Origin of the sequence: Nostoc sp. (assembly GCF_036919615.1) — a bacterium.
Classification (GTDB): domain Bacteria; phylum Cyanobacteriota; class Cyanobacteriia; order Cyanobacteriales; family Nostocaceae; genus Nostoc.
In genome coordinates, this window is sequence record NZ_JBALCN010000041.1 from 1 (window position 1) to 57,671 (window position 57,671).

The following is a 57,671-nucleotide window of genomic DNA, read 5'->3' on the forward strand; positions in this document are numbered from 1 at the left end:
CGATTGAATATGCTGCCATTCCTTAATAATCTTCTTTTTTACATCTTTTAAGTTTATGACTTTTGTGGCAGTTTTGATATCAAATTGCTGTAAGTTACATAATTCAACAATAGTATTCTTTTCTCTCTGGTAGTTCAAAAATCCAAAGCAGAGCTAGCATTTTGCTTAACGGTATTCCAGCATCGCTCATCCTGGTTAACGCAGTTCTGCGAAAGCTGTGGGTACTAACACCCTCAATCCCCAATCGCACACGGGTATCTCTGAGGATTTTGTGGTTAATGCTCTAACAGGGGTTTTAAGATATGAATCAATGATTTGAGAGAGCGCCCCTGCTGAGAAAAATTTTAGTGAGAGTGCATCACCTGTTTAAGAATCTTCTCGTTTTTCAATTTGTGTTTCTAAATCAGCAAGGATATCATGTTGTTCTCGAAAAACCCTTGGAGTGTGAGATAAACCTAAATCTGTAGAGAGTAAATCAATACCGTCGATAATTTTGGGTATCTGAGTTTGATCAACTTGCAGACCGAGAAAGCATTTCTCCCTGTAATCTGGTCTTCCCTGAAATAGTTTGATCGCTCTTTTTAAAGGGCGGATAACCTGATAGGCTTTTTCAGCCTTCTCAATTGATACTTGAGGGATTGGAGATTGTAGCCTGAGAATTGCTAGATCGATTAAATCTCTTGCCTCAACGCTGTCATCTGCGTAACGGTCAGAATTCGCCAGCAACTTAGAGGTAAAACAGTCATTGAAGCTTAAGCAGGGAACGGGTGACCACTTTAGATATCTTGGTGGGTCTAGTTGAAAACGAGGTTCGGCAATAATTTCCGTTTTAATCGGCATATCATCCACAAAAACGATCATCCGAATTCCATATTGGTCAGTTGTGCTACGTCCAATTTTGATTTTACTTAAATCACTAAATAATGCTTCATGCCCACCATCAAATACCACTGTACGCAGGTGTTTGTACCCTTCTGTACCAACAGAAGCAATAAAATCAACGTCCTTACTCCAGCGATATTCATCAAACTCAAATGCAATAAGGGTTCCACCACCGAAGTAAGCAGAACCCTTCCTAAGTATTTCAGAATCTAAGCATTCAAGAACTGTGAGAATTTGATTATGGTGTTCTAATCTGAAGGTCATAAAGAAACTTGCAACCAGGATTTATAACGTCTGGCAAGTTCCTGAAGAAAATTGAGTTCCTCACCCTCAAGATTATTAAATAGGTTGTGATATTGCCAACCACGCTCGTAGCGACTCAGCATTTCTTCTGAAGTAAAGCGATAGACATCGGCAGTTTGCCAACAAATAGATTCCAGAAAAGGCAGCTTTTTGGGGACAGTAACAGGGTTAATTGTTGGTGTTGCGGTTGTCATAGCTCTTTTAATCAACCACTTTCGGCTTATTTTTATTTAGATTAGCACTGTGGGCATCCACTGGGCATCCACATTTAATTTTATTCTAACTATAAATTATCTGGTTTGGGATAAACTCTTCCTTTCCAAGCGCCGCCGCGCCCTTGCCAGTGACGTACTGCTGAGTCTAGAGTCATCAAAGTATAGAGAAAAGCGATCGCAGGTAAGCTCAACGCTAACCAAGGAGAACATTTATAAAAGCGGATCGTCGGGTAGTAAGCCAAGGCCATTAATAGCCATCCTAATAAACCTGTAAGTGCGATCGCCCAATTGCCCCAAACTGTACCCAGAATTACACACACAGGTGGAGCTATATAAATCAGAGGCATTCCGACTAAAGTTCCCAATAGTAGTAATGGAGAATAATTCAGTTGTGTATAAGCACTACGGGCAACCATATCCCAAATCGTCGCCAGCGAGTTATAAGGACGCAGACTCTGAGTCAATGTACTCAATCCTAGCCAGATCCGACCGGGGGAGGCGGGGGAGAAAGAAGAATTAGTTTGTCTTCCAATGTGCTTAACGGCATGAGCAAGGGCGCAATCGTCGATTAAAGCTTGGTGAATGACTTGAATACCCCCGATTCGCTCTAAAGCTGCACGGGCGATCAGAATAGATCCCCCAGCAGCTGCGGCTGTGGGATTGTTGGGATTATTGACCCAGCGGAAAGGATAAAGTTTTTGGAAGAAAAAGACGAAAGCTGGAATCAAAAGTTTTTCCCAAAAGCTTTCACACCTGAGTCGCACCATTATAGAAACCAAGTCTAAATCTTCTTGGACAGCTTTTGCAACCAGTCGGCGGAGATTACCAGGATCATGTTCAATATCTGCGTCGGTCAGCAAAAAATAGTCAGGTGCAAATAAATTGGCGCTGTTTATACCTTGCTCAACTGCCCAAAGTTTGCCCGACCAACCAGGAGGCAGTGAAACGCCAGAGATAATATGCAATTGCTCAGGTTTACCTAGAGCGTGTGCAACCGCTTTGGCAAAATTTGCTGTACCATCTGTACTGCGGTCATCTACCAAAAACACCTTTAAAGAACCAGGATAATCTTGGAGTAAGAGCGATCGCAATGTGGTTGGTAGTAATTCAGCTTCGTTACGGGCTGGAACCACCGCACAAACCATCGGTAACGACTGTAGCTGAGTTTCTGCAACCTCTAATTGCTGGTCTGTCCGCCAAAATTGTCCCCAAAAACACAGTAATCCCAACCAAATTGTCAAGGATAACAGCATCAATCCTAATACAATTACACCCATGAGCTATTGCAAATTCTCAGTAACTCAGACAGAATACTATGTCTACTGAAATAGAGGAAAAAATTTTTCATCGTATTGTCGTGTTCATAACTAGTGTTGAGTGTTGAGGTTAAATAGTATTTGATGCGAACACAAGACAGGGTAAAAGTCAATCAAGTTGCAGAAGCGATCGCAGCCAGTCAACAATATTTGCTTTCGATTCAAAATCCGGCAGGTTACTGGTGGGCAGAGTTAGAATCTAATGTCACTATCACTGCTGAAGTCGTCCTCCTCCATAAAATTTGGGGAACAGACCAAGCAAGACCATTGCACAAAGTTGAAGCCTACCTACGTCAACAGCAACGTCAGCATGGCGGCTGGGAACTTTACTACGGTGATGGCGGAGAACTTAGCACCTCGGTTGAAGCTTACATGGCGCTAAGACTGCTAGGTGTACCAGCAACCGATCCGGCGATGATTCGGGCGCAAGCCTTTATTCTCCAACAGGGTGGGATCAGCAAAACTCGGATTTTTACCAAGTTGCACCTAGCCTTGATTGGCTGCTACAACTGGCGCGGTATTCCCTCGCTACCAGCTTGGGTGATGCTGTTGCCAAAGGCTTTCCCCGTCAATATCTACGAAATGTCTAGCTGGGCACGTTCCAGTACAGTACCATTACTGATTGTATGCGATCGCAAACCTGTTTTGATCACCAACCCAACTATCAACCTAGATCAGCTATACGTAGAAGGTATTGATCAAGTCCGGTGGGAATTACCCCAGAGTGGCGATTGGACAGATTTATTCCTCACCCTTGATCATGGGTTTAAGTTAGCAGAACGCCTGAATTTGGTACCCTTGCGCCAAGAAGGCATCAAAGCTGCCGAAAAGTGGATTTTAGAACGGCAAGAAGCTACAGGCGACTGGGGCGGCATTATTCCGGCGATGCTGAATTCAATGCTAGCTTTGCGGTGTCTGGATTATCATCCAAACGACCCGATTGTGGAACGAGGTTTACAAGCAATTGATAACTTTGTTATTGAAACAGAGAATAGCTATCGGGTACAGCCCTGTATTTCACCCGTCTGGGATACTGCTTGGGCGATGCGTGCCTTAGTAGAATCTGGCTTTACACCAGATCATCCGGCTGTGGTAAAGGCTGGAGAATGGTTGCTGCAAAAACAAATTTTAGATTACGGAGATTGGGCTGTCAAAAATCGCCAGGGAAAACCAGGGGCTTGGGCGTTTGAGTTTGACAATCGCTTTTATCCTGATGTAGACGACTCGGCTGTAGTGGTGATGGCACTACATGTTGCAAAACTCCCTAATGAAAAAATCAAGCAGGCTGCGATTGCTCGGGCGTTAAATTGGATTGCATCTATGCAATGTAAACCAGGCGGGTGGGCTGCTTTTGATTTGGACAACGACCAAAATTGGCTCAACTCCATCCCTTATGGCGACTTAAAAGCCATGATTGATCCAAACACCGCAGATGTTACGGCTAGAGTTGTAGAAATGCTTGGTGCTTGTAACCTGTCAATTGATAGTTATAATTTAGAGCGATCGCTTAATTATCTTCTGCACGAACAAGAAACCGAAGGCTGTTGGTTTGGTCGTTGGGGTGTAAATTATATCTACGGTACCAGTGGCGTTTTATCAGCCTTGGCCTTGATTGACCCTCAAAGGCATAAACTCAGTATAGAACGAGGAGCAGCTTGGTTAGTTGGATGTCAAAACCCAGATGGGGGTTGGGGTGAGACTTGCCGTAGCTATGATGATCCCAGTCTCAAAGGAAAAGGAAATAGTACTGCATCTCAAACGGCTTGGGCTTTAATTGGTCTCTTGGCAGCAGGTAAAGCAACTGGTAAATTAGCTCTTGAGATCATTGAGCGGGGAATTGGCTACCTAGTGGCAACTCAACAGCCCGATGGTACTTGGTATGAGGCAGATTTTACAGGTACTGGTTTCCCCAGTCATTTTTATCTCAAGTATCATATGTATCAACAATACTTTCCTTTGATAGCTCTGGGTCGTTATCAAACAGTGATTTAGAATTTAGGAGACACGGTTAATCGTGTCTGTACAGGATTCAGAAGTAAAATTTGGGAATTAAACATTGAAATTAGCAAATAGCCCGATTTTTCTATCAATAGTTTAGTAAATGAGCATTGAGAAATGGCTAAGAAAGTTGTAATTGTGGGTGCTGGTCCGAGTGGAGTTCTTCTGGCTCACTATTTGTTGCAACGTGATCAGGACTATCAGGTGGAAATTTATGAACGACGTAACGATCCGCGCTCAATTCCCCTATCAAAATCTAGAACATTTCCGCTTGTTATTAATCAGCGAGGAATTACTGCACTCAGCAATGTTAAAGGACTTCTAGAAATACTCAAATCTGCAAGTATTGAGAGTACCGGCTCCCTAAATCATGAGAGAAATGGAAAAACGCAATTAATCCCTCGGAATCAGCCTATTTACATTCTTGATCGGACTCAACTAATTATCATCTTATTGGAAACGCTGACCGCAAAATATAATAGCGATCGCCTCAAAATTTATTTTGAAAATCAATGCAATATGGTTGATTTTGAGACAAAAACAGTAATAATTTCAAACGTTGGTAATACAGATGATACAACAAATGTCACCGTTAATTATGACTTATTAATTGGTGCAGATGGAGCGCGATCGCAAGTGAGAGAGCAATTTCTCTCAACAGATGAATTTGAGGTGGAGCAAAAATATGTTCCCTTAGCTTACAAATCTATCTTTTTACCTGCGAATGTAACATCCCTCAAACCAGGCTACATTCATAATTGGAGAGGTGATGACGGAATCGCAGCCATACTGGTGCATCGTATAGACGGTTCACTGAGTGGAACCGTTAACTTTCCCAGAGAGAATAACCTGGTTGCAAATTTTTCTACTACAGAGGAAGTATCCCAATTCTTTAGCGAGCAGTTTCCAGAAATTGCTCAGATTTTACCAGAATCGGAAGCTGAAGCATTTTTAAATCGACCCATCTCAAGCATTATAACAATTCGTTGTAATCGTTATCATCATGGTGATAGTGTGCTACTGATTGGTGATGCAGCTCACGCCACTTCTCCTTCGCTGGGTCAAGGTTGCAATGCTTCCTTTGAGGATGTAGCTTTCTTTGATAAGTTATTGGATGAATATTCTGATGATATTGCCAAAGCGATCGCGCAATTTTCTCTACGTCGAAAGCCAGATGCTCATGCCTTAGTTAAGCTAAGTGACAATGCCTATCCATTAGCCGATAAACTGCTATTTTTAGACTTTTTTATCAGATTGCGATCTGCTCAAATTTTGCATCAACTATTTCCTAAATACTTCTCCTCCTCATTCTTGCAACTCCTTTCTGAAACCACGGTTCCCTACTCAGAAATTTTGAATATCTATAAGAATTGGATTGCAAAAGTGAAGCGAGCAAATGAGAAGTTTTTACGTAATTGATGCGGCTAATAACTCCTAAAGGAAAAAGAGAACCTGGGGGAATATCCAGTCCGGTATTGAGGATATTGCCTTTTTTAAAGGTACGATTTACCACAGTTATATCTCTATCTAAAGTGACTTACAGATTGTTGTATGCTTACCACCAAGTGAGGCGATCGCTTTCGTTAAGTTTGCGATATTCAGTGGTTCATCCAAAGCACCAGTAATATCAGTTAATAAAAATCTGTTAAAGTTCTAATCTACGTTTTTCATCTGTTTGGGAGAATATACCATAACAATCAACTTAAAAATGCAAGTGTTTCCTAGCTTGAAAAAACAAAGGTGAGGCATAGCCCCACCTCCGATTACTAACTCAAAACTGTTACAGCACCCCTTTGAAGAAAGTCATTAAATCCTCAATGTTCAGTGTGTGAACTAAATCTAATACTTCTGTTGCTTTTTCAGAAGGTATAAGGCAAGCATATTTAAATCAATCAAAAGACAGATAAAACATCGTCATCCGGAGACTAAAAAAGTAGCCTCAAGCAGCCGAAAAAGTTGAAAATTTCAGTTCAAAAGTGCTAAATTCCGGTCCCTGCTGCTTCGGCACCCAGTGGCGAAACATAATCACGGAAAAGAGTAATCTGTTGCTCAAACTCTAATAATTGAATTTTGCCAAACAACGGTTTAGATTCTGAGGGAAGTTCATAATCAGAAGGTACAGGAATGATAGTACCATCATCCATACCTTGAGATAATCGATACCAAAACAGTAGCTTAGTGGTATCACCCAAAGAACCATATTCACGAGAAATTTCGGTATCCACTTTATTAATCAAGTCACGCTGAACTTGTAATTGTTGTTCGTGGGATAATTCCTTAACTTGATTAAACAAACCTTCAGCAATTTCTGGGGAAACAGTGCTGGCACCAGGCGCAGCTGGCGTAATTGAGCCACCCATTTCTTTGTAAATAAACCAAAATAAAGCAAGCTGTTGATCTACACTTAAATTTTGCCAAGCTTGAAGATGTTCACGAATAGTTGGATCGTTAGTTTGCGTAGATGTCATTATTAACTCCAATTTTGATTTCTCAGTGTCATGGACAAAGTTATCAAATTTACATTTGGAGTTTTACCCTACTGAAGACAGATGTTTTGGAATCATAAAGAAGAACAATTAGAAACAGAACATAAATCGGGTAGAGGCAATACGGTTTGGATAAGATCCCCCCGCCTGCGGCGACCCCCTTAAAAAGGAGGTAAAGATTCAGAGAAAGCCCCCCTTAAAAAGGGGGGTTGGGGAGATATCCGAGAGACAAACATGTTAACCGAACCGGATTGCGAGTGGAGGTTTTCGACGCTGTGAACTTCTCCTTCCTTTCTCTACAAGAGGCTGCACCAACAGGATACGCAAGGAACAGGGGAGACCCCAAGACCTTCTAGTGACGCTTGTGTCAACGCTCGATAGTGTCCCTTGGGCGTCTTGTAGAGAAGCATTTTTGCTCAATTCTAACTTCTGAATATTTTCTTTTTAACATATATTTGTGCAAACAAAGTTAATTACATCTGCAAGTCCTGACTGAGTTTTCAAATTAGTAAAAATAAAAGGTTTGTCGCCACGCATTTTTTTAGCATCTCGTTCCATCACACTTAAATCTGCACCGACATAGGGTGCAAGATCAGTTTTGTTAATCACCAACAAATCAGACTTAGTAATGCCGGGGCCACCCTTGCGAGGAATTTTATCGCCAGCCGCAACATCAATGACGTAAATCGTTAAATCCACCAATTCTGGACTAAAAGTAGCAGCCAAATTATCGCCGCCACTTTCCAAAAAAACCAAATCTAAATCGATAAAACGTTCCTCTAACTGTTCAATTGCCGCCAAATTTATCGAAGCATCTTCGCGGATAGCAGTGTGAGGACAACCACCAGTTTCTACACCTAAAATGCGATCGCTTGCCAACGCTTGAGAACGCACTAAAAACTGAGCATCCTCCTGAGTATAGATATCATTCGTCACCACTGCAATTTGATACTGCTCACGCAATCCCTTGCACAAAGCATCCACCATAGCCGTCTTCCCTGAACCCACGGGGCCAGCAACCCCCACTCGAAATGCATTCATAAGTCATACCATTTTGGATTTTAGATTTTAGATTTTAAATTGTTTAACAGGACTTATATCATGTCCGTTTGATTACTGATTAAATCTAAAGAACCCTACCCCGCCAAAGCTACGCTTCGTCTCCCCTCCCCGCTTGCGGGGAAGGGTTGGGGGTGGGGTTCTTTTATTATGGGTAATTTGGCAGACATGATATTACGCACAGGTAATGGAAAATCGAACCACAGAGAACGCAGAGGACACGGAGGAATAAGAGTTTGAGAGGTTTTTTGCTTAAATCCTATTTAATCCAAAATTTAAACATTGTAAATTCTTCTGCTCCTAACTCCTAAACAACCTTGTATACTGCGTTTCATGCTGCATACTCGCCAGCGACAAACCCCAACTACAACAAGCGAGTTGGTCATCCTCCAACGCTAGAATTTCTAACGCCGCAGCGCTAAATAATGGTTGCAAATTTAGCAATAACTGCTGTCCTGCTGTTTGTCCAAGAGGAATAAGTTTTACCCCAGCAGTAATCAAATTACTTGCCCAACTATGCAGATATCCGAGTAATGCGGCTTTGATACTGATTTGCCAATGGGCAACGGCAATGCCAAAAGCGATGGCATAATTACAAGGATTACCTACAGTATTGGCAATAGGTATAATCTGCGGTTCTAGTTTACCAAGTAATTGGATCAGCGATCGCCCCATCTGCCAACTAGAAGCGCGTAATTCTTCTGTTTCTCTAGCAGCAGATAACCACAGATTCCAACGACATAGCAACTCAACATCACCTATTTTTGCAGCTTGCTCAGATCGTACCATCACCGCCGCCTCTAACCGAATTGCCCCGCAGAGCAACTCCGCTTTTAGCCAATGTTGGAGATGTACAGAGTTTGTAATTATACCATTTTCCACCAGCATTTCCAAGCCTTCAGAATAGCTATATGCTCCCACAGGCAAAGCGGGGCTAGCCAACTGCAAAATACTTAAAAGATGGCTATCAGTGAGCATGATGGTATTGTCCATAAGCTCCCAATTCTGGCTGAAACGGTAAAATTTCTTCTTTAACTTCTAACCCCAATTGTTCCAACATCGGGCGTAAAACAGAATCTGAAGACAAGCGTAAATAAGTCGGAGTAATTTCTACAGGTACATGGCGATTTCCCAGATGATACGCCGCCCGTAGTAATAAAAGTGGTGTTTGGGCAAAGGCAGTCAGCACGAGTTCTGGTTTTGCAATAATTCTGATTAAATTGCTATGGGTTTCTTCTTGCAGAATATCGCCATCGTGTAAGACAGTTCCTCTGGGTAAATGCAAAAACACAACCTTACCATCTTCCATTTCAAAGCGATGATGACTGCGGGTACGTTCTTCTGATGTCAACACCAGAGTAAAAGTGACTGCGGCATTGCAATTAGGTGGTTTAAGTTGGGTAAATGTCAGCATACAAAGTTTTGCCTGATTGACCAAAATGTGGTCAGTTCAACAAGACTGACCGCTTTTTTCTCTGTTTAGTCTAAACTCCAGTAAAAGGGCTACAGTGCCCACCCTACAAAAATTGCAATAAAGCAACAGTTAGCTACGAACTTTGGTAAGGATTTTTTGAGAATAGAACGAAGCTGATTCTTGGTTTTTAGCACAATCTTGGGCAAACTTAATCAAATGATGTCCCACAAGTCCAACATGAATTAAGTTTTCAATATTACCTGCTTTTAATGCTGGCTTGGCCATTTTCCAGAAAGTTTGACGATAGTTACTAAATATACCTATTCGCACCAAAATATTCGCTAAATAAGTTAAACCTTTGCGAATATTAGCTCCAGAGGTGCGAGCCGGGCTGTTAGGTATTTCAATGCGGTTTGGATAAGTGTGTTCCATGTTGTAAGCGAAGCGCTGATATAAAAATTCCGGCTCATAAGCAGTTGTGATGCAGCGCCGCCACATCTCAAGAACTTGCTCGTAGGGCATCAAAAACTCAACATTTGATTCACGGCTTTCATCAAAGACAAGTCGCCCTTCTGCTTCTAACCTCCGCCATAAAGGAGTTCTTGGTAAAGCATGAAGTAGGTTAATTGTCAACGTGGGAATTTGGGATGCCTGAATAAATTCGAGAATTCGGTCTGCTGTTTCTGGTGTATCTGTATCTAACCCAATGATGATTCCTGATACTACTTCCATGCCATAGCTATTTAAAATCTGAATCGCTTTTAAAATCGGTATACTCAGATTTTGGTCTTTGGAAATAGCATGGAGAGCCTGTGGTTCCGGTGTTTCAATCCCACAAAAAATTGTGCAGAAATAGGCTTCGCGCATCATCTCTAGCAGTTTTGGACTTTGAGCTAGATTGAGCGTTGCTTCACAGGCAAACTGGATGGGGTAGCCGTTGCGTTTTTGCCAGTCAATCAGATGAGGAATTAACTTCATGGCGGCGCGGCGATCGCCAACAAAGTTATCATCGACAAAATACACTGCCCCCAGATTGCCAGATCGCCGCATTGCATCTAACTCCGCGACTACTTGCTCTGGTGTTTTCATCCGGGGACTGTTGCCATAAAGTTCTGGAATATCACAAAACTCGCAGCGATAAGGGCAACCACTAGAAAACTGCACATTTGCCAGGAAATAATCATTGATATTCAGCAAATGATAAGCTGGAGTGGGAAACTCTGTTAGGGGTAAACGTTCCTTGCTTTCAAAGCGAATTTGGGCTTGGGGACGTTCCAGATTTTGGTCGAGATATTCGATCATGCGATCGCTTCCATCTCCCAATTCACCCAAATTTAAAATATCAAATTCAGGATAATATTCTGGGCAACCAGATACTGAGGGGCCACCCACCACTGTAATTTTGCCGGCTCGATGGGCAAGTTCATTAATTTGATTAATCTGTGGTTTTTGGATATGCATTCCACTGACAATCACCACATCAGCCCATTGGTAATCACCCCTAGTTGCCGATTTGACATTCTCATCAATAAACCGGACTTCCCATTCTTTAGGTAAGTAGGCAGCCACAATTAAAATACCTTGGGGTGGCATAAAAGCCCGGACACTACCCATGAGTGGGTAGGCGTGATGAAAAGTACCAAAAGAGCGGCTGTACTTAGGAAATATACACAGAATGCGTCGATGGTGCGAAGGAACGTAGCGGGTTCCTTGAGTGACAGCAGCAATTTTGGAATCGGCCGCTATATGAGTTGGGTTCTTTAAAGACTCTAAATTCACAGTCATCGCAAATTTCACCCCGAAAAACTGAGCAGCTAACTTGACAATTTATTGACATAATCAGCTGTAATTCCAACTAGCTTACCAAAGAAAGGCAGGAGGCAGAAGTCAGGGGGATTAAAAATATAGTTTTGCTCAAAAGGCAAAGTCCTCTGCACTTTGCAACCTGTTTAGAGCAAGTAAATTTATTTATGGGCGATCATAGCTGTCTTCTGCCTTGTTGATCGTGATATTTCAGGAGTGTTGAACTGGTAAAATATAAGATTTACCCTAGAAATGCAAACTCAATTGGTTGGCAAACAACTGTTATGGAAATCGGAATAGAGCATAAAAAGAGAGATTTTCATTTTTTGTTGTGTCCAACTGAGTATGGGCGTCTATCATGAATTTGATTTACTTTCTTTTACGTTCTTCTTGGGGGATGGTGGCGATCGCGATCGCTACTGGATTCCTCAGTGGTGGTAGTAGTGCTGGGTTGATTGCTTTAATTAGCAGTACTGCAAGTAGCAGTAGTAGTTCCCGGCTCACATCGATAATTTGGGGTTTTGCGGGGCTAGCAATTGTTGCCCTGATTACCAGTATCATTTCTCAAGTGATGCTGATTCGCCTTTCTCAGAATGCAGTTTTACAATTACAGATGCATTTGAGTCGCCAAATTCTCGCTTCCGAGTTGAGTCACCTGGAACGCTTAGGGAATCCTCGATTATTGGCAACTCTCACAGAAGATATTCAGGCGGTTGCTAATGCTGTTTATCAGATGCCTTTTATCTTTATTAATCTAGCGATCGTCCTGGGTGGTATAGCATATATAACCTGGCTATCTTGGTTAGTACTGCTGATGGTTTGTGGTATTTCAGTAGTAGCGATCGCTAGTTGTCAGTGGTTACTTAACAGAGGAGGGAAATTGCTAGCCCTAGCTCGTGAAGATGAAGATCAGCTGTTTAAACATTTTCGCACCATTACCGAAGGAGTCAAGGAACTCAAACTAAACTACAAGCGGCGGCAAGACTTTTTAGAAGAAAAACTGCAATCAACTGCTAGCGAGTTCCGTCATCACAACGTTAAGGGTCTAACCCTTTTTGCCACAACTTCAAGCTGGGGTCAGATCGTATTCTTTTTTGCCCTTGGTTTTGTACTGTTCGCGCTGCCTAATCTGCTTACTATCAATCCCCAAACTCTCTCTGGCTACATTTTGACCTTGACTTACTTGGTGTTACCAATGGATAACATCATCAGCAAACTTCCCCTATTAAGTAAAGCCAGCATTGCCTTGCAAAAAATCGAGTCACTAGGTTTATCTCTAGCTAGTCGAACTGAAATATCGACTGTTCCATCTGCTCTGAAATCTGACTGGCAGAGCTTGAAATTTAAAAGTGTTACCCACATTTACTACACAGATCAAGAAGACAATAGTTTTATCTTTGGCCCCATCGACCTGATACTCTATCCTCAAGAATTAGTTTTTATTGTCGGCGGGAATGGTAGCGGAAAATCTACATTAGCGAAACTAATTACCGGACTTTACATCCCTGAAAACGGCGAAATTTGCTTTGATAATCAGTTAATTAGCGAACAGAACCGAGAATGGTATCGCCAGCATTTTTCCGTGGTATTTTCCGACTTTTATTTATTTGAAGAACTTTTAGGATTAAAAAATTCTCACCTGGATACTCAAGCCACAAAATATTTAAAACAACTGCAACTAGACCATAAGGTGAAAGTTAAAAATGGGCAACTTTCTACAACTGCTCTTTCTCAAGGACAACGGAAACGACTAGCTTTGCTCACGGCGTACTTGGAAGATCGACCAATTTATCTATTTGATGAGTGGGCAGCTGATCAAGATCCAGTATTCAAGGAAATATTCTACACTCAACTTCTACCAGAACTGCGATCGCGGGGCAAAACAGTGCTGGTGATTAGCCACGACGATCGCTATTTTCATTTAGCAAACCGAATTATAAAACTTGACTATGGACAAATAGAGTATGACAAAACTTAACCCAATACGCTTGGGTTAATATCGTTTCACTTTAATTGATTCATAAGGCGCTTTTTTACCGCACTGCCAGCACCGAGGATGTACTGGAGAAAACATAACACTCTGCTTTTACCTAGATAATCAAACTGAAAAACCAGATTATTACTATTGTGTAGAACATGCACCCAAGCATGGCTTTTGTTACAGCTGTGGTTGTTTCTGGTCTGGGGTCGAGCAGTTTGATTTTGCTACAGCCTGGGGTGGGATTGAAGAGCTTTGTGAAAATTGTGATGTAGAATTTCGCGCTGATTTAGGCGAATTTGATGATGATGACGACTATGAAGAAGAGTTTGATAGTCGCTACGCTTATTGGGGTTAAGTGCGATCGCTATAACGCGTGGGAACGCCATCACACTTACTAAACCTGGTAACAAGTATATTTAACTGAAAGTTTACTATAGCTAGGAATAAAGCGAAAAACTCAATCATTAAACTCTTGACATCAACTTAGCAATTTGCTAAGTTGATGTTCTATGACTACCCACATATGAAGAGGACGTTTCATGAGCTTTATTCTGAAAAAATTCATTTATTATGCATATCATTTCCAATACAGCATTAAAACTTTTTTATGAAAAGTATCCTGATGCTGAATCTAGTTTACGTGGTTGGAACAAAGTTGCGAAATCAGTCAAGTGGCAAAATATACTTGAAGTTCGTCAAGCTTTTAACTCTGCGGATCAAGTAGGTGAACTTACAGTTTTTAATATTCAAGGAAACAAGTATCGCCTTATTACTTACATTGACTATCAAAGTCAAAAAGTATTTATTCGCAACGTATTAACTCATGCAGAGTACGATACAGACAAATGGAAAAATGACCCTTGGTTTGAATAAACACCCTACCTATATTGAGCTACTGCAAGCATTTCCTCCTCGTCCTATTAAGAATGAGGAGGAGCTATTTGCTACACAAAAAATTATTAATTCTCTGATAGACAACGCCCCATTAACATCAGATGAAAAAGACTATCTTAATGTTTTAGGCACTCTAGTTTATGAGTTTGAACAAACGCAAGAGCCTATACCTGATATTTATGGAATAGATTTACTTCAGGTTTTGATAGAAGAAAATGGACTACTCCAAAAAGATTTAATACCCATTTTCAAAACAGAATCTATTATATCGGCCATCTTGAAAAAGCAGCGTAACTTAACAACTAGACACATTGAAGAACTGGCGAAATTCTTTCACATTTCACCTGCTGCCTTCTTCCCAAATACTCTTGAATAACTTGTTATTGATTGAGTATAAAAGTGTGATGGCGTTACCCGCCTGCTGAAGCCATCGCCTACACCGGACGGGTAACGCTATCGTACTCCCTAAACCTGGTAACAAGTTTAGAGCAATTATAATCAGCTAGGGGAAATGTCACAGCTTGCCCCTTCTCAGATAAGGAAAACCAATATAAATTACCTGAAAGCCGCTTGCTCCTGTTCCTAAGCGGCTTTTTCATTGATAAGTTTGGCTTAAGTGGTGTGGTTTGAAACCGGCAACTATCAAGCAACGAGCCGGCTGTAAGGGTTGTGGGGATTGTGGGACAATAAAAAGATATGAGCGTGCTGATTCCTAAAATTTTGGCAATTCTCGACACAGTACCAAAGGGTACAGCCACGGTGGTGAGTGAATAAAATATCATCTAGGTATTGAGCCGACACCGAAATCAAGATTGTGAAATTGACTCCGAACTGAATGGCACTAAGAAAAACCCAAAGGCTTGTGTTGCCTCGTTAAAAGTCTTAAGACTCTTAATGTATTCCGAGAGGGCTGCTGCCTCTTGTCAAGAAAGAGAAGGCGGAACCTTTCAGGACGGGATAAGAGTCTTAAGACTCTTAATCAGTCAGGGCAAGGGCTGTATAATAACTTAGTGCTATTCGAGTCAGAGACTTCTTTTCAAGGTAATGTCTCAAAGCATTCTCGCTACGACAGCCTATTCCCTGGCAATAACTATATCGTTGGACTTAATAACGGCATAAGCCTCTTTCCCCTCAGACAAATCCAACTCTTCTACCGATACTCTGGTGATAATTGAAGTTAACTCAACTTTGTGAACAATCTCCAGCGTCACCTCACTATTAACGGCTCCTGTGACAACTCGCTTAACAATACCCTTGAGAATATTGCGGGAGCTAACTTTGAGTGGTTTCTTTTGAATACTAATTTCTATCTCAGGCTTTTGAGTGTAGATATCTTCCTCTTCTGTGTTTATGGTTGGTAGCAAATTTGATGGTGAAGAGTGTTGATTAAGACCACGTACCAATTCCCGAAGAATCTCGGTCTTGGTTCGCTGAGACTGGCCACAAAAGTCTTCCAAAATCTTTCGCTCCTCTTCTGAGGTTTGGAATGTCACCCACCCTTGTTCTTTTCTAGGCATAATTTTACTGATATAGTTGGGAAAATCTTGGTATTATTGTTACGATTCTACCTAGCATCAATTTTAGTAAAAAAACCTCTCAAGCACTTTTTGTATGAAAAGAAGACAAATTTTTGGCTTTCTGGGTATAGCAATTGCCGGCTTGCTGCTAGCGATTGGTTTACCGTTGGTTACTCCTTCTCCTGTAATAGCACAGTCAAACACCAACATACTTGTGTCCGCAGCTGCCAGCTTAAAAGATGCGCTAGAAGAAATTAAACCTTTGTACCAACAAAGTAAATCAAATATCAATATTAGTTATAACTTTGGGGCTTCTGGTGCCTTGCAGCAACAGATTGAGCAAGGTGCGCCAGCAGATGTCTTTATTTCTGCTGGCAAAAAGCAAGTGGATGCCTTGGAACAAAAAGGACTGTTGCTACCAGATACCCGTACTAACTTAGCAAATAACCGTCTAGTCTTGATTGTGGCTCAGGATGTTGTTGGCATCAGTAGTTTCTACAATTTAACAGATAGTAAGGTTAAAAAAATTGCGATCGGTGAATCTAGAAGTGTACCCGCAGGGCAATATGGGGAAGAAGTATTAAAGAAATTGAAAATTTATGATCGAGTTAAGTCAAAATTGGTCTTTGCTAACAATGTGCGTCAAGTTTTGGCAGCAGTAGAAAGTGGCAACGCCGAAGCGGGTTTGGTTTATGCTACTGATGCCAGAATCTCCAAGAAGGTAAAAGTCGTAGTCGCTGCTGACGAGAAATCTCACTCACCGATTGTCTATCCAATGGCTGTACTCAAGAGTAGTAAAAATACTTCTGCTGCGAAAGAATTTGTCCAGTTTTTATCTGGCAGTCAAGTCAAGACTGTACTCAAAAAATATGGGTTTATCGTAAATTAAAAGGTTTAAGACCCGTAACGTCAACATGTAGCTCATCCTGAACGGTTAGGCTCCAACTCCGTTCAGTTACTCTGCGGGATCTTGCTACAGTCGGGATTTAAAGCGTATGGTAGAGAGCGTCTGGAGTTTCCCCCGTTCGCGCAGGCACAAAGCTGCTTGAAAGCCTTGATTTTAGTACGGATGCAAACTTCAAAAAAAGGACGCAACTATGACTGTTACTCTTCTTAACCGAATGGAACTAAGTTAAGACATAGCCCTTGCCCTAACTGGTTCCCAGCCTCTGGACTGGTGGAACCCATCCTGGGAGGCTCTGCCTCCTCTTTCTTGACCAGAGGCAGAGCCTCTGAGAATACATTCCCAGTCCAAGGCTCTTAACGAGGTGATACAAGACTTTAGGCTTTTCTTAGTGCCATTGGTTCAATCGGCTTTCTTCAGCAATACGATACCGGCCCTGAAAAATTAGGGCACGTCGCTATGTATGTGCATGATGTCCATAAATATGTTGATTTTTATCAAAATATGTTAGGCTTCCGCGTGTCTGACTAGCTCGAAGATCGCTTTGTCTTCATGCGATGCAATCCAGTTCACCAGACTATTGAATTTTTTCCAGTCTAAACAGCAAAAAATTTTCCACATTGCCTTTCAATTATGAGACTGGGCACATGTGCAAACCGCTTGTGATTTTTTGGCAAAGCACAACATTACGCCTCTTTGGGGGCCAGTACGCCACAAAATAGGACATAACATCGCTACGTATCATAAAGACCCCGACATAAAACATAGTCGAAGTATTTACCGAAATAGATTAGGACTTACGCAAAAACCTCTCAAACTCTTATTCCTGCGTGTCGCGCCAGTTGCAACTCCTGCGGGGAGACGCTGTGCGTAGCTTGCTTCTCCGTAGGAGTACAAGTCTCTTAACCGCAAGGGCGCACTGGCTTCTCTGCAGACTCTTTGGTAGCCTGCGGCAAGCCGCTTTGCGTCTACGATTTTCCGTTGCTTGTGCGTAAGTCCTATAGATATCACGCTCAACGAAGACTTAGGATATTTTGAACCCTGGACTTGGCACGAAGATTTTCCTCAAAGACCGAAGATCGCAGTTTTACCCCCTGGTTACATTTTTGAGAGTGCATAAAAAATCAAAGTAGTCGTAAGGAGTTGATGAAGGGGTAACAACAACCTCTTCTTAATTACATCAGACTACATTCAACACAAAGAATTCTAAATAGGAGATTAAATCCATGACAACTATGAATAAGCAAGAACTGAAACCGATGAAAAAGTTCGTCATCCGCGAAGCTGAAACTCTCAAAACTACACGACCAGCTTACTACGGTCATTGCTCTTGTTGGTAATGGTATATAAGTAGTGATTATCTGAGCTTCAGCCCTTGCTGAGTGAGACTTTCAGACGCTGGGTTCACTACATATTTACCACTACTCTTTTGTAAATTCTATTAATCATAGGATTTACAAATCAGGTTTCTTGAAGAAAATCTCCTGTTGCAGGAATTGATTATTATTTGGAAACCCTGTTTTCTATATTTTGCCGGAACCGCTACTTTCAAGTAGCGGCTTCCACTATCTTTGGAAAAATATCAATGAGGCAATATACAAGCGATACTCTTGTTGCGGTTTACCCGTTTACTAGGCAACCAGAGGATGAGGAAGTTGTCATCGGACACCCGGAAACAAATTTATTCTTAGTGTTGCCATCTGATGCCGTAGAAATATTAGATTACCTGGCGGTAGGAAAGACGGTAGGCGAGACTCAGTTAATCTATCAGGAAAAGTATGGTGAACTTCCTGATATTGAGGATTTGCTCGATATTCTTGAGGGTAAGGGGTTTGTTAAACCTCTGCTCCAAGATGAAGGAAATCGCTCCCATGCTGTTATTAAGGCTACCTTTGCACCCCTGACTATCAAAGCTGCAAAGGTACGATATCACTTCGTAAACTTCCCGCAATCGCTTGCCCAAAAAATATTTAGCCGCCCTGTTTTGATTGGCTGTGCCGTTTTAGTTAGTTTAACACTCTTGGCGATCGCTTTTGACCCTGCACTTGTTCCTAGTTGGGAAGCTTACTTTTTCCCAGAAAATACCACGTTGATGATTTTGGTACTGGCTGTCCTCGATTGCGTAATACTTTTTTTACATGAAATGGCTCACTTAGTAGCGGCTCGTGCCCTTGGTGTTTCCTGTCGCATGGGTATCAGCAATCGGATGTGGATGTTGGTGGCGGAAACAGATATGACTGGTATTTGGGGTGTCCCTCGCAACCAACGCTATCTGCCATTCTTAGCAGGATCGTTGCTAGACACGGTATCTGCTGCTATCCTCACCCTGGTATTTTTGGCTCAAAAGCATGGGTGGATTGTTATGCCTCCAGTTGTTTTCCAACTGGGTAGCGCTTTATTGCTGAACTATTTACTAGGTTTGCTGTGGCAGTGCTATTTTTTCATGCGGACTGATTACTACTACGTTATTGCCAATTTCTTTAGATGTAAAAGCCTGATGAAAGATACCGAAGTATTTATCCGCAACCAGTTAGCGTGGGTGATTCGTCGGGTACGCAAGGTAGAACAGTCCCATATCCCAGCACGTGAACGGCGGATCATTCGCTTGTATGCAATTTTATGGCTTGTGGGTCGCACGGCTGCACTCGGTTCCTTGATTTTAATTAGCTTGCCTTTAATGTGGCACTACTGTGTAAAAATTGTCGCGGTTTTCAGCACTGGGTTTCAAGCTAACCCTTACGCCTTTATTGATGCAATGTTATTGATATTACTTGTCTGCATTCCCCATACCCTCGGCTTCGGGCTTTGGATTCGCAGTTTTTATACAAAACAAAGGTGAAATTTTATGGATTTAACTTTGGATTTAAGCAGTATACCAACAAGTCCTCTTCAAGAAATGAATAAAGTAGTTGTATTAGAAGCAGAATCTGGGGAATCGCGTCGTAACTGTTTGCAACAATGGCTCAATCAAGCTGAAGATCGGGGGGCGACTACTTGGTTGCTCAATTGCGACCATAATGAAGATGGTCCTTGGGCTGGGTTGAAGGATTTATTAACCGATATACTTCCCCAAGTTCAGGCGCAAGCAGCGGATTTGATTATCAAACACAATTATGAGTTAACCAGAGTTTTACCAGCCTTGCGGCGAACTATATCTGTGCGATATCCCAGCTTAACAGACATAGCTGCTCAAAAAGAGCAAATCCGCAACTACCCAGCAGACCGAGCATTTCGGATTATCCACGGAATTATTGATCTTCTCACTGCTTGGTTTGAACGTTCTCAAAATTCTCAGTGGGTGATTGCTTGCGATCGCTATGATTTTTCTGGCGGTTTGGTACGGATATTTTTTGCAGAATTGATGCGCCGTCGCAGTCAGCAGTTGAATTTAACTTTGCTGGTGGCAATCGCACCCGAAGCAAATCACAAAGATGTTATTGGTAAGTTTCAGCAACCAGTATTTAGAGCACATCCGCCTCAACTTACTTCCCAGTCCGACAACTAATATTTCCCCGCAAGAGATGGCTAGATTAGCTGGGAAACTAGAACAGCAACTGAAAAATGACTTAATTGAACAAGAGATTCACCTACCACGACTTATCCAGTATTTGCTATTAAGCAACCAACCAAAGTTGGCATTGAAATATCAAATCAAGGCTGCTGCAATCTATAACAGAAAAGGTTTTTACGAAGATGCTCTAGCGTTTGCTCAGGCTGCCTTGATACAGCGAGAGCGCTACTATCCGGAGGACATACAAAAGCGCTGGCTGATCCATTCTATGTTATACACCAGTTACGTAGCTCTGGATAAACCTCTAGAAGCCTTTGAAATCATGGAACGAGCCATGCAGGGAACGAACAATCCTGATAACCTGTTTCAAGGTTGCTTTATGATGGCAATGTTGTATATCCGCGAGTTGCAAGAACGGGACATCGTGAAGGCGGAAGCGTACCTGGAACGAGGTTTAGCAGAACTGGCTCGTAGCAATATACCAGAAGACGTAAAACTGTTTCAAAAAACCTTTAACTGTAACGGCATGGCACTAATCCGCTACCGCCAAGGCAGACACCAAGAAGCTGTAGAACTTTGCCAATGGTGCTACGAGCAAATTAATGCCCTCTTAAACCCGGAACAACATCTTCTTTATCGCTCAGTCTTACTTTTTAACATTGCTCAGGTTTATGATTTCATCGGCAATCACGAGGAAGCTATCGATTACTTTACAGCAGCGATGGTTATTGACCCCAATTACTCCGAGTACTACAACTCGCGCGGTAACTTGTATTTTAAGATAGGTTGCTTAAACGATGCCCTTGAGGACTATTTAAAGGCGATTGAGTTAAGCGCACCTTATCCAGAAGTTTGGGCAAATATCGGACAGTGCTATCGACGCTTGGGTAAAATGCCACAAGCAGTACATGCCTATTCCACCGCCCTCGATCTACAACCAAATCAGTTTTCAGTGCTAGTGGCTCGTGCTCAAGTATTTGATATGTTAGAGCAACCGCAGGCGGCGTTGGCGGACTATAATGCAGCACTAGCTCTAGATGCTAACCAACCTCTAGTATTGGCCAACCGTGCCATTCTGCATTATGAAGCCGGACGCTATCAAGAAGCTTTGAATGATTTGAATCAAGCGATCGCATGGGCACCTGAAACCGCCGATTTATACCAGAATCGGGCAGTCGCCTTTACCGCTTTAGAGCGAGAAGAAGAGGCAGCACAAGATTTAAAGACTTATCTGCAATTAAACTCTTTTGGGCAATGAGTCGAGATGCTTAATTGATTCCTTTAATACTTTCCAAACATTCTCTCAACTTGACTTGATCTATTTTTTTCGCAACGCCATGCCTGTGGCAAGGCTCTAAAAAGCGTCTACGCTATCACTGAAACATCTGTGGAAGCGTAGTTTTACTTTTTGAACTTCATCGATAATCTCTGATTGGGAAAAAGTATTTGCTCAAAAGCTAGGGTTTTTGCCAGATAAAGAAAACCGAGTTATTAATTTTGGATAAAGTCGATATCAGGGCGATCGCATCATGTCAATAAAAAAAGCATATTCTCAATATAGTTGAAAATAATTTCATTCAGGCTTGTTTATTCACAAAGAGTGAAGCGACGCCGAATAGCCCGCACTTCTCTACGTTCGCGCAGCGTGTCGCAGACAGACGCTCTTGCTAGCTTGCTTCCACGTTCGTGCTAGCGTCTCCCAAGGAGAAGTGGTACGACAAAGCTCAGTCACCAGAAAGAAAAAGGTACAAGCCCCTAAATTTATTTTGGTGGTTCTTAATCTTAATTTTGACTTTTGACTTTTGACTTTTGACTTCCCCAAAGGGTCTGACCATCGTAGACATCCTTTGAGTAGGGGAAAAGAAATCAAACGAGAAATGCTGATTTTTTCGTTGCTTCTTAACCTTATACCAATTCTATGTGAGGCTGCATAGAACTGTAGAATAAAGAGCGGGAAAAACATAAGATCAGAAGCAAACAATGGCCCGCCCTTTCAATTTAGAAATATCGGAGAGTGCTGAGTATTTGTCCAAAAGTCTCAGCAAGGCTCGGACATCTATGGAAAAAGAACGATTACTTCTTCTGTGGTGGATCAAAACAGGACAAGTGACACAGCATCAACAATTGAGTCAGAGACTAGGTAGAGACGGCTCAACTGTAACACGGTGGTTACAAAAATATCGGCAAGGAGGGCTAGGGAAATTATTAGAGGTGAAAACCTCACCAGGAGCAACTCCCAAGATTACACCACAAATGCGTTCGCAGTTAGAGGAGAAACTGGAATCACCCCAAGGGTTCGGTAGCTATGGGGAAATTGTAGAGTGGCTCAAGCAGGAATTTCTTGTAAAAGTCAAATATAAAACAGTCTATCGTCTGGTCTGACTTTTCACGGTAAGTCCTCAAACCACGAAACAGCGTGGCTTTTTCCACAGTCTAATTCTCAATAACTCTAAGTTAATGAAAATAGGTAACGTAAAAGTTAGGGTTTGAGAAACCCTCAAAATAACCTTTTCCACATCCCGTGAAAAGTCAGATCGTCTGGTACGCTATCAACTCCAAGCGAAACTGAAAATACCTCGACCTGTGAGTCAACAACAAGATGAACAGGCTGTGAGCCTGTTTAAAAAAACATTCCCCGCGCCTTTGTCAGCTTGCAAGAGCTCTTAGGTCAAGGAAAGCGACTGCTTTACCTGTGTCAGGATGAGACCAGACTCGGATTGAAAACGGAAACAGGGCGGGTGATTACGGCTCGTGGCGTAAAACCTATAGTCAACGTACAGTGGCCAAGAGAGGTATTCTGGCTGTATGGAGTAGTTGAACCGTTCACAGGATGGCATTTTTGTCAGGAATATCCTCATCTGGACAGTGAGAATTTTCAGAAATTCCTTGATGTCCTATCCCAAGAACTGGGTAAAGACATGGCACTCATGCAAATGGATCAAGCATCTGCACATCAAGCTAAGGCACTGTCTTGGCCAGAAAATCTCATCCCGATTTTTCAACCTGCTCATAGCCCTCAACTCAATCCAATTGAGCGATTGTGGCAATTTATTAAACGCCAGTTTAAGGGGGAAAGTTTCTCTAATTTACAACAACTGCGCCAACGAGTTCAACACGAGTTAGCTCAATTATCTTCTCTCGTAATCTCTTCTTTGACTAGTTATGATTTCATTCTTGAAGTTCTCTTCCATGAAGCTTTATTTTATGCATCTTCATAGAGAATTGGTATTAGTTATGATCAAGCAGCTATTTAGATGCGATCGCCCTGGATTATTTTAACAGTAATTTTTAATAAATGGTAGAGATAATTAATTGAATAATTACGATAAATTCTAACTTTAAAAAGCATTTTTATTATAAAACATCATGAAAAATCTAAATGATACTTCTGGTATAAATCTTCTGATAGAGAGACGATAACCAGATGAAATTGTATTCTGTTAATAATGCCATTTTTAGTAAAATGCTTGTAAAAAAGAGTGGTTTTCTATAAAGAATTGAAGTCAAGAGAATTACTCAATATTATTACCAACAAAATCGGAATGGAGTAAACAGATGAGGTTTGTCTTAAGACGCCGCAGGTTGGGTCAATTGATGATCCTCAGCACAGTAGCGGCTACAATTAATAATTTTGTAGAGAAAGGTATAGCACAAACTCAAGTCAGAAAAACTACGCCAAAGCTGGCAACTCCGACACCTGAGACTATGAAGGTGACGTTGCAAGTGAACGGAACAGCACATAGTTTGCAGATTGAACCGCGTGTTACTTTACTTGATGCACTTCGGGAATACATCGGGCTAATTGGTACTAAAAAAGGTTGTGATCATGGTCAGTGCGGTGCTTGCACGGTGCTAGTTGATGGGCAGCGGATTAATTCCTGCCTGACATTTGCGATTATGCACACTGACGCTGCGATCACAACTATTGAAGGGCTGGAACAAGGAAACAAGCTGCACCCGATGCAAGCCGCGTTTGTTACCCACGATGCGTTTCAGTGCGGCTACTGCACACCGGGACAGATTTGTTCGGCGGTGGGTTTGGTGAACGAGGGACACGCTAAGTCGGATGCCGACATTCGTGAACTGATGAGCGGCAATATCTGCCGTTGTGGCGCTTATCCAAATATCGTGGCTGCTGTCCGCGATGTCTTAGGGGGAAAAAAAGATGCAGCCGTTTAACTATAAAAAAGCGGGACAAGCGGAAAATGCCGTGGCATTGGTGGCTCCAGATGGCGAAGCCTCGTATCTTGCCGGTGGTACCAGCCTAATCGATTTGATGAAGCTGAATGTCCAGACACCAAGAGAGTTGGTTGACATTAACCCACTACCGCTAACCAAGATAGAAATGCAGGGCAACGGCGTGCGAATTGGCGCAATGGCACGCAATAGCGATGTTGCTTACGATGCGATGATTCAGGAGCGTTACCCTGTGCTATCGGAGGCGTTGCTGTCTGGGGCATCACCGCAACTGCGAAACATGGCGACGGTGGGTGGAAATTTGCTGCAACGTACCCGGTGCTATTACTTCCGCGACACTTCGATGCCCTGTAACAAGCGTGTTCCAGGTTCAGGTTGTGCAGCAATCGAAGGTTACAACCGCATCCACGCAATTCTCGGCGGTAGCGATCGCTGTATTGCCACCCATCCCTCTGATATGGCTGTGGCAATGGTGGCACTTGATGCTGTTGTGCAAACGCGCGGGCCAAATGGAGAGCGCAGTATTCCGCTGGTAGATTTTCATCTCGTACCCGGCAATACACCAGAAAGAGAGACGGTTCTACAACACGGAGAGTTAATTGTTGCCGTTGACTTACCTGCTTCAAACTTTGCGAAGCGATCACACTATTTAAAAGTCCGCGATCGCGCCTCATATGCTTTTGCAATGGCATCGGTTGCGGCTGCATTAGATATTGAAAATGGGATCATTCGCTCGGCACGTATTGCCCTCGGTGGGGTGGGAACAAAGCCCTGGCGTGCCTACGAAGCTGAAAAAGTGCTTTTGAACAAGCCTGCAAATCAGGCAACATTTCTTGCAGCAGCGTCAGCAGCGATCGCTGGAGCTAAACCTCAAAAATACAACGGGTTTAAGGTCGAACTAGCTAAACGCACAATTGTTAAGGCGCTGGCAACGGTAGGAGGGATGGCATGAATACAGGGGATACAAATACAGTTGTCGGCAAACCGCTAAATCGAGTCGATGGACATCTGAAGGTGACGGGTGGCGCCCGCTATTCAGCTGAGTTTCCGGTCGCAAAAATGACTTATGGAGTCACGATTCAAAGCACGATCGCCAAAGGTAAGATTGCCCAAATCGATACAAAGGCGGCGGAACAAGTACCGGGTGTATTAGCAGTTATTACCCACCTCAACGCACCCAAAGCTTTTGGAGAAAAGGGCGGCGGGCGCAAGCTGCAAGTGCTACAAGATAACGTTGTGCTTTATAGCGGTCAGCACATCGGTGTCGTCGTTGCCGATACCTTTGAACGAGCTATGTATGCTGCCTCGCTGGTGCAAGTTCGTTATGACGAAGAGAAACCGACTATTAATATGCGGGACAATCTCGCTAAGGCATACTTGCCTAAAGGGAAAATCCCCAGAGAAGAGTCGCCCGATTCAGTTCACGGCAATGTCAACCAGGGACTAGCGGCGGCTGCTGTCCGCGTCGAGCAAACCTATACTACACCGATCGAAAATCACAATCCAATGGAGCCTCATGCCACAACAGCAGTTTGGCAAGGCGATCAACTGCTGCTGTATGACGCAACTCAGGGGATCTTTTCGGCTCAACAAAAAGTTGCAGGGGTATTAGGAATTGAACCAGAGAAAGTCCGCGTTATGTCTTACTTTGTGGGCGGTGGCTTCGGTTGCAAAGGGTCGGCTTGGTCGCATGTGCCTCTAGCGGCGATGGCAGCACGGCAGGTTAATCGCCCAGTCAAACTGGTACTGGGACGGATACAGATGTATGGGCCTGTTGGCTTCCGACCAGAGACAATTCAACAGGTTTCTTTAGGTGCAACCCGCGAGGGCAAATTGACCGCTCTGCGACACGCTGGCACTTCGCAGACTTCAACTTTCGATGAATTTATCGAACCTGTTGGTAAAAGCGCCCGGATGATTTATGCTTGCCCGAATATTGAAACTAGCCACCGTCTGGTTCAGCTGGATGAGGGTACACCAACCTTTATGCGGGCGCCAGGCGAAGCTTCTGGGTCTTTTGCCCTAGAATCGGCAATGGACGAACTGGCTTATGCGCTGAATATCGATCCGGTGGAGCTGCGTCTGCGTAACCATGCTGATGTCGATCCCAGTAAAGGACTGCCTTGGTCGAGCAAGTCACTCATCCAGTGCTACACATTAGGAGCAGAAAAGTTTGGCTGGCAGAAGCGCAATCCCAAGCCCCGTTCGATGCGAGATGGCAATTATTTGATTGGTTGGGGTATGGCAACAGCAACTTATCCGACCAACCGTTCTCCGGCATCGGCGATCGCCCAGATTATGGCAGACGGTACAGCCGTTGTCCAGAGCGGTTCGCAAGATATTGGCACCGGAACTTATACTGTAATGACTCAAGTTGCAGCTGAAGCACTTGGTCTACCAGTTGAGAAAGTCCGCTTTGAACTAGGCGATACTAAGATGCCAGAAACCCCCGTTTCTGGTGGTTCCCAAACTGCCGCCAGTGTCAGCTCGTCCGTGCATTTAGCCGGAAATCAAGCTCGCAGTCAGCTTTTGGAACTAGCACTTGCCGATCAAAAATCGCCGCTTTATAGTTCAAACGCTGAGGATGTGATTGCTGAAAATGGCAGCTTTTTCTTAAAAAATAAATCGTCTGCAAGCGAAACTTATGGGGCAATCTTGGCACGGCATGGAATGAAAATGATCGAAGCGCGTGCAGATGCCAAGCTGGGAGAGGAACAAAAGAAGTTCTCAATGCACGCATTTGGAGCGCAGTTTGCCGAAGTACGCGTTGAACCTGACTTGGGTGAAGTGCGAGTAACGCGCTGGGTGGGAACTTTTGGCGTGGGACGCATACTCAACGCTAAAACAGCCAACAGTCAGCTGATCGGTGGGATTATCTATGGTATTGGTATGGCGTTAATGGAACACACGGTAACAGACCCTCATCGGGGGCGTGTTGTCAATGCCGATTTAGCTGAATATCACGTACCAGTGAATGCAGACGTTCCTGATATTCAGGTGTTGTTTGTTGATGAACACGATCCACATATCAACCCGCTTGGTGTCAAAGGAATTGGCGAAATTGGGATTACCGGCACTGCGGCGGCGATCGCCAACGCTGTCTATCATGCCACAGGAAAGCGCGTCCGCGATTTGCCAATTACATTAGACAAACTGCTGTAGATATTGCGTAGGCGTAGCCAGGCGTAGGCATCGCCGAAACTTGGCGATCGCTACATTACCAGTATCAGCAAGAAGTTCATCCGCGGCAATCATATCCTGTAGTAAATATTCAGATAAGCCCAAAATCCTGATGTAGAGACGCGATTTATCGCGTCTTGAGCATATTGATCTGTAATTTCTTTTGCGAATCAGTAGAAGTCTCAGGGTTGATGACGACTAAAGTAGAATTTGGTACTCTAAGTTCGGAATCACTGTAGTAACGTCCGTGACCGAGATGAGTAGTCGATCAGCCCGCTCCTACGCTTTCTTGTCGATTGCAGCGGCAATCGTCACTATTGCTCTAAAGTTTGGCGCTTACCTGCTAACCGGGTCAGTAGGTTTACTTTCAGATGCTATTGAATCAATTGTAAATCTAGTGGCAGCATTGGTCGCTCTATGGGCATTGACTTATGCTGATAAACCAGCCGATGCCGAACACGCTTTTGGGCATTCTAAAGCCGAATACTTTTCCAGTGGTGCAGAAGGTGCGTTGATTGTAGTGGCAGCCATTAGCATTGCTGTTGAATCCTGGGGACGGTTGTTGCATCCAGAACCATTAACACAGCTAGGATTGGGGTTGGCACTCTCCCTATTTGCAACAGCAATCAATGGCGTTGTTGCCTTTATCTTGCTACGGGCAGGGCGACGGTTGCGTTCGATTACACTGAGGGCTGATGCTCACCATTTATTTACCGATGTAGTGACTTCGGGTGGTGTGGTAGTTGGAATCTTGCTCGTCAAAGTAACAGGCGCTCTCGTGCTTGATCCAATTGTCGCACTGATAGTAGCAGCAAATATTACTTGGACAGGATTTCGTTTGCTGCGGGAAACCGGTAGTGCGTTACTGGATGCAGCTTTGCCTAAAAAAGAAATTGACGGAATCAAGAGCATCCTTAAGGAGTACAAACGTCAAAACATCCAGTTCCATGCCTTGCGAACCCGTACTGCTGGAACTCGCCGCTTTGTTTCCTTTCATGTTCTTGTGCCTGGATCTTGGACAGTCCAACAAGGGCATGATTTGTGCGAGGCAATTGAGCTTGCTATTCTTCGGGTGCTGCCTTCAACCCACGTCACAACTCACCTGGAACCTATAGAAGATCCAGTTTCTTGGGAAGATTTGGAGTTGGAGCGTTCGAGTAATCAGCAAATGCAAGATATAAGATAACAGATTAATTGCTGCCGTTGAGCTTTAAGGAATCGTGCGATAGCGTTCGCGAAGCGTCCGCTCTGCGGAAGCGCTGCCGCCTTCGGCAGTTCGCATCTCTGATCAACTGCAACGCCGAAACGATGAAAGCTCAATCATCCGATTAGCGATCGCTAATTTCCAAACTCAATTAAGTTGATTAACTGGCGATCGATGTATTAGCATAACAGACTGATGCATTAACATTGCAGACCGATGCAATTACAAAACCGTAAGACGACACTAATTGGCAAGTAGCGCGATCGCGATCGCGCTCTGATTTTTTCTTAAATCCAACCGCTTACCAATACAAAGGTCTGGGTTATAACTTAGTAAAGCAGGATCTGAGTTATATCTATTTGTCACAATAGTAATAGTTAGAATCTTATCCGCTTTATCCAATAGCCTGTGTTGATCAAATTACAATGGCGCAAGTAGAAAAGCTAAAAATTTTTCTTGCCTCCCCAAGTGATGTCGCTACAGAGCGTCGTTATGTGGAAAAAGTAAAAGACGAGATTAACCGAACCGTCGCAGCATATAAGGGAATTGTGCTTGATATTGTTAGTTCAGCAAACGCTTTTCCCAGCTACGGTAAAGATGGTCAAGCCATACTTAATGAACAAATTGGCAAGATGCAAGAGTATGAGCTATTTATCGGCATTATGTGGAATCGGATTGGAACACCGACTCCACGCGCAAAATCTGGAACGGCAGAGGAGTTTGCACGAGCAGTCAGAAGTTTAATGCGTAAAGGAAAACCACAGGTTTGGTTCTACTTCCGTGAAGCACCATCTCACCTTACTACAAAGGAGCAATTGAGACAACAAGAAGAGGCACTGGAGTTTAAAGCTAAGTTTCGAGGTAAAGGGTTATTTCGGGAATATAAAACTCCTGCTCACTTTCGCGAAATTGCGAGAGCATTTAACTCTCTGGCTAAACCAGCATACCAGTGGAGCGTCCCAACCTCTTACTGCCGCGAAGAAGCAGGGTAAGAAGACACCGCAGGTGAAAACAAAACCTGAATCTACGGCTGTAGCTAGCGATCGCAAGAAAATAACATCAGCAAACAAGACATCTGTAACACCTCGAAAAACTCCTGCCTCAAAAAGCAGCAATCCCCGAAGTACTGGGTCTGTAAAAAACTTAGGAGATTGGGTCATGTTGAATGATAAATTTTTCCAAACCGAGTCAAGTGCTACTCAGTCAGACCGAAGCATAATTCTTCGACTGTCACCGAAGAATATGGAGCAGGTTGCTGAGTTAAAGTCTCTTGATCCAGGAGAATTTCACTATAAAAAGCAGATTTACTATGCTGATCAGCATGATGCTGGCATTATGGAAGTGTCCTCTGTGTTATCTGAGTTGATAGCAGGGAAAACGAGCTTTAACATTACGCTTAAACCAATTCAGCGATCACAGAATAGTAGCTTTATATTGGAGGCGAATTTCAATAACTACAGTGCTGACGAAATCGCTGAATTGCGTATTCGTCAGATATTGCTAGGAGAAGCACTTCCGAAAGATATCGGACGGTTCTTTCCTACTACTCAAATTACTGGACCATACAACCATACAGTAGAAGTTAAAAAAGGAATTTTTCCAGAACTATGGGCAAAGCTTCAAACACAACCGAGATTATTTTTGCCAAAAGCATGGCTATGGGCAGTGTATTATCTGAAGATGAGTCAACTTGTTGAAGATGTTTTAGAGTTAGAGGTTGGTCCAATTAAGAACAAAGTGATGTCTGTTCGATTTCGAGGAAAAAGGCGAGTATATTCCAATCAGGAAGCCTGCATTATTGAAGTTTTAGGAAACTGTACTCTCAGTGCATAAATGAACGGTAATCATTCTACGAAAATTGTAATGTTCTTTAATCTTCTAACCTCGATCAAACTCAAAAAATTAGGAGCTACATTTGCTAGTATCTTCGGTGTGATCTAGCTATTTTTGGAACCAGCAGGACTCTTCTTACCTGAATGGTTCAAATGGGGATGGTGGGGTTATGGTGGATTGTTTTCCCTTTCCTTACTAATTGCAATCGCATTGAACTTTCCTCGCTTTTCGGTTTCCAGATCATTGTCATCACCCAATACCACGATAGAGATTAAAATTGGTGACCTCTTTGATGAACCTGGGCACTTAGTGATTGGGGCTAACGATGTTTTCGATACCGAATTGGGGGAGATCATCAAACCCTCAAGTGTCCAAGGGCAATTCCTCTCACGAGTTTACAATGGCGACCAAAGACGCTTGGATGCTGAGATTGATATTGCTTTAGAGCCTTTAAAGGCTGACAAAAAGAAGGAACAGAATAAGAAAAAGGGGAAATTTTGGCGATATCCAATTGGCACAACTCTTGTATTGGGATCACCAGATAAACGGTTCTTCTTAAATGCCTATGGTTATATGGAGAATAATCTGAAAGTCAGGTCAACTGCTGATGATATTTGGCATTCTTTAAGTTCTCTCTGGGAACAGGTGCGGCTAAAAGGTCATGGATTAGAGGTTGCTATCCCGATAATTGGCTCAGACCTTGCTCGGACGAATCTTGCCCTCATGACTTTAACGATGCTCATTGTTATTTCATTCATTGCTGCGTCGAAGAAAGACTTTGTGACGAAGAAGTTAACACTAGTAATCTATCCTAAAGATTTCAAGTCTGTGGATTTGTATACACTTGAAGACTTCTTAGACTCAATGTGTATTTGAGCCAAAATCGTCTTTGACTAGATATAAAATAGCAAAGTAGGTTGATGGGATTGAACATTGAGAAGTCAATTGCAGGCTAACAAACGCTTTGCAACAGACGGACGCAAGCCCCCAGCGCAAAGTTAAAAGATATTTGCTGTAGTGGATCTTTAACCTTAGCCCGATCGCATCTCTCATAAACTGCAATGCCGAATCCTATAAATGCTATCGCCGAAACGATGAAAGCTCAATCACACAATTGGCGATCGCTAATTTCCAAACTCAATTAAGTTGATTAACTGTGCTGCTAATAATCTCCCAAATGTCTTGCTATCCATGAGGAGAGCTTTGTTGGGGGTCTGCCGAAAGGTAGAGTCGAACAGATGCACCAAAGTCTTAAAGCTATTCCTAATTACAACGGTTTTGTTGTACCAAGTGAGTAGATGCGATACAAAAGCGATCGCTACATTAATTGAATACATCACATTCATGGGAGCAACAGATGACAAACGATCGATTGAAGATGCAAGATCCACGTCAGCAATATCCAGGGCCGCCCTTCCCTCGTCAACCGCAGCCTGCACCGGGACTAGCTCAACAAATGGACCCTCAGCCGGATCACGGTGAGGAGAGCTATACAGGATCTGGAAAGCTGACAAACCGAAAGGCGTTGATCACCGGAGGAGATTCCGGTATAGGACGTGCTGTAGCGATCGCGTTTGCACGTGAAGGGGCTGATGTGGCAATCTCCTATCTTCCCAGTGAAGAGTCGGATACACGAGAAGTTATAGAACTGATCGAACAAGCGGGACGCAAAGCCGTCGCTCTTCCGGGTGACATTACGGATGAGAATTTTTGCCGAAAACTCGTGACAGATGCAGTAGAATCTCTGGGCGGTTTAGATATTCTCGTCAACAATGCCGGCGCACAGAGTACTAGTCCCTCTATTGGCGATATCACCACCGAGCAGTTCGATAAGGTGCTCAAGACCAACCTATACGCGCTATTTTGGATTACACAGTCAGCAGTACCGCACCTAAAACCGGGCGCAGCCATCATTAATACAGCTTCTATTCAGGCGTATGAACCTTCAGAGGGACTCATTGACTATGCGCTCACCAAAGCAGGCATTGTTACTTTCAGCAAAGCACTCTCTAAACAAATGATTGAGAAAGGTGTGCGTGTCAACGTTGTAGCGCCCGGCCCGTTCTGGACGCCGCTACAGCCCAGTGGTGGTCAAACTCAGGAAAAGATTGAGAAATTTGGCTCCACGGTTCCGATAGGACGACCCGGACAGCCTGTAGAGATCGCTCCTGTATACGTACTGCTTGCTTCACAGGAGGCAAGCTACATCACAGGAGAGGTTTATGGCATAACGGGTGGTAACGGTATTGCCTAATAGTCTGTTGTGCAGCTGATCAACCGAAGCAGCTATCCCCAGCCCTGGACGGTCGTACCGCCGAAGAGGCTGCGGTTCACCTCGCTTGTGAAAATGCCGTAGGGGAAGGCGGGATCAAGCGCACTGCTTTCGTTTAGCATCTGGAACTGTTCTGGGGTGAGGCGGATGTCCAGCGAGTCCAGGTTGTCGTGCAGTTGTTCGAGCTTGCTGGCACCCAGAATCGGCGAGGTAATGCCGGACTGCGCCGAAACCCAGGCGAGGGCGACCTGCGCCAGGGGGCGCTCAACTTGCGCGGCGACTGTTCGGAGGGTGTCGAGGACGCGCCAGTTACGATCAGTAAACTTCTGATTGCCGAAGGGATTGCTGCCGCTGAGGCGTCCCTGTCCGGTAGCTCCTTCACCCTCGCGCTGGTACTTGCCAGCAAGAAAACCGCCAGCAAGCGGACTCCAGGGACAGATGCCGAGTCCACAGTCACGGGCAGCAGGCAGATGTTCGCGCTCGATGCTGCGCTCGGTGAGGGAGTATTCAAGCTGCAAGGCAATCGGTGCGGGAATACTGTGCGCTGTAGCAAGCGCGGCTGCCTTGGCAGTGTACCAAGCGGGCACGTCTGAGAATCCGAAATAGCGGATCTTGCCAGCATGCACCAGATCGCCGAACGACTGTAGCACTTCTTCGACGGGCGTAACCAGATCCCAGGCGTGCATCCAATACAGGTCAACGTAGTCGGTGCGTAGCCGACGCAGCGATCCCTCGATCGCCCGGTAGATGTTCTTGCGTCCGTTGCCGCCCGCATTCGGGTTGCCCGGTTCGCCGGTGTGAAAGGTGAATTTGGTAGCAAGCACCAGTTGGTCGCGCAGGCTGCGATCGGCAATATAGCTACCGATTAGTTCTTCGCTACGACCCTTGGCATAGACGTCGGCAGTATCGATGAAGTTGCCGCCCGCCTCGACATAGGTGTGGAAGATAGACTCCGAAACCTCGTCGGGCGCACCCCATCGCGGGGTGCCGAAGGTCATAGTGCCGAGGGCAAGCGGGCTGACAATTAAGCCGGAGCGACCGAGGGTGCGGAAGGCGGTGAGGTTCATGGGGGTTCTTCTCTGACTGGAACTACACGATCCGTTGTCTAGACTGCGCTAGCTGTCGGGCGGACAATCACTTCGTTGACATCGACATCATCTAGCTGAGACACAGCATAAAAGACGCCTTTAGCGATCGCCTCAAGTTTGCGGGTGCTATGCGCCCACAGCCCCACGGAATCGTACTTGAGATAATATATTACTAATCGCAATACCTTTGCCCAAAACAGAGGTAGTTTAACTTTTGCCGAAACAGTCCAAGACAAGCGTCTGCTTCAGTATTAGGCAAAATGTAGAACCCTGTTAAAGGATTTCCAAATTAAAAAACATCCATAAATCTTATACAACAATCCTCTATCCGTGCCCTCTGCGCCTCTATAGTTTGTTCTCTTGGATAATTATATTTCTTAGAAATCCCTATAGACATCTCCGGAAAAGATTTAGTTACCTTAAATTTACACAGGACTTACGCACAGGTAACGGAAAATCGTAGACGCAAAGCGGCTTGCCACAGGCTACCGCAGAGTCCGCAGAGAACACGGAGAAATAAGAGTTTCAGAGAGTTCTTGCGTAAGTCCTATTACATACAAATATCACGAAAATTAAGCCTCTCCCCGGAGCGGAGAGAGGTTTGGAGAGGGGTCTTAATTGATTTCCGGAAATGTTTAATGCATCGGCTTGCACTATGAATCTATCGGCTTGCATTTTAATAACAGGGCAACGCATATACTAATCCACTTAATGTTTTAATGTTTGCAGGGGTGCGTGAACTTGTTCAGGGATATTACTTGGCTCTTTAGCGCCAATTGCTAGACACGGACGGCTAAAATTGTTACTGAATCAGTTTTAAACTATGAGAAGCATTAAAATTTTTAACACTCCAAAGCTGAAGTGTCACTAATGGGAATACAATCACAAAATTATCCAGTTTTGTAGTAGAGACTGCATTATAAAATAGCGGAGGTTAAAGCAATGGATGGGCGCGATCGCTACTTACGAATCGCTCTGGTTCTTTTTGGAATAGCTTTTTTACTTATCTATCCGCTAAGTCAGGTCTGGGCATCAGGCTGGTTATGGCAACCAGGTCAGCACGAATACGAACAGATGATCATTGGTGTTTATGCGACGCTTGGTGTCTTTTTGCTGTTGGCTTCAAGGCAACCAGAAGCTTATCTCAGTTTAATCTGGTTCACCGTCACCTCAAGTGTAGTCCACGGGCTGATCATGGCGGTACATGCAGTAATTGACCCTGTTGAACATGGACACCTGTTTGGTGATGTTCCAGCATTGTTCTTGGTAGCAATTGTCCTTGGCTTTTTAGCGCCCCGCAAAGTAGTGTCAAGTACATGATTGGTAGAGAAATAGGAAGCGCGATCGCATCTGTGGTAAACTGCAACGCCGAATAGTGCAAAAGGCATGAATCGATTTGATTGACAAAAGACTCTTGCAGCTGAAACAGCGATCGCAAAGGCTAGGGTTGCTTTTCCTCTCTACAAGAGGCCGCGCCTTAAGCGTAGCTATGCCGCAGGCTTTACGAGACACTTCGTAAACGCTTTGCTCGCAATGACTGTAAATATTTTTGTCCATTTACTTATTTTTTTACTTAGAAGTCCCTTAGAGGCAGTTTTCCTCTTGCCTTTATTGATAAAGTTTTAAATCAAGCAAGCTTAAACAAAAGTTAAGCATTATGAATGCATCGGTTTGAATTGTGAATGCATCTTATGGTGTATGTTTCAAAACACTCCTTAGTTAGAGTCTTTGTACTAGATTGTCGTGCTACTATTCGGCTCATTCCTGTTGTTGCTTGTAGGAGACAATTATGGAGATTAGTAGACGCAGCTTGTTGAAAACTGCTTCTGCTTCGGGATTAGTAGCGGCAGGACTTGCAGTTTCGGAAGGATTTTTGCAGCCGCTCCTCGCTCAAACAGAACCTGTTGATCAAAAAACTCAACTACTAGCCCAAACACCCACTCCAACTCGACGCGGCGAAATGTTATATCGCACCCTCGGACGCACTGGAGAAAAAGTATCTGTGATTGGCTTGGGTGGGTTTCACATTGGAAAAATTGAAGAGGAGCAAGAAAGTATCAAGCTGATCCGTAGTGCCATTGATCGCGGCATCAACTTTATGGATAACTCTTGGGACTATCATAATGGACGTAGCCATCGGTGGATGGGAAATGCTCTTAAGGATGGTTATCGCCAAAAGGTCTTCCTAATGACGAAAATCGATGGTCGCACTAAAGGCTCTGCCAAGATGCAGATTGATGAATCGCTCAAAGATTTGCAAGTCGATCACATTGATTTAGTGCAGCATCATGAAATACTGCGCTTTGAAGACCCCGATCGCGTCTTTGCTCCTGGCGGTTCGATGGAGGCAGTCGTCGAGGCGCAGAAAGCGGGCAAAATTCGCTATATCGGCTTCACAGGACACAAGAATCCCCTGATTCACCTTCAGATGTTGGAAACTGCCACACAAAATGGTTTCCACTTTGACACCGTGCAGATGCCATTGAATGTGATGGATGCCCATTTTAGAAGTTTTGAACATCAGGTTTTACCTGTGCTAGTAAAAAACAACATTGGTGTACTGGGAATGAAATCGATCGGGGAGTCTTACATTCTCAGAAGCAACACCGTCAGTGCGATCGAGTGCCTGCACTACGCAATGAATTTGCCAACGTCAGTCGTAATTACGGGCATCGACAGTATGAGAATTTTAGACCAGGCGTTTGAGGCAGTCCGCACCTTTGAGCCAATGGATCAGCCACGAGTTACAGCACTGTTAGCGCGTACCCGTGAGGCAGCGGCTAAAGGGCTGTACGAACGATATAAAACTACAAACCAAAATGACAGTACAGCCATGAATCCAGCTTATCTTGGGTAAAGATCAATACTAATTAGGTGAACAAAAATATTTACAGTCATTGCAAAGGTAATCAAATGACGTTATGTAATTAATTCTGTCCGACTATTTATGTTCAACTGTTTTTTATGCAAAAAGCGATGTCTACGATGGTCAGACCCTTTGGGGAAGTCAAAAGTCAAAAGTCAAAAGTCAAAAGTCAAAATTAAGATTAAGAACCACCAAAATAAATTTAGGGGCTTGTACCTTTTTCTTTCTGGTGACTGAGTTTTGTTGTCAAGCTAGCAAGAGCGTCTGTCTGGGACACGCTGCGCGAACGTAAAGAAGTGCGGGCTACACCTACGCAATTTCGCAAGTGTGACGTTAGATCGAGTTGATGCGTTACACACATCTTCTCAAAATCAATTTTTGTGTCAATTGACTTGATGCATCTTCACAAAAAGCCAGGGGATTCACTGCTATCCCTGTCTTGATTACTGCTGAGTCTATCGATTGGAAGATGTATTTATCCTCAAAACTTCGATGATGTGAAGGGGAGGTACAAACGGGTTGACTTCGACATACTTTGTGTGTGCTAAAAGTATGACTATTTTCTTGAAGTAAGACACCATCTAGAACATCATTATGAAACGCATTGCGTATTTAGGACTCGGCATCATGGGCAGTGGGATGGCAACCAACTTGCTCAAAGCGGGCTACGATCTGAGCGTTTGGAATCGTAGTCTAGAGTCCTGTAAGCCTCTGGTTGAACAAGGTGCAACACAAGCACAAACACCAGCACAAGCCGTAGAGAATGCCGAGGCAATTCTCTACTCGCTCTCGAATGACAATGCGGTTGAAGAGGTTGTCTTTGGGCAAGATGGCATTTTATCGAACGTGCGATCGGGACAAATTGCGATCGACATGAGTACAGTTCATCCTGACACTTCCCGCAAAGAAGCCGCAGCCTATGGCGAAAAGCAAGTTGAATTTCTTGATGCGCCTGTTTTCGGCAGTAAAAACGAATCCGCAGCTGGAGGATTGTGGATTGTCGTTGGTGGCAAACGGGAGGTATTTGAGCAAGTCAAACCAATTTTGGAGTCGTTAAGCGAAACGATTCATTATCTGGGCGACACTGGCAAAGGCGCGTCGATGAAACTGATCGGGAACTCGATTGTGGCAACCCAAATCGAAGCATTAGGAGAAGCGCTGATTCTGGCAACTAAAGCTGGACTGAATCCACAAGACGTTCTTGATGTGCTGCATGTGGTGGATTTCCGCTCTCCGATTTTTGATGGCATAGGCAAGATGTTGGTGAATCGCGACTTTACGCCAAGTTTTGCGTTAAAGCATTTGCTCAAAGATGCCAATTTGATCGCTCGATTTGCCCAAGATTTAAATTCTCCAATGCCTGCTGCTGCAATTGTCAGAGAAACCATTAAAACAGCGGTTAGTCAAGGATGGGGGGAAGAAAATGCATCGGCATTGATCAAAGCTTTGGAGTTAGAAGCAGGAGTAACTGTTGAATCATAACTGCAAATTATTAAATAAAATCTGGAGATGATCTTGTAATTCGTAATTTCAACTCGTCATCTTCAGCATTAGTGGTCGTACTCAATTGGGCGATCGCGCTTGTTTTTCATTCTACGTTTCAAGATATAGCTTTATCTAAGGAGAGCATTGATTATGTCCAACTTCAAAATATTCTCTACTGGTATAGTGGCGATCGCTTTATCTATGGCGACTGGTTGCACACCAACTACTCCGCATGACCAGAATACATCTGAAGTTCCACCTGCTCAGTCTGTACAAAGGACAGAGAGTCCATCACCAAGTGCGTCACCAACTACATCAGGGCAAAATACCCTCAGTTCTTCAGACAAAAAGTTCATGACTGAAGCTGCTCAAGGGGGTTTAGCAGAAGTCCAACTAGGACAATTGGCATCACAACGTGGAACTAGTGATGCAGTAAAACAGTATGGACAGCGTATGGTTGATGATCACACCCCGGTGAACGATCAACTCAAACAGTTGGCGGCTCAAAAAGGTGTTACACTGCCAACTACTATTGGCAAAAAAAATCAGCAAGCCAGTCAACGCTTATCTAAGCTTTCTGGTACTACCTTTGATCACCAATATCTGAATCTGATGCTTCAAGATCATGTAAAGGATGTAGCTGCATTTCAAAGTGAAGCTGAAAAGGGACAAGATCCCGATCTGAAAGCATTTGCGGCTCAAGCGCTACCAACCCTCCAAGAACACCTAAAACAGGTTCGTTCCCTTGTTAATTCTGGAACTTCTTCAACTAACACCCCAACTTCAACTAGTAGCCCAACTTCAACTAGCACCCCAACTTCAACCAGTAGTCCAACTTCAACTAGTACCCCAACTTCAACCAGTACCCCGTAAGGCAATACAGTTCAGTTAATTCTCTTTGCGACGGCAGTCGCTCATGTGGAGCCACTGCGGTGAGTCCAGCACTGTGGGAGGAAAACCCTTCCGCAGGTGACTGGCGAACCCATAAGGGTGGACGGGTTAAGAGGCATAAAGGAGGCAGTGCACCCTTACAGTTTCCCGACTTGTCCCTTGCACGTCTCCCTTTGGAAAAGCAACTGCCGTCAAGTGGCGTGGAAACCCCCGTAGCGTCTCGTAGAGAAGAAAGATCGCACTGCCTCTTTTATTACCGTCCTTCTGGTGCATCTGCTGCGCGTATTCCTGCAAAGAAGCAAGCTACGCGTAGCATTTTTAATTCGCAGGGGAACGCATTAGCATTGTCAGCTGACGCATTGGCATTGCAGGGTATTGCTAAATTTAATTCGCTACGAGTTAATCAAATGCTGTACTAAGGGACTTCCAAGTAAAATAAATATCCCAAAACTAACACACAAATCTTCTCTATTTCTCTTCTCTCTGTGTTCTCTGCGCCTCTGTGGTTCGTTTATTTGGATAATTTATTTCTTGGAAATCCCTAAGTTCAAAATTTCATCATTAAGGAACCATGATGTCTGAATTGTTTAAAGGAGAATTTTAAGGAACCACGATGTCTGAATTGTTTAAAGGAAAATTTTCTCGTCGTCAGATTATAACTACTGCTGGGTTAGGAGCCATTTCAGCCACTGCAATTGGTAGTGTGGGCGAAGAGGTTGCTGCCCAACAGCCAACTCAGCAAGCCACCCCACACGGAGGCCCCTTGCCACCTCAGATTCAGTTTCCGTCCATCTCGGCATCAACCGAAGTTGAAACAGGGGGGCCACCAACTGCATTACCCCCAGAGCGACGCTTGGGGTTTGCGATCGTCGGACTGGGCAGACTGGCATTGGAAGAAATCATGCCTGCATTTGCAGAATGTAAACTAGCAAAGCCAACTGCATTAGTTAGTGGCGATGCTGCCAAAGCCAATCAAGTTGCACAGCAGTATGGCATCAAACCGCAGAACGTTTACAACTATCAGAATTACGATAATCTCCGCAACAATCCAGAGGTTGATGTGATCTATATAGTACTGCCCAACAGTATGCACCGGGAATATACGGTGCGTGGTGCGAAAGCAGGGAAGCACATTCTGTGTGAAAAGCCAATGGCAACTACGGTGGAAGATGCTCAAAAGATGATCGACGCGTGCAAACAAGCCGATCGCAAGCTGATGATTGCTTATCGCTGCCAATATGAGCCGCATCATCGCGCCATGATTCAGATGATCCGTAGCAAAGAATTGGGAACTGTGAAGGTGATTCAGGCAGATAACGGACAAAATCAGGGCGGAGACTTAAACCAATGGCGGTTGAAACGCGCTTTAGCTGGAGGTGGCTGTTTACCAGATGTAGGAGTTTATTGCTTGAATGCAACTCGCTATTTGACAGGAGAGGAACCGATTGCAATTAATGCCCAAACCTTCAGCACTCCTGGCGATCCGCGCTTCAAAGAAGTGGAAGAAAGCGTTACCTTTCAGATGCGGTTTCCCAGTGGAATAGTAGCGATTTGCTCTACTAGCTACGGCTTTCACGAAGCACGGCGGTTTCGTGTCTTCGGCTCTGATGCTTGGGGACAACTCGATCCGGCGTTCTCCTACAACGGTTTGCGGATGATGATTTCACGCAAATCACCAACCAACAGCATGGCAGAAAATGTCAGCGAAGTGCGGATAGGCGAGAAGAATCAGTTTGCTTTAGAAATTGATCACATGGCGGATTGTGTGATTCAAAATAAGCAACCCCATACCCCTGGTGAAGAAGGTTTGCAAGACCAAAAACTGATAGCGTTGATTTACGAAGCTGCACAAACAGGCAAAACCATTACTCTACCACGTGTGTCAGGACTAGATACCACTCGTGGCCCCGCTCCTCGAATGCTGAAGTAAATACGTGCATACGCTGCTCAACTTGGGAGCGGCAATGAATGGCCCAGCTTGGCAAGCAATTGTACCGAACTAATACGCGATCAGAACTCATAGCTGCCATTGCTTTAAATAGTTAGGACTTACGCAAGAACTCTCTGAAACTTTTATTTCTCCGTGTCCTCTGCGGTTCGATTTTCCGTTACCTATGCGTAAGTCCTGTCAGAGTAGAAATGCAGTAAGTAAAACAAGCCTACAAACCAAGCCACAAAGCCAAGGATATGAAATGACTTGAACCAAAGGTATGCCATAAAGCTACAACAGAAAAGTTTTGGATGCCAAATTGCCAAAATTATTCAGGGATTATCTCGTTCCTATATTCATACTTAGGCTTACATAGCAAAATGCCTAGTAATTTTTACCCTTGAGCCGATATATTAAGAATAGTAAATATAAATTGCTTTTTTTGACGCTGTAAAATATTGATCAAGCAATTGCATAGACAGCAAACAAAAGGCTGATATCTACTATAGCCACCAAATATTAGGTCAGGAAAGTTACAAGTGACATTATTGCTAAAAATTGCACAAACTGCTGACGAATCGCAGATTTTTGAATTTTTCCAGGAATCAGTGGGGAAGTGGCGATCGCAACGACGCTACTACACCCTACCTGAGGGAGAAACCAAGGAGATGGAAAGTATAGTTACGATCAATTTTCTAGAGCAGGGTTGTGATGAATTGCAAAAGCTAGCTCAGATGCACGATTTGGCTGATATAGGTAGTCTGATCTGTGGTGCAGCAGTTACATGGGAAGGTATGGATGTGCCCAAGGCAAGGAAAGAGTCGCAAGGTTCAACGATATTTGGAGTTATGGGAAACATTTTGTATCGCGATCGCGGTTTTGCCATATCCAAACCAGTCACCGCTCAGTATTATTTCTCTAACCCTAAAACACTGTGTTTGCGAACTGAGTACAACGGTTCAATGTTTGAAGAAGAGTTAAAGCTAATTGGCAGCAAATACCGCACCAGACAAACGATTATCTCTCGTGCTGGTAAGCAGTTGATGATTGGTCAATATTTAGAAAAGAGAGTGGATTAGTTTATCGGGCGGGTGTAGCTGGCTACACTCTCACCCGTTTTCGGACTAGCCAGCACCTAGCTATCAACTGGTAACATAACTTTTTATAACATTTTTTTAAACTTTCCCCCAGAAAGTTAGTTGCTATGTCATCATGGGAAGTGAAATGAGAATTAATTCGGCGACAGTGTTTGTTTTTAGTATTGACAGGCTTTTCCCTTTTGGTATTACAGACTTCTCTCCGAAATCTAAATCTCTACAAACTTATGATTTTGGAGACATTCAATGTCAATTTACGTAGGTAACCTCTCTTATGAAGTTACGCAAGATGCGCTGAGTGCTGTTTTTGCAGAATATGGTTCTGTAAAGCGTGTTCAGCTACCCACTGACCGGGAAACAGGTCGTTTACGCGGCTTTGCTTTTGTGGAAATGGGTTCAGAAGATGAAGAAACAAAAGCCATTGAAGCTCTTGATGGTGCTGAATGGTTGGGTCGTGACCTGAAAGTAAATAAGGCCAAGCCCAGAGAAGACAGAGGCGGTTCCTTTGGTGGTAACCGTGGTGGCGGCGGCGGCAATTTCCGTAACAACCGCTACTAAACCAAATTTACTAAAGCAACTTAATTGAATTTATAAAAGGCTTAAGCAGCAATGCTTGAGCCTTTTCTATACAAAACTTGAACTATGAATAATTTCGGATAGTTGCTTATTATACTGCATCTATGATTCTTTAACCAGAGTGCCTTTATGAAAGATCATTTTCCATCGATCATTGTTCAATTTCCAGATGGAACTTCGCAGCGAATGAACAGGCTGTTCGCCAGATCTACTATGTCTGACTATCCGATAGGTGACTAAAACAACCCCCGTTGCCAAAACTATGGTTTTAAATTCTGTTATCGATTTTTGAGTCAGGGGTTCGATGGGTTCATTCTGCAAGCTCTTGATAATTTGCTGTTTATCAAAAACACGCCCTGATCTGACGATCTCAATGAACTCGTCAGTAAGTAAGTCCATGACATCTTTATTTGACTTTCGGACATCCGGTTGAAGCAAACGCTCCTCAAACTTATGGAGAAGGGATTCCTCTAATTCGTCTGCTTTTCCACTTGATGCCATCATGCTTAATAGCTTTTCTGAAACTAACTTTATACTACCCTATGCAAAAAAGATGGGTATTCATTACCCACTTTACTTTCTTGATTACTTTTAAGCAGCATCAGGCGATCGCTCTGGAACCTGAGTTCAATTATAAACACGCGCTAGCAAAGCATCCAGCAAAATGTTTGTATCAAATAAAACTCGCATTACAGATAATTTTGCACCAACCGCTCATCTAGCATGGCTTTCACTTCTTCATCTGTTGGTGGCATGGTGTCAGTCTTCGCAATGCCGATTAAACTCGCAGCTAAACCCTTCGGCTTTGACGTTGGCTGGAGTTTTGGTTGGAGCGATCGCACCAATGTATTAATTAACTGCCAACGATCCTCGGCAGATAATCTCAGTGCTTGATCTTCAAGTTCACGTAACGTCATCGCAATGATTTCTAAATTCATTGAATATTACTGCGAGCGCTCTGGTTAAAAGTTTTCAGGATTAATGGAGTTTTTGCAAAAAATCAAACCAGTAGTGCAGTATAATTTCCAGCCTTAAAACAAATTAGCCCCAAACTCTAGCTTGAGGCTATACTTTTCAGTATTTCTACATCAAGCAAGTGTTTTTTACTGTACAATAGTAATTAATCCCCTAAAAATTTTTTTTGGGGATTCAAATTAAATAAGAGGGAATTTTGAACAAACACGTTATCGTGTCTTTTGCTTCCCTGCTTGTGTTGGCTTACATATCTTTCAATGTTGCCAAAACAGCAGAACATACCGACTCTGCTGCTAAATCGGTAATTTCAGGAATTACACTTTTGAAACAAAAATGACAAAATGATTAGGCTACTGCGAATAGCTTTTTCAGTCATTTAATTATTCAAGCTCGTCAATTATGGAGTTAACGGGCTTTTTTTATTTATCTTATTTGTATTATAGATCAAAGAGTCACTCTTTAGCTAAGATATATCATTCTTTAGCTTAGATAATATATAAAATAAAGTCACTTTAGACATGGGAATACGAGTCAAAATTTTGAAAGTAACTTAATTACTTAGATAATATATAAAATAAAGTCACTTTAGACATGGGAATACGAGTCAAAATTTTGAAGGTAACTTAATTACATGGATTTTTATAAGTTTCATAATTTTTTTATAAGATATACTACATCCAATAGGTATATTTTTATTTCATACATTCAACAAGATCCGCTATCAGACATAATCTGATCCCTAGCAAGTATGCCCAAAATCAAAGCACCCACCCCTAACCCCTCCCCGCAAGCGAGGAGGGGAACAATTGTACTAGCAAAAATCGGCTGAGGTGGGAAATTGACAATGATTGATTAATAATGAGTTGCCGACTTGCGATGATGCACGGCTGTAACGCCATCTTGATTCAGCACTTTGCCACTCTCGACAGTCGCATAAACCAACCAATGATCGCCAGATTCCATCCGGTTTTGTACAGAACATTCGAGATATGCTAGGGCATCAGTAAGTATGGGAGAACCGCTTTCAGTTTCTTTGGCAGCGACATCAGCGAATCGGTCTTGTCCTGGGCCAAAGGGTTTAAGGAAGTGCTTCATCAACCCCAAATGATTCCCTTCTTTGAGAATATTGAGGACAAATTTATTTCCTGTATGCGTCAGTGTTTCTACTGCACGTTCTTTAGCTACAGCTATGGTTAAACCAGGGGGACTAAAGCTAGCTTGAGCCACCCAAGAGGCTAACATGGCACTGGAACGATCGCCTTCTTTTGCTGTGAGAACACAAAGAGAACCGACAATCCGACCAACTGCTTGTTCTACACTTGTTGCAGGTTGCCTTGGCGATCGCACTTTTCTAGCTTTCTTCAGGGCTTGAGCAAAGTCGGTTCCAGCTTCTTCACACAATTGTAAGGTGGCATCATTAGGTTTAAATTTTACGCGGATCGTATCAAAACCAAACCGATAGCCAGCATCTTTCAATTTACCTTCGATTAAATCAACCGCTTCCCCGCTCCAGCCAAAGGAACCAAAAACACCAGCGAGTTTATTGTTAGTAGCGGTGGATAGCACAATTCCTAAAGCTGTTTGCACGGGTGTGGGTGCATGACCGCCGAGGGTAGGAGAACCGATGATGAAACCACCAGCTTTTTCCACAGCAGCCCGGATTTCTTCTGGTTCAGTAAATTCGCAGTTAATCGATTCTACGGCAACACCAGCTTTTGTGATCCCACGAGCGATCGCTTGGGCTAATGTGGCTGTATTCCCGTAAGCTGATGCATAAATCAACGCTATTGTCAAGTCAGCAGATGTTTGCTGTTGACTCCATTCCCGATAAGCTTTGGTGAGGTCGATTAAGCCATAGCGCACCAAAGGCCCGTGTCCAGTGGCATACATTCGCACGGGAAAATCGGCAAGTTTATCTAGCGCTGTCTCAACTTGACGGGCATGGGGAGCCATCAGGCAATCAAAATAATAGCGCCGATCTTCGTTATATACTTCCCAGCCTTCATCAAATACCTGATCTCCGCAAACATGCGCCCCAAATAACTTATCTGTGTAGAGAATTTCTGTTTGCGGATCGTAGGTGCAAAGTTGATCTGCATAGCGGGGATTGGGGGTAGGAATAAATTGTAAATTATGCCCATTGCCCAAATCTAGAGTTTCTTCTCCCCGCATCACAAGAATTTGCAAATCTGGATTTTCCAGCGCCCCACGTAAATTTTTCGCCCCCGGATTAGAACAAACAAAAGTGATTTGCGGGGCAATTTCCAACAAAGCTTTTAAAGTTGCAGCGCGGTTAGGGTTGACATGTCCCAAAATTACATAATCTAACTCTTCGACATGGAAACGCTGCTGCAACGCTTCTAAATAAATTTGCGTAAACGTTTCCCCTGGAGGGTCAATGATGGCAGTTTTCTCGCTTTCTATTAAATAAGAATTAGCAGTTGTACCTTTAGCAAGAGCATATTCAATTTCAAACCTGAGCCTTGACCAACTGCGCGATCGCAGTATTCTTGTATCTGTAGCTATTGGATAAACTTGAACATCACGGGGTTTATTTCCTGACATAGCTGAAACAATTTTAGATTTTAGATTTTAGATTTTAGATTTTGGATTGTTAATTAAATATCCAAATTCTAGATATTAAGTAGAGAGGGCCATGCTACACAAATGCTTGATTGAATGTTTATGGATTTTGGATTATTAATCTAAAATCCAAAATCCAAAATCCAAAATTAATAGTGGTTTCCGACTTTCCGGTGATGCACAGCAGTCAAAGCATCTGGTTTAGAAACTCGTCCAGCGTAGACGGTGCTGTATACTGCCCAATGGTCGCCGCAATCCATTCTACTGACGACTTCGCACTCCATGTAGGCGAGGGCGTCGTTGAGGATGGGGGCACCATTTTCGGCTGGCTGGGTTCTCACACCTTCAAAGCGATCTGCACCTGGGGTGAATCGTTTCAAAAAGTGCTTCATTAGTGGTTGGAAATTGCCTTCTTCTAAGATGTTAAGAACAAAGCGATCGCCTACTTGCATGAGTGATTCAATTGCCCGATCTTTGGCGACTGCAATGGAAAATCCCAAAGGTTTGAAGCTAGCTTGACTAACCCACGAGGCTAACATGGCACTGGAAACATCGCCTTTTTTGGCAGTAATAATATACAATCCGCCGCTGAGTCTACCTAGTGCTTTATCTAAATCAGCACCCAGAGATTTCATGGCTTTGATACTGCGATCACGTGTTACCCATTGCCCTAAGTCTGTACCCGCTTCTTCACACAGTTTGTAGGTATTTTCTGTGGGCGTTTGTTTAATCCGAATCGCTGGAAAAACTGTTGTCAAACCTAAATTCCGGAATTTACTCACCAAAGGATCTATCGGTTCATCATCGCCACCGCCAGTTTCAAACACGCCGATAGCTTGCTTTTCTTTGGCAGATCCTAAAACTGTACTGAGTGCAGCTTGGATGCTAGCAGCACCAGAAGCCGGAGATAGACCAACGATTAGCCCAGCACAGCGGCTAACTAGTTCCCGCAGTTCTTGTAAATCGACTTCAGATCCCAAATCGACAATTTCCACGGCGACATCAGTTTTACCGATACCATTGGCAATTGCTTGAGCAAGGCGATCGCTATATCCGTATTCGGAAACGTAAAATATCCCAATTGTTGTTTCTGCCTTGGTTTGTGTTTGGCTCCAAGTGCGGTAACGTCCAACTAGTTCCTCAACATTGTGAGATAATAATGGCCCGTGTCCTGTGGCAATCATGCCGATAGTTTTCAATTCCGCCATCCGCTTTAGGGCAGACAGAACTGACCGCGCATTCGGCCCCATCAAGCAATCGTAGTAGTAATGAAAATCTTCTTCGATCGCCGCCAAGTCTTCATCAAAGGTACTATCTGAGCAATAGTGCAACCCAAAGGCATCGCAGGTATAGAGAATTTTGGTTTTGTGGTCAAAGCTGAAAATGGTATCTGGCCAGTGTAAATTTGGAGCAATCACGAATTCAAATTCATGACCATTGCCCAAATCTAAGTGATCGCCATTTTTCACAATCCGCCGTTTGAATGGCTGATGTACCAAATCCTCAAGAAACTGAATCGCCACCTTAGAGCCGACAACGGTAATTTCTGGAGCCATTTGCAGCAAATCTTTCACTAAACCGCTGTGGTCTGGCTCGGTATGGCTGATAATCAAGTAATCAATCTCTGTTAGCTTGATTACTCCGGTAAGCGTATCAAAATATAGTTGACGAAACTTTTCGTGGGAGGTATCAACTAAGGCAGTCTGCTCCCCACGGATAAGAAACGAGTTATAAGTAGTACCGTTTTGCAGACCAAACTCAATATCGAAGCGATCGCGATCCCAATCCAAAGAGCGAATAGCCGTCGTCTCTTGAGCGATTTCCACAGTCTCTATGGTGAGCCGTTTTTCAGTTTTTTCGGTGAGCGCTACCATAACTCCCCTCCTTGACAAATTGAGTATTTATTCCTCTGGTTTTATTGTTACACGGCTTGAATGTTAATTTTTATTAAAAAACCTCTGACTGACCTAAAAAAGTTAAAACAGTGAAACCGTATAAGCACCTAGAACAAACAGAGAATGTTTGGTTAGCTTTGGAAATTGGAAATTCTCGGCTGCATTGGGCATTATTTCTAGGCGAGACACTTTCCTCAGCTTGGGATACCGACCATATACCTGAGTCTGTTATACAGCAGTTGGCTGAATGTCAAACCCTGGATGATTTACTAGAGAAAATTTTTCCACTCCACCAGAGAACTAATGAACAAGAAGGACACAGAGACAATTCCCTCCCCCCTCTTTTCATAGCCTCCGTAGTTCCCAGCCAAACTGCTATTTGGCAAATTTACCCCAACATTCGGGTTATTACCTTAGACCAAGTACCGCTCAAAGGTATGTATCCCACATTAGGAATTGACCGCGCTTTAGCTTTGTGGGGTGCGGGAAAAACGTGGGGTTTTCCAATGTTGGTGATTGATGCTGGGACAGCGCTGACTTTTACGGCTGCGGATGATAATCAGTGTCTGATTGGAGGTGCAATTCTGCCAGGAATAGGTTTGCAATTTGCGGCTCTCGGTCAACAAACAGGACAATTACCATTAGTAGAAATGCAAGATTTTGCCTCTCTACCACCTCGTTTTGCACTTAATACTACAGAAGCAATTCAAAGTGGAGTTATTTACACTTTAATAGCTGGAATCAAAGATTTTATTGAAGCGTGGTGGCAATTATTTCCTCATGGGAAGATTGCAATTAAAGGGGGCGATCGCACTTTATTATTAAATTATCTACAAGCCTTGTGTCCTGAAATTGCAGCACATTTGATTGTGGAACCAAATTTGATATTTTGGGGAATGCGGGAAATAGTAATGGGTGATGGCACAGATGCAATAAAATTAAGAGAGAAGTTTACCCATAGTGAAGCTATGCCCAAAACCTCACCGCTTGATGTAATTATGCAACAACTCGCTGCCCTTTCTTTAAGTGGATCTTCTCAAAGTTAGGGCAAGAATCGATGCGTTGATTGAGGGGAAATCTTCTCCGTTGTCCAATATTTTGAGTGTTGGAAGCTATCAAAGAACCATATCTGTTTTTAGTGAAACGAGAGACATTGATGTCGCTACTGTATTCCCCCCTATGATTCCAGGGTCGAGTATAAGAGGTCAAATCAGATCCGCTATTATCTCAGGAAACTTAGAACACATTAACTTAGATGAATATCAAGTTGTCCAATTTTCTGAATCAGAAGTAAAAGGCGATGATACCTTAGAAAAGGTAATAGAACTGGTTGACGAATGGATGGCTGATGAATCGGGATATGATGAACAAACATACCCACAGATTGAGACAGGCTTGAATCAGAATCGGATGTCAGTGTAAAAACTCAGATGAGTAGAGCCGTATTGCTAGACACTCATCCTTTGAGTCAAGTAAGCATCCAAAAATAAACCCAAAAGTCCAACAGTGGTTGAAATCTTTACAAAAAATTGAAACTGTTATACGTGTGCCAGAAATAGCCGATTATGAGCTTCGGCGTGAACTATTGAGACAAGGAAAACAAAAAAGTATAGATCGTCTCAACAAACTTAGTCAAATTTGTCTCATACCACTGACTCCTGAAACAATGCGAAAAGCAGCCGAACTATGGGCATGGGTACGAAACCAAGGGAAGCCTACAGCAAGCAATGATAGCTTGGATGGTGATGTAATTCTTGCTGCTCAAGCAATTCTCCAATTGAAGAGTTTTGATCAGGTGATAGTTGTGACAACAAACTTGAAACACATATCACGCTTTGAGAGCGAAGGAATATATATATTAGATTGGCAGCAAACTTTTAATGAGCTAGTTTAATTCGTTTAAATTATGGCTTTTTAAGATAGCTTTAATAAACTCCCGAATCTCGATCGCCACAACCCCAGCACAAGATTCTGGTAAATCGTTTCCGGCATGAGGAATCATTTTTAACTCGACTTTCGGCATTAGTTGAGCATAAATCCGACTTTTAGCTAAAGCATCTGGTGTATCTTGACCACCTTGTAAAATAAAAACTGGGACATCTATCATGTAAAGCTGCTTTTGGACTAATTCTGCCTCAATTTCTGCTTGTCGCCGTTTGAAAAGTAACTGACAACCTATAGGATACGGCAATAGCGCCTGACGCAGCTGCAAGTTCTGGGCAATTTTTTCATGCCAACCTAAGATTTTAGTGAAGGGAGTTAGCGATCGCAACAAATTAGCTACTAGTGGTGGATAATTCAATAATCGCCGCATCTTTTGGCAATGCTGTTCTTGTCCTGCTATCTCTACACCCTCTGGTGCTAGCAATACCATACCATCAACTTTCTCTGGATACTTTAAAGCATAGCTAGCAGCAATCCAACCCCCAAGAGAATGCCCCACTAAATATACTTTTTCTAGCTTGACAGCTTGTAAAAACTCAGCTATGCACTCCACTTGTAAATCTATCGAATGGTGGATATTCGGATTCTCTGATTCACCAAACCCTAATAAATCAGGTGCAAAGCAATGAAAATCTTGTGCAAGGGACTCCATCACATATAACCATTGACTGCTCTCATTCCAACTACCATGTAGAAAAATTATAGGAGTTTTTTCACCGACTTCACGCCAGAATATTAGCCCTTGAGAGAGCTTTCTCCGGGAGTTACGGAATAGTGTATCCATTTTAATTTAGTAGTTAACTTTTAGCACCATAATAAATAGTCATTTGTCATTAGTCATTAGCATCTAACAAAAAATAAATGACTAATGACAAAACATTATTATGCCAATGTTGTCAAGCCCTTCAAGTAGTCTTGCAACTGCCGAGTATGGTCGTGAGACATCTGTCCTGAAGGCAGAAAATTGGGGCAGAAAGCTTGGATTTCCATGACTTCTAAAGTATCTTGAATCTCCATTGTCCCATGCACCTCGGCTTCAACCACAATACAAATTGAATGGATTCTGGGATCGCGGTCTGGTGCAGAGTAAACTCCTACCAAACGATTAATTTTCACCAATTCTAGCCCGGTTTCCTCCATCAATTCCCGGCGGACTGTGTTGGGAATATCTTCTCCCCAATCTACTATCCCTCCAGGCAATCCCCAAAGACCATTGTCACGTCGCCGGATTAGTACTATCTGACCATCTGGTAAAATTGGGATGATACTAGTGCCAGTAATGGGATGACGAAATATAATACCCAATACTGTTTGTCCAATACGCCATAAGCTACGTGTGGACTGGACAGCTGCCGGAAAAAAACCAATAACGTTCAATCTTCTTCAATCTTTAAAATTTTTGTATTGTATTCTATATTTCTCTACCACTTACGTAGACTCAACTAATAAAATTTTATTGAGTTTTGTTTTATACAAGCATGTTTGTGGTTTGAGATTTTATTCTGACGATTTACGTAGAATATTATTAATTCTAACATCAAGTTTCCAGAGAAGCACTGTATTCATATATACATAATATTTGTTGAATCAAAAAACTTTTCAGTTTATAACTAACATTAGCCTTGCCTAAACCAGCTATCACTAATAGTTTTTCAGCACACATTCAAAAAAATAATCTGAATTAAGAAGTCAGAAGCCAGAATGGGCTACGCCCTGCTGCGCTAACAGAATTTAGAAGAGGCAATTAAATGGGATTTGAGACTGCTACCTAATTCTTGATAATAGTGATTGGTTTATTCCCTGAACAGCAACTAGTTAGCTAATTTACATCTATTCTTGACGGATTTGAATCTAACAGGACTTAGGCATTGAAAACCTGAAACCTCATTTGCATAGCGTGCGCTCCTCCCTAACCCCCCGATAAATTGGGGGGATCTTAAAAAGCCAACTTTTTAAACTGGTTGGGGGATCTCTTCTTCGTAAGTCCTATCTAAGAAAGGATATTTTTCGTCTAGCTGGTGGGGATAATTCTAAATTTTTATTGACATAACAAGGCGGAATGCGGTAGGCTAGTACATTGTTTAATGCGTATTGATGCTGCACTAGGCTACAAGTATATCAATAACATTGGTAGCTGATATTGCCTATGTGATGCCTAGTTGCTACTTTTTTGTTGTTTATTAATGAGGTGAACATGGCCAAGCGCCGTAACCCAAAAAAAGAAAAGGCGCTACGGAACCAGGCGTATGCCAGAAAGTTTCGTAAACGGACTACGACAGGAAGAATGCAGAGAAGGTTCCAACAAAGACCACCAAAGAGTGAGGAAGAAGAAGGCGCAGCAGCAGCTGACACTGAATAAGCTATCTGCTTAAATCCTTGTTATTTGGTTTGTTTAGTTTTTAGGGCGTACAAATGTGCGCCCTAATTTATTACTCGACAGCAATTTGAGCGCGGGCGGCTAGGAGGGCTTTTCTTACCTGTACAAAGCCAGTACCACCGTAACTGTTGCGGGCTGCCACAACTTCACGGGGGGATATAGCCTCATAAATATCTGCTGCAAATGCCGGATGTAGTTGTTGCCACTCTTCCAATTTCAAATCTTTCAGGAGTTTACCTGCGGCAATACTAGTTTTTACCACCTTACCCACAAGGTTGTAAGCTTCCCGAAAAGGGACGCCCCGTGCTGCCAGATAATCTGCAACATCAGTAGCATTGGAAAAATCTTCGGTCACGGCTTCTGCTAACCGCTGGGTACGAAATTCCAAGCCTTCCCTGAGCAAAATCGTCATCGCTTCTAGAGAGGCTTTGATTGTGTTGACACTATCAAATAGACCTTCTTTATCTTCTTGCAGGTCTTTGTTATATGCCAGGGGTAACCCTTTCATAATTACTAACATCGCCTGGAGATGACCGAATACACGTCCCGTTTTCCCCCGCACCAATTCTGGTACATCAGGGTTTTTCTTTTGGGGCATGATACTGGAACCTGTGGCACAGCTATCTTTGAGGGTGACAAAGCGGAATTCTTCAGATGACCAAAGAATGACTTCTTCTGCAAGGCGGCTGAGGTGAACCATAATCAAGCTAGCAGCACACAAGAATTCGATCGCAAAATCGCGATCGCTCACTCCATCGAGGCTGTTAGCATAAATATCGTCAAAATCCAAGAGTTTGGCTGTGTAGTGGCGGTCAATCGGGAAAGTAGTTCCCGCTAAAGCACCACATCCCAAAGGGGAGATATTCACGCGGTGAGAAACATCTCCTAAGCGTTCCCAGTCGCGTTGCGCCATTTGAAAATATGCCAAGAGGTGGTGAGCTAAACTCAGGGGTTGGGCACGTTGTAGGTGAGTATAGCCAGGAATCAGGGTTTCAACGTGCTTTTCGGCTATATCCAGTAAAACACCTTGAAATTCTCGCAATTCACTTTTGATTTGTTGGATTTGGTCGCGGAGGTAAAGTCTGGTATCGGTGCCAACTTGGTCATTACGCGATCGCGCCGTATGAAGCTTTTTACCCACATCACCGACAATTTCTGTCAGTCGTCGTTCAACTGCAAAATGGACATCTTCAGCATCGATACCAGGCTGAAATTTCCCCTGGCGGTACTCTTGGCGAATTTTTTCTAAACCTGCAACCAGTTGCTCTCCTTCTTCTTGGGAGATAATGCCCGTATGAGCAAGCATTTTGGCATGAGCTTGAGAACCAGTGAGGTCATATTCTATTAATTCAATATCGAAACCGATACTGGCATTAAAACGAGCGATCGCCGGATGCAACGCTGATTCAAATCGCTGACTCCAAGTTTGTTCTTTGGTCATAAATATCAGGGGAGTGGGCATCATTTTTGGATTTTAGATTAATGATTAATCTAAAATCCAAAATCCAAAATTGCTTTAACCGTAGCTAGTTAGATTCCGAATCATATAGCCAATGACTAAACCAATCAACAATGCCCACACTTGACCTGTCTGTATAAAGTGGCTCCAAGATTTTTGAATCTGACCCATAACGTCTGGGTCAGTAATTGTTGGTGCTATCACCATCAAATTTACAGGCAAATGCCAAAATAACTGAGATATCAAATTGTTGTAGTAGCTCATATTTGGTGATTAAGAAGTTGGGGGTGGCAAATTTCAGTATCAATTTATTTTTTACATTAAATACTGATATGGTACTGAACCTTTGGGTATGACTTTAATGTCTTAACTCAAGATGCAGGCGATGCCAACCGCAATTTCTCGGCAGTCCGCAAAATTTGCCCCGCCAACACTGCTGCACCAAAACCATTATCGATATTTACTACGCCTACTCCCGCAGCACAAGAGTTAAGCATTGTCAATAAAGGTGCTAAACCGCCAAAACTTGCGCCATAACCGATGCTGGTGGGTACGGCGATCACAGGACAACTCGCTAAACCAGCGACAACGCTGGGTAAAGCGCCTTCCATCCCCGCCACGACAATCAACACTGATGCTGACTCAATCAGGTGGCGGTTACTTAATAAGCGGTGAATCCCAGCAACACCAACATCCCAGAGGCGCTGTACCCGAAAACCAGAAAGTTCAGCGGTGACAGCGGCTTCTTCAGCAACGGGTAAATCAGCAGTCCCAGCAGAAAGAATACCGATCTCCCCCCAGAATTGTGGTTCGATAGTAGGGGGAGCGATCGCACAAATTCGCGCTGATTGGTAATATCGCAAACCACTAACTTTTGATTCCAGTGCGGTATAAACTGCTGGTTCAATGCGGGTTGCCATCACTACCGGATTGCGGAGGCGCATCACCTCCATAATTTGAGCAATTTGATTGGGAGTCTTACCAGGGCCCCAAATCACTTCTGGGAAACCAGTTCTGAGCTGGCGATGATGGTCGATTTTGGCAAACTCACCCACAGATTCATAAGCTAAGTCTTTGAGTGAGTCTAATGCCGTATCTGGCGTAACTTTACCATTGGCAACCGCTTCTAAGAGCGATCGCAAAGCTTTTTCATCGGTCATTAGTCTTTTGTCCTTTGTCCTTCGTTATTTGTAATTAGCCATCAGTTAATGGACAACTAATGACTAATGACTAATGACTAATCAATTACTTTAATTTCATAAATGTTCCAGAGTGCACCACCAAGAGCGGAGAATCTGATCCCTTCAAAACGATTACGTACAGCTGACAGTGATAAAGCGTTAACTAGATAAATAAACGGTAAATTTTCCTGAGTAATCCGTTGGGTTTCGGCATAAATTTCTTTTCGCTTCGCTTCGTCTAACTCCCTTGCTCCTTTAATATAAAGCTTACCAATTTCCGCTTCCCAAGGAGCCACCTCCCAACCCTCAATCGGCTTTTGTCCTGCTTGGGGTTTTTGATTAAACATATGCAATCCACCTTCGGGAGACCAGACGTTAGCCCCATCATTCGGTTCTAATCCACCTGTCAAACCCAGCATCGAAGCTTCCCAGTCTAAGGAGTTAGAAAGCTTATCTGTATAAGTATTCCATGCCAGTGGAGTGAAATCGACTTGAATCCCGATTTTACTCAAGTCTTGTTTAATCTGCGAGCCAATTGCTTCGCGCATCTTGTTCCCAGCATTAGTAAGCAACGAGAAGCGGACGCGGTTTCCCTGAGCATCTATTAGTTGGTTTTCGTCGTTATATTTGAATCCTGCTTTTAATAGCAGTTCTTTCGCTTTTTGCGTATTATAATTATAAACTTTTAGCCCTTCTTTAGCTGAAAGATAATAGGGGCTTTGTACAGAAATTGGTGAATCTTGTGGAGTACCTAAACCGCGAAAAGTGTTGTTAATCATTGTTTTACGATCAATAGCATAAGCTACTGCCTGCCGAAATTCTACAGTGTTAAACCAACTCGACTTTACTGGATTTACCAGGGGTTTTCCATTCCTTTTACCTTTATTCAAATTAAACAAAATAAATGTTGTACCAGTTGCTGGACCACCATTGTAAATTTTAAAATTACCCTGCTTTTCTTGCGCCTTCAGCAAAGAAAAGTATTCTGGTGAAACTCCTTCAGTATCTAAACTGCCAGAACGGAATTGTAGCAGTGAAGTATCTGTTGATTCCACAATTGGCCACACTATCCGTTCAATATAAGGTTGGGGTTCTCCTTTTGAGCCTTTACGCCAATAGTAAGGGTTGCACCGGAAAATTACACGTTGACTTGTATCATAGCTCTCTAACTTATAAGGGCCGTTGACAACAATTTGATCGGGAGGAGTATCAACACCCCACATTGATAGAAATATTGGCTTACCCTCCTGGTCTTTTATATTTACAGATTTTTCTAAACTATGGGCAGGTAAAATTGGTAATCCTATAGTTGCCAAGAACGGCGCAAACGGTTCTGGATTAGTAAATTTAACTCTTTGATTATCGATTTTTTCCACCTTAGGAAATGCCCGACTTTCACCAATTCGTAGGACATCTCTAGCATCTGTGGGAATTGCCTCATTCAGGTAAATTTTATTATAGGTAAACACCACATCATCTACTGTTAGTGGCTGTCCATCAGACCATTTCAATCCTTCACGCAAAGTAAAAATAAACTGCAATTTATCATCAGAAATTTGCCACGATTCTGCTAAGTCTGGCTCTATTTTGCCAGTTATGGGGTTTTGGGTAGTTAATCCCTCATAAATTAGACCAAAAACATTGGGAGACTCTTGACTGAGCGGGTAGTTAAAGGTTTTGGGGTCACTGAGAATACTATCTACTAATTGAGATACTTGAACAGCTGCGCTTTTAAAATTAGCTGGGTTGCAGGCGGTAACTGTAACTGCTATTGCTGAAGTCAAAATTATTGGCAACCAAAAATGTTTAATTGCTAGAAATATTGTTCTCAAAAATTTCATAATTTCAATCTACGAATAGTGTAATTAATGTGATTGAGACTGTAGCCAACCAAGGAAGTTTTGGGTTTTATTGAAATACTGAATGCCAATATCTCGGAAAACCTTTATAACTTCACGTCTGCCAAATTCATTGGAATTAGATCTGAAAAATATTTTTACTTCATCTGGGTGTAAGCGTTCATGGTGAACTATACACTCTCTAATCAATTTCTTCATCAGATACTTTTCAAGGATATATATAGCAAGGCTTCCATGAATAATTTCTGTCGTTAACGGCATCTATTATACTTTGGTAAAAAGCTCATTTAAGGCTATATAAAAACGTTTTTCTGTATGATTAGCATGTTGCAGAAAGCTAAGATTAGCTGTTTTTAAATAATTAACAACTAATTTAGCCTTTTCTGAAGTTTTATTTCTTCCAGCCTCGTTCACGTGAATATCTAATCGCTTAATCAAATCCTGGTTATATTTATCTTCTTGTTCTAAATAAGTTTGTAGCTTGCATGGCTCTAAT

57 protein-coding genes and 2 pseudogenes (1 of these 59 running past the window's edge) are annotated in these 57,671 nt (G+C 43.2%); 33 read left to right on the top strand and 26 right to left on the bottom strand.

The window, feature by feature from the left end; all coding sequences use genetic code 11:
* Window positions 1-166: 166 nt before the first annotated feature.
* The 4 genes and pseudogenes from V7K48_RS12630 to V7K48_RS12645 form a co-directional block, all read right to left on the bottom strand.
* A pseudogene (locus V7K48_RS12630) lies at window positions 167-241 on the bottom strand (site-specific integrase); the annotation flags it as partial.
* A 125-nt stretch (window positions 242-366) separates the two neighbouring features.
* On the bottom strand, window positions 367-1,146 hold the full coding sequence (locus tag V7K48_RS12635) for a nucleotidyl transferase AbiEii/AbiGii toxin family protein (protein WP_335072876.1): 780 nt from the start codon (window positions 1,144-1,146) through the stop codon (window positions 367-369).
* On the bottom strand, window positions 1,143-1,379 hold the full coding sequence (locus V7K48_RS12640) for a hypothetical protein (protein WP_335072878.1): 237 nt from the start codon (window positions 1,377-1,379) through the stop codon (window positions 1,143-1,145). The genes V7K48_RS12635 and V7K48_RS12640 overlap by 4 nt, the downstream gene beginning before the upstream one ends.
* Before the next feature lie 89 nt (window positions 1,380-1,468).
* Entirely contained in the window at window positions 1,469-2,677 is a 1,209-nt protein-coding gene (locus tag V7K48_RS12645) for a glycosyltransferase (RefSeq protein WP_335072880.1), read from the bottom strand.
* 123 nt (window positions 2,678-2,800) lie between these two features.
* Between V7K48_RS12645 and shc the strand changes: the two genes are divergently transcribed.
* Window positions 2,801-4,708: a squalene--hopene cyclase gene (gene shc / locus V7K48_RS12650; protein ID WP_335072882.1), complete on the top strand. Its 1,908-nt coding sequence runs from the start codon at window positions 2,801-2,803 to the stop codon at window positions 4,706-4,708.
* 123 nt (window positions 4,709-4,831) lie between these two features.
* Window positions 4,832-6,133, top strand: a complete 1,302-nt coding sequence (locus V7K48_RS12655; RefSeq protein ID WP_335072884.1) for an FAD-dependent oxidoreductase — start codon at window positions 4,832-4,834, stop codon at window positions 6,131-6,133.
* 560 nt (window positions 6,134-6,693) lie between these two features.
* On the opposite strand, the gene V7K48_RS12660 is transcribed toward V7K48_RS12655, so the two are convergent.
* The 5 genes from V7K48_RS12660 to V7K48_RS12680 form a co-directional block, all read right to left on the bottom strand.
* On the bottom strand, window positions 6,694-7,182 hold the full coding sequence (locus V7K48_RS12660; protein WP_335072886.1) for an orange carotenoid protein N-terminal domain-containing protein: 489 nt from the start codon (window positions 7,180-7,182) through the stop codon (window positions 6,694-6,696).
* A gap of 462 nt (window positions 7,183-7,644) precedes the next feature.
* A complete protein-coding gene (gene ureG / locus V7K48_RS12665; RefSeq protein ID WP_335072888.1) occupies window positions 7,645-8,241 on the bottom strand; it encodes an urease accessory protein UreG in 597 nt (198 codons plus the stop codon).
* Window positions 8,242-8,559: 318 nt separating this feature from the next.
* Complete coding sequence (locus tag V7K48_RS12670; protein WP_335072890.1) at window positions 8,560-9,252, bottom strand: urease accessory protein UreF; 693 nt, start codon at window positions 9,250-9,252, stop codon at window positions 8,560-8,562.
* The gene (ureE, locus tag V7K48_RS12675; RefSeq protein ID WP_335072892.1) at window positions 9,227-9,673 is read right to left on the bottom strand and encodes an urease accessory protein UreE; all 447 of its coding nucleotides are present in this window, start codon (window positions 9,671-9,673) and stop codon (window positions 9,227-9,229) included. Before ureE ends, V7K48_RS12670 begins: the two co-directional genes overlap by 26 nt.
* Before the next feature lie 129 nt (window positions 9,674-9,802).
* Window positions 9,803-11,458 (bottom strand): B12-binding domain-containing radical SAM protein, encoded by a 1,656-nt coding sequence (locus V7K48_RS12680; protein WP_335072894.1) that lies wholly within the window; start codon window positions 11,456-11,458, stop codon window positions 9,803-9,805.
* Window positions 11,459-11,834: 376 nt separating this feature from the next.
* Here V7K48_RS12680 and V7K48_RS12685 point away from each other — a divergent pair, with 376 nt between their 5' ends.
* The 3 genes from V7K48_RS12685 to V7K48_RS12695 all read left to right on the top strand — a co-directional run bounded on the left by V7K48_RS12685 (window position 11,835) and on the right by V7K48_RS12695 (window position 14,727).
* A complete protein-coding gene (locus V7K48_RS12685; protein WP_335072896.1) occupies window positions 11,835-13,454 on the top strand; it encodes a cyclic peptide export ABC transporter in 1,620 nt (539 codons plus the stop codon).
* 573 nt (window positions 13,455-14,027) lie between these two features.
* Entirely contained in the window at window positions 14,028-14,330 is a 303-nt protein-coding gene (locus V7K48_RS12690) for a type II toxin-antitoxin system HigB family toxin (RefSeq protein WP_335072898.1), read from the top strand.
* Window positions 14,311-14,727: a helix-turn-helix domain-containing protein gene (locus tag V7K48_RS12695; protein WP_335072900.1), complete on the top strand. Its 417-nt coding sequence runs from the start codon at window positions 14,311-14,313 to the stop codon at window positions 14,725-14,727. Before V7K48_RS12690 ends, V7K48_RS12695 begins: the two co-directional genes overlap by 20 nt.
* A 697-nt stretch (window positions 14,728-15,424) precedes the next feature.
* Here the strand turns inward: V7K48_RS12695 and V7K48_RS12700 are convergent.
* Complete coding sequence (locus V7K48_RS12700) at window positions 15,425-15,868, bottom strand: TOBE domain-containing protein (protein ID WP_335072902.1); 444 nt, start codon at window positions 15,866-15,868, stop codon at window positions 15,425-15,427.
* 94 nt (window positions 15,869-15,962) lie between these two features.
* Between V7K48_RS12700 and modA the strand changes: the two genes are divergently transcribed.
* From modA to V7K48_RS12750, 11 genes are all read left to right on the top strand, one after another.
* The gene (gene modA, locus V7K48_RS12705) at window positions 15,963-16,757 is read left to right on the top strand and encodes a molybdate ABC transporter substrate-binding protein (RefSeq protein WP_335072904.1); all 795 of its coding nucleotides are present in this window, start codon (window positions 15,963-15,965) and stop codon (window positions 16,755-16,757) included.
* Window positions 16,758-17,177: 420 nt separating this feature from the next.
* A complete protein-coding gene (locus V7K48_RS35000; RefSeq protein WP_442949436.1) occupies window positions 17,178-17,303 on the top strand; it encodes a VOC family protein in 126 nt (41 codons plus the stop codon).
* 1,054 nt (window positions 17,304-18,357) lie between these two features.
* Window positions 18,358-19,611, top strand: coding sequence for a hypothetical protein (locus tag V7K48_RS12710; RefSeq protein ID WP_335072906.1), 1,254 nt, complete (start codon window positions 18,358-18,360; stop codon window positions 19,609-19,611).
* A 6-nt stretch (window positions 19,612-19,617) separates the two neighbouring features.
* Window positions 19,618-20,277, top strand: a complete 660-nt coding sequence (locus V7K48_RS12715; protein WP_335072908.1) for a hypothetical protein — start codon at window positions 19,618-19,620, stop codon at window positions 20,275-20,277.
* On the top strand, window positions 20,204-21,541 hold the full coding sequence (locus V7K48_RS12720; RefSeq protein ID WP_335072910.1) for a tetratricopeptide repeat protein: 1,338 nt from the start codon (window positions 20,204-20,206) through the stop codon (window positions 21,539-21,541). Before V7K48_RS12715 ends, V7K48_RS12720 begins: the two co-directional genes overlap by 74 nt.
* Before the next feature lie 722 nt (window positions 21,542-22,263).
* The gene (locus V7K48_RS12725; protein ID WP_335072912.1) at window positions 22,264-22,665 is read left to right on the top strand and encodes a helix-turn-helix domain-containing protein; all 402 of its coding nucleotides are present in this window, start codon (window positions 22,264-22,266) and stop codon (window positions 22,663-22,665) included.
* Between the two features lie 269 nt (window positions 22,666-22,934).
* The gene (locus V7K48_RS12730) at window positions 22,935-23,501 is read left to right on the top strand and encodes an IS630 family transposase (protein WP_335072914.1); all 567 of its coding nucleotides are present in this window, start codon (window positions 22,935-22,937) and stop codon (window positions 23,499-23,501) included.
* A gap of 337 nt (window positions 23,502-23,838) precedes the next feature.
* On the top strand, window positions 23,839-24,462 hold the full coding sequence (locus V7K48_RS12735; RefSeq protein WP_335072916.1) for a (2Fe-2S)-binding protein: 624 nt from the start codon (window positions 23,839-23,841) through the stop codon (window positions 24,460-24,462).
* Entirely contained in the window at window positions 24,449-25,432 is a 984-nt protein-coding gene (locus V7K48_RS12740) for an FAD binding domain-containing protein (RefSeq protein ID WP_335072918.1), read from the top strand. Before V7K48_RS12735 ends, V7K48_RS12740 begins: the two co-directional genes overlap by 14 nt.
* Window positions 25,429-27,642: a xanthine dehydrogenase family protein molybdopterin-binding subunit gene (locus tag V7K48_RS12745; protein ID WP_335072920.1), complete on the top strand. Its 2,214-nt coding sequence runs from the start codon at window positions 25,429-25,431 to the stop codon at window positions 27,640-27,642. The genes V7K48_RS12740 and V7K48_RS12745 overlap by 4 nt, the downstream gene beginning before the upstream one ends.
* Window positions 27,643-27,916: 274 nt before the next feature.
* Window positions 27,917-28,846 carry a cation diffusion facilitator family transporter gene (locus V7K48_RS12750; RefSeq protein WP_335072922.1) on the top strand — a complete coding sequence of 310 codons (930 nt, stop codon included), beginning with the start codon at window positions 27,917-27,919 and terminating at the stop codon, window positions 28,844-28,846.
* A 261-nt stretch (window positions 28,847-29,107) separates the two neighbouring features.
* On the opposite strand, the gene V7K48_RS12755 is transcribed toward V7K48_RS12750, so the two are convergent.
* Entirely contained in the window at window positions 29,108-29,230 is a 123-nt protein-coding gene (locus tag V7K48_RS12755; protein ID WP_335072924.1) for a hypothetical protein, read from the bottom strand.
* Window positions 29,231-29,289: 59 nt separating this feature from the next.
* Here V7K48_RS12755 and V7K48_RS12760 point away from each other — a divergent pair, with 59 nt between their 5' ends.
* The 3 genes from V7K48_RS12760 to V7K48_RS12770 all read left to right on the top strand — a co-directional run bounded on the left by V7K48_RS12760 (window position 29,290) and on the right by V7K48_RS12770 (window position 31,573).
* Window positions 29,290-29,856 carry a hypothetical protein gene (locus V7K48_RS12760; RefSeq protein WP_335072926.1) on the top strand — a complete coding sequence of 189 codons (567 nt, stop codon included), beginning with the start codon at window positions 29,290-29,292 and terminating at the stop codon, window positions 29,854-29,856.
* Window positions 29,857-29,869: 13 nt separating this feature from the next.
* Window positions 29,870-30,697 carry a hypothetical protein gene (locus V7K48_RS12765; protein ID WP_335072927.1) on the top strand — a complete coding sequence of 276 codons (828 nt, stop codon included), beginning with the start codon at window positions 29,870-29,872 and terminating at the stop codon, window positions 30,695-30,697.
* A gap of 114 nt (window positions 30,698-30,811) precedes the next feature.
* Window positions 30,812-31,573: a macro domain-containing protein gene (locus V7K48_RS12770; RefSeq protein ID WP_335072929.1), complete on the top strand. Its 762-nt coding sequence runs from the start codon at window positions 30,812-30,814 to the stop codon at window positions 31,571-31,573.
* Between the two features lie 248 nt (window positions 31,574-31,821).
* Here the strand turns inward: V7K48_RS12770 and V7K48_RS12775 are convergent, their stop codons facing one another.
* Window positions 31,822-32,136 (bottom strand): hypothetical protein, encoded by a 315-nt coding sequence (locus tag V7K48_RS12775; RefSeq protein ID WP_335073251.1) that lies wholly within the window; start codon window positions 32,134-32,136, stop codon window positions 31,822-31,824.
* Between V7K48_RS12775 and V7K48_RS12780 the strand changes: the two genes are divergently transcribed.
* On the top strand, window positions 32,076-32,951 hold the full coding sequence (locus V7K48_RS12780) for an SDR family oxidoreductase (RefSeq protein ID WP_335073233.1): 876 nt from the start codon (window positions 32,076-32,078) through the stop codon (window positions 32,949-32,951). The genes V7K48_RS12775 and V7K48_RS12780 overlap by 61 nt on opposite strands.
* 32 nt (window positions 32,952-32,983) lie before the next feature.
* Here V7K48_RS12780 and V7K48_RS12785 read toward each other — a convergent pair whose 3' ends face one another.
* Both V7K48_RS12785 and V7K48_RS12790 read right to left on the bottom strand, forming a co-directional pair.
* Window positions 32,984-34,036, bottom strand: coding sequence for an aldo/keto reductase (locus V7K48_RS12785; RefSeq protein ID WP_335072931.1), 1,053 nt, complete (start codon window positions 34,034-34,036; stop codon window positions 32,984-32,986).
* A 38-nt stretch (window positions 34,037-34,074) separates the two neighbouring features.
* Entirely contained in the window at window positions 34,075-34,293 is a 219-nt protein-coding gene (locus tag V7K48_RS12790; protein ID WP_335072933.1) for a hypothetical protein, read from the bottom strand.
* Between the two features lie 706 nt (window positions 34,294-34,999).
* On the opposite strand from V7K48_RS12790, the gene V7K48_RS12795 reads away from it, so the two are divergent.
* The 8 genes from V7K48_RS12795 (at window position 35,000) to V7K48_RS12830 (ending at window position 42,884) form a co-directional block, all read left to right on the top strand.
* Window positions 35,000-35,377: a DUF6632 domain-containing protein gene (locus tag V7K48_RS12795; RefSeq protein ID WP_335072935.1), complete on the top strand. Its 378-nt coding sequence runs from the start codon at window positions 35,000-35,002 to the stop codon at window positions 35,375-35,377.
* Window positions 35,378-35,846: 469 nt separating this feature from the next.
* Complete coding sequence (locus V7K48_RS12800; protein ID WP_335072937.1) at window positions 35,847-36,914, top strand: aldo/keto reductase; 1,068 nt, start codon at window positions 35,847-35,849, stop codon at window positions 36,912-36,914.
* 603 nt (window positions 36,915-37,517) lie between these two features.
* A complete protein-coding gene (locus V7K48_RS12805) occupies window positions 37,518-38,405 on the top strand; it encodes an NAD(P)-dependent oxidoreductase (protein ID WP_335072939.1) in 888 nt (295 codons plus the stop codon).
* A gap of 153 nt (window positions 38,406-38,558) precedes the next feature.
* Window positions 38,559-39,281: a DUF4142 domain-containing protein gene (locus V7K48_RS12810; RefSeq protein ID WP_335072941.1), complete on the top strand. Its 723-nt coding sequence runs from the start codon at window positions 38,559-38,561 to the stop codon at window positions 39,279-39,281.
* Between the two features lie 59 nt (window positions 39,282-39,340).
* Entirely contained in the window at window positions 39,341-39,718 is a 378-nt protein-coding gene (locus V7K48_RS12815; protein ID WP_335072943.1) for a hypothetical protein, read from the top strand.
* A 194-nt stretch (window positions 39,719-39,912) separates the two neighbouring features.
* Window positions 39,913-41,229, top strand: coding sequence for a Gfo/Idh/MocA family protein (locus tag V7K48_RS12820; RefSeq protein WP_335072945.1), 1,317 nt, complete (start codon window positions 39,913-39,915; stop codon window positions 41,227-41,229).
* Window positions 41,230-41,768: 539 nt separating this feature from the next.
* Window positions 41,769-42,308 (top strand): phycobiliprotein lyase, encoded by a 540-nt coding sequence (locus V7K48_RS12825; protein WP_335072947.1) that lies wholly within the window; start codon window positions 41,769-41,771, stop codon window positions 42,306-42,308.
* Between the two features lie 264 nt (window positions 42,309-42,572).
* The gene (locus tag V7K48_RS12830) at window positions 42,573-42,884 is read left to right on the top strand and encodes an RNA recognition motif domain-containing protein (RefSeq protein WP_334814905.1); all 312 of its coding nucleotides are present in this window, start codon (window positions 42,573-42,575) and stop codon (window positions 42,882-42,884) included.
* A gap of 120 nt (window positions 42,885-43,004) precedes the next feature.
* Here V7K48_RS12830 and V7K48_RS12835 read toward each other — a convergent pair whose 3' ends face one another.
* Window positions 43,005-43,406, bottom strand: a complete 402-nt coding sequence (locus tag V7K48_RS12835) for a nuclear transport factor 2 family protein (protein ID WP_335072949.1) — start codon at window positions 43,404-43,406, stop codon at window positions 43,005-43,007.
* A gap of 185 nt (window positions 43,407-43,591) precedes the next feature.
* Window positions 43,592-43,840 (bottom strand): hypothetical protein, encoded by a 249-nt coding sequence (locus tag V7K48_RS12840; protein ID WP_335072951.1) that lies wholly within the window; start codon window positions 43,838-43,840, stop codon window positions 43,592-43,594.
* Between the two features lie 233 nt (window positions 43,841-44,073).
* On the opposite strand from V7K48_RS12840, the gene V7K48_RS12845 reads away from it, so the two are divergent.
* Entirely contained in the window at window positions 44,074-44,214 is a 141-nt protein-coding gene (locus V7K48_RS12845) for a hypothetical protein (RefSeq protein ID WP_335072953.1), read from the top strand.
* Between the two features lie 515 nt (window positions 44,215-44,729).
* Here the strand turns inward: V7K48_RS12845 and V7K48_RS12850 are convergent.
* Together V7K48_RS12850 and V7K48_RS12855 are read right to left on the bottom strand one after the other, a co-directional pair.
* A complete protein-coding gene (locus tag V7K48_RS12850) occupies window positions 44,730-46,442 on the bottom strand; it encodes a diflavin flavoprotein (RefSeq protein ID WP_335072954.1) in 1,713 nt (570 codons plus the stop codon).
* Window positions 46,443-46,609: 167 nt separating this feature from the next.
* On the bottom strand, window positions 46,610-48,334 hold the full coding sequence (locus V7K48_RS12855) for a diflavin flavoprotein (RefSeq protein WP_335072956.1): 1,725 nt from the start codon (window positions 48,332-48,334) through the stop codon (window positions 46,610-46,612).
* A gap of 110 nt (window positions 48,335-48,444) precedes the next feature.
* On the opposite strand from V7K48_RS12855, the gene V7K48_RS12860 reads away from it, so the two are divergent.
* The 3 genes and pseudogenes from V7K48_RS12860 (at window position 48,445) to V7K48_RS12870 (ending at window position 50,249) form a co-directional block, all read left to right on the top strand.
* Window positions 48,445-49,401, top strand: a complete 957-nt coding sequence (locus tag V7K48_RS12860; RefSeq protein ID WP_335072958.1) for a pantothenate kinase — start codon at window positions 48,445-48,447, stop codon at window positions 49,399-49,401.
* Between the two features lie 133 nt (window positions 49,402-49,534).
* Entirely contained in the window at window positions 49,535-49,777 is a 243-nt protein-coding gene (locus tag V7K48_RS12865; RefSeq protein WP_335072960.1) for a hypothetical protein, read from the top strand.
* A gap of 8 nt (window positions 49,778-49,785) precedes the next feature.
* Window positions 49,786-50,249: pseudogene (locus V7K48_RS12870) on the top strand (type II toxin-antitoxin system VapC family toxin).
* Here the strand turns inward: V7K48_RS12870 and V7K48_RS12875 are convergent.
* Both V7K48_RS12875 and V7K48_RS12880 read right to left on the bottom strand, forming a co-directional pair.
* Window positions 50,241-51,083, bottom strand: a complete 843-nt coding sequence (locus tag V7K48_RS12875) for an alpha/beta fold hydrolase (protein WP_335072962.1) — start codon at window positions 51,081-51,083, stop codon at window positions 50,241-50,243. The pseudogene V7K48_RS12870 and the gene V7K48_RS12875 sit on opposite strands and share 9 nt — an antisense overlap.
* 98 nt (window positions 51,084-51,181) lie before the next feature.
* The gene (locus V7K48_RS12880; protein ID WP_335072964.1) at window positions 51,182-51,676 is read right to left on the bottom strand and encodes an NUDIX hydrolase; all 495 of its coding nucleotides are present in this window, start codon (window positions 51,674-51,676) and stop codon (window positions 51,182-51,184) included.
* A gap of 817 nt (window positions 51,677-52,493) precedes the next feature.
* Here V7K48_RS12880 and V7K48_RS12885 point away from each other — a divergent pair.
* Window positions 52,494-52,658: a hypothetical protein gene (locus V7K48_RS12885; protein WP_167407613.1), complete on the top strand. Its 165-nt coding sequence runs from the start codon at window positions 52,494-52,496 to the stop codon at window positions 52,656-52,658.
* A 70-nt stretch (window positions 52,659-52,728) separates the two neighbouring features.
* Here the strand turns inward: V7K48_RS12885 and argH are convergent, their stop codons facing one another.
* From argH to V7K48_RS12915, 6 genes are all read right to left on the bottom strand, one after another.
* Window positions 52,729-54,117 carry an argininosuccinate lyase gene (gene argH, locus V7K48_RS12890; protein WP_335072966.1) on the bottom strand — a complete coding sequence of 463 codons (1,389 nt, stop codon included), beginning with the start codon at window positions 54,115-54,117 and terminating at the stop codon, window positions 52,729-52,731.
* 75 nt (window positions 54,118-54,192) lie between these two features.
* Window positions 54,193-54,399, bottom strand: coding sequence for a hypothetical protein (locus V7K48_RS12895; RefSeq protein ID WP_335072968.1), 207 nt, complete (start codon window positions 54,397-54,399; stop codon window positions 54,193-54,195).
* A 107-nt stretch (window positions 54,400-54,506) separates the two neighbouring features.
* The gene (gene larB, locus V7K48_RS12900) at window positions 54,507-55,295 is read right to left on the bottom strand and encodes a nickel pincer cofactor biosynthesis protein LarB (protein ID WP_335072970.1); all 789 of its coding nucleotides are present in this window, start codon (window positions 55,293-55,295) and stop codon (window positions 54,507-54,509) included.
* A gap of 77 nt (window positions 55,296-55,372) precedes the next feature.
* Window positions 55,373-57,157 carry an ABC transporter substrate-binding protein gene (locus V7K48_RS12905; protein WP_335072972.1) on the bottom strand — a complete coding sequence of 595 codons (1,785 nt, stop codon included), beginning with the start codon at window positions 57,155-57,157 and terminating at the stop codon, window positions 55,373-55,375.
* A gap of 24 nt (window positions 57,158-57,181) precedes the next feature.
* Complete coding sequence (locus V7K48_RS12910) at window positions 57,182-57,436, bottom strand: hypothetical protein (protein WP_335072974.1); 255 nt, start codon at window positions 57,434-57,436, stop codon at window positions 57,182-57,184.
* Between the two features lie 3 nt (window positions 57,437-57,439).
* A protein-coding gene (locus V7K48_RS12915) for a hypothetical protein (RefSeq protein WP_335072976.1) crosses the window boundary here: on the bottom strand, window positions 57,440-57,671 show its 3' portion. 35 nt of this gene lie beyond the right edge of the window; 232 of the gene's 267 nt are visible here — the last part of the coding sequence; its start codon lies beyond the right edge, outside the window; it ends in the stop codon at window positions 57,440-57,442.

Coding starts and splice junctions, on each gene's coding strand:
- V7K48_RS12635 (WP_335072876.1), bottom strand. CDS start 1,146: ATGACCTTCAGATTAGAACACCATAATCAAATTCTCACAGTTCTTGAA.
- V7K48_RS12640 (WP_335072878.1), bottom strand. CDS start 1,379: ATGACAACCGCAACACCAACAATTAACCCTGTTACTGTCCCCAAAAAG.
- V7K48_RS12645 (WP_335072880.1), bottom strand. CDS start 2,677: ATGGGTGTAATTGTATTAGGATTGATGCTGTTATCCTTGACAATTTGG.
- shc (WP_335072882.1), top strand. CDS start 2,801: ATGCGAACACAAGACAGGGTAAAAGTCAATCAAGTTGCAGAAGCGATC.
- V7K48_RS12655 (WP_335072884.1), top strand. CDS start 4,832: ATGGCTAAGAAAGTTGTAATTGTGGGTGCTGGTCCGAGTGGAGTTCTT.
- V7K48_RS12660 (WP_335072886.1), bottom strand. CDS start 7,182: ATGACATCTACGCAAACTAACGATCCAACTATTCGTGAACATCTTCAA.
- ureG (WP_335072888.1), bottom strand. CDS start 8,241: ATGAATGCATTTCGAGTGGGGGTTGCTGGCCCCGTGGGTTCAGGGAAG.
- V7K48_RS12670 (WP_335072890.1), bottom strand. CDS start 9,252: ATGGACAATACCATCATGCTCACTGATAGCCATCTTTTAAGTATTTTG.
- ureE (WP_335072892.1), bottom strand. CDS start 9,673: ATGCTGACATTTACCCAACTTAAACCACCTAATTGCAATGCCGCAGTC.
- V7K48_RS12680 (WP_335072894.1), bottom strand. CDS start 11,458: ATGACTGTGAATTTAGAGTCTTTAAAGAACCCAACTCATATAGCGGCC.
- V7K48_RS12685 (WP_335072896.1), top strand. CDS start 11,835: ATGAATTTGATTTACTTTCTTTTACGTTCTTCTTGGGGGATGGTGGCG.
- V7K48_RS12690 (WP_335072898.1), top strand. CDS start 14,028: ATGCATATCATTTCCAATACAGCATTAAAACTTTTTTATGAAAAGTAT.
- V7K48_RS12695 (WP_335072900.1), top strand. CDS start 14,311: ATGACCCTTGGTTTGAATAAACACCCTACCTATATTGAGCTACTGCAA.
- V7K48_RS12700 (WP_335072902.1), bottom strand. CDS start 15,868: ATGCCTAGAAAAGAACAAGGGTGGGTGACATTCCAAACCTCAGAAGAG.
- modA (WP_335072904.1), top strand. CDS start 15,963: ATGAAAAGAAGACAAATTTTTGGCTTTCTGGGTATAGCAATTGCCGGC.
- V7K48_RS12710 (WP_335072906.1), top strand. CDS start 18,358: ATGAGGCAATATACAAGCGATACTCTTGTTGCGGTTTACCCGTTTACT.
- V7K48_RS12715 (WP_335072908.1), top strand. CDS start 19,618: ATGGATTTAACTTTGGATTTAAGCAGTATACCAACAAGTCCTCTTCAA.
- V7K48_RS12720 (WP_335072910.1), top strand. CDS start 20,204: ATGTTATTGGTAAGTTTCAGCAACCAGTATTTAGAGCACATCCGCCTC.
- V7K48_RS12725 (WP_335072912.1), top strand. CDS start 22,264: ATGGCCCGCCCTTTCAATTTAGAAATATCGGAGAGTGCTGAGTATTTG.
- V7K48_RS12735 (WP_335072916.1), top strand. CDS start 23,839: ATGAGGTTTGTCTTAAGACGCCGCAGGTTGGGTCAATTGATGATCCTC.
- V7K48_RS12740 (WP_335072918.1), top strand. CDS start 24,449: ATGCAGCCGTTTAACTATAAAAAAGCGGGACAAGCGGAAAATGCCGTG.
- V7K48_RS12745 (WP_335072920.1), top strand. CDS start 25,429: ATGAATACAGGGGATACAAATACAGTTGTCGGCAAACCGCTAAATCGA.
- V7K48_RS12750 (WP_335072922.1), top strand. CDS start 27,917: ATGAGTAGTCGATCAGCCCGCTCCTACGCTTTCTTGTCGATTGCAGCG.
- V7K48_RS12760 (WP_335072926.1), top strand. CDS start 29,290: ATGGCGCAAGTAGAAAAGCTAAAAATTTTTCTTGCCTCCCCAAGTGAT.
- V7K48_RS12780 (WP_335073233.1), top strand. CDS start 32,076: ATGCAAGATCCACGTCAGCAATATCCAGGGCCGCCCTTCCCTCGTCAA.
- V7K48_RS12785 (WP_335072931.1), bottom strand. CDS start 34,036: ATGAACCTCACCGCCTTCCGCACCCTCGGTCGCTCCGGCTTAATTGTC.
- V7K48_RS12795 (WP_335072935.1), top strand. CDS start 35,000: ATGGATGGGCGCGATCGCTACTTACGAATCGCTCTGGTTCTTTTTGGA.
- V7K48_RS12800 (WP_335072937.1), top strand. CDS start 35,847: ATGGAGATTAGTAGACGCAGCTTGTTGAAAACTGCTTCTGCTTCGGGA.
- V7K48_RS12805 (WP_335072939.1), top strand. CDS start 37,518: ATGAAACGCATTGCGTATTTAGGACTCGGCATCATGGGCAGTGGGATG.
- V7K48_RS12810 (WP_335072941.1), top strand. CDS start 38,559: ATGTCCAACTTCAAAATATTCTCTACTGGTATAGTGGCGATCGCTTTA.
- V7K48_RS12820 (WP_335072945.1), top strand. CDS start 39,913: ATGTCTGAATTGTTTAAAGGAAAATTTTCTCGTCGTCAGATTATAACT.
- V7K48_RS12830 (WP_334814905.1), top strand. CDS start 42,573: ATGTCAATTTACGTAGGTAACCTCTCTTATGAAGTTACGCAAGATGCG.
- V7K48_RS12835 (WP_335072949.1), bottom strand. CDS start 43,406: ATGATGGCATCAAGTGGAAAAGCAGACGAATTAGAGGAATCCCTTCTC.
- V7K48_RS12840 (WP_335072951.1), bottom strand. CDS start 43,840: ATGAATTTAGAAATCATTGCGATGACGTTACGTGAACTTGAAGATCAA.
- V7K48_RS12850 (WP_335072954.1), bottom strand. CDS start 46,442: ATGTCAGGAAATAAACCCCGTGATGTTCAAGTTTATCCAATAGCTACA.
- V7K48_RS12855 (WP_335072956.1), bottom strand. CDS start 48,334: ATGGTAGCGCTCACCGAAAAAACTGAAAAACGGCTCACCATAGAGACT.
- V7K48_RS12865 (WP_335072960.1), top strand. CDS start 49,535: ATGATTCCAGGGTCGAGTATAAGAGGTCAAATCAGATCCGCTATTATC.
- V7K48_RS12875 (WP_335072962.1), bottom strand. CDS start 51,083: ATGGATACACTATTCCGTAACTCCCGGAGAAAGCTCTCTCAAGGGCTA.
- V7K48_RS12885 (WP_167407613.1), top strand. CDS start 52,494: ATGGCCAAGCGCCGTAACCCAAAAAAAGAAAAGGCGCTACGGAACCAG.
- argH (WP_335072966.1), bottom strand. CDS start 54,117: ATGACCAAAGAACAAACTTGGAGTCAGCGATTTGAATCAGCGTTGCAT.
- V7K48_RS12895 (WP_335072968.1), bottom strand. CDS start 54,399: ATGAGCTACTACAACAATTTGATATCTCAGTTATTTTGGCATTTGCCT.
- larB (WP_335072970.1), bottom strand. CDS start 55,295: ATGACCGATGAAAAAGCTTTGCGATCGCTCTTAGAAGCGGTTGCCAAT.
- V7K48_RS12905 (WP_335072972.1), bottom strand. CDS start 57,157: ATGAAATTTTTGAGAACAATATTTCTAGCAATTAAACATTTTTGGTTG.
- V7K48_RS12910 (WP_335072974.1), bottom strand. CDS start 57,436: ATGCCGTTAACGACAGAAATTATTCATGGAAGCCTTGCTATATATATC.